This is a genomic window from Streptomyces sp. NPDC006516, from assembly GCF_040611875.1.
Taxonomy (GTDB): domain Bacteria; phylum Actinomycetota; class Actinomycetes; order Streptomycetales; family Streptomycetaceae; genus Streptomyces.
The window spans coordinates 228528-286198 of sequence record NZ_JBEXPD010000005.1 but is presented as its reverse complement, the minus strand read 5'-3'; the positions used below and the strand labels follow the sequence as shown (position 1 = coordinate 286198).

Here is a 57671-nt window from a genome sequence, read left to right as displayed (position 1 = left end):
AGCTCGACGGCCTCGCAGTCGCGGCGCGCTACCGCCAGGGCCGGCTGGAGCAGTTGATCACCCGAGGCGACGGGACGGCCGGGGAGGACGTCTCGCACGCCATCGGCACGGTCCTCGGCCTGCCGGACCGGCTCGGCGCGCCCGAGACCCTGGAGGTGCGCGGCGAGATCCTCATGACGGACGAGCAGTTCGAGCAGGCCAACACCGTGCGCACCGAACACGGTGCCGCACCCTTCGCCAACCCCCGGAACGGGGCGGCGGGCACCTTGCGGGCCAAGGACCGGCCGTACCGCGTGGAGATGACCTTCTTCGCCTACGGCGCTCTCGCGCTGCCGGATTCCGGTGAGCTGACCGGGACGCTGGCCGAGCTCCCGCACAGCGAGGTCCTGGAACTCGTCGCGGGGCTCGGTGTGCACACCGCCGCGGACTCGGCGGTCGCCCCGCGCGTGGTCACCACCGCGGAGGAGGTGCAGGCCGGTGTGGAGGAGATCGCGGCCCGTCGCGCCTCACTGCCCTTCGGCATAGACGGCATCGTGATCAAGGCCGACCTGGCCGCCGACCAGCGCGACGCCGGCTCCGGGACGCGCGCACCGCGCTGGGCCATCGCCTACAAGCTCCCGGCGGTGGAGAAGGTCACCCGGCTGCTGGGCGTCGAGTGGAATGTCGGCAGGACCGGCATCATCGCGCCGCGCGCCGTCCTGGAGCCCGTCGAGATCGACGGATCCACGGTCAGCTACGCCACGCTCCACAACCCGGCCGACATCACCCGCCGTGACCTGCGCCTGGGGGACCATGTGATGGTCTACAAGGCGGGTGACATCATCCCCCGCATCGAGGCGCCGGTCGCACATCTGCGCACCGGGGACGAGAAGCCGATCGAGTTTCCCGAGACCTGCCCCCGGTGCGGCTCGGAGATCGACACGAGCGAGCAGCGCTGGCGCTGCACGCAGGGCCGTGCCTGCCGGGTCGTGGCCTCCGTCTCGTACGCCGCCGGTCGCGATCAGCTCGACATCGAAGGGCTCGGCGCGACCAGGGTCGTCCAGCTCGTCGACGCCGGCCTCGTCCAGGACTTCGCCGACCTCTTCACGCTGGAGCGGGATCAGCTGCTCTCCCTGGAGCGGATGGGGGAGACGTCCACCGACAACCTGCTGGCGGCCATCGAGACGGCCAGGACCCGCCCGCTGTCCCGCGTCTTCTGCGCCCTCGGGGTGCGGGGCACGGGACGCTCGATGTCCCGGCGGATCGCCCGCTACTTCGCCTCGATGGACCGCGTCGTCGCCGCCGACGCCGAGAGCCTCCAGCGGGTCGACGGCATCGGCACGGAGAAGGCCGCGGCCGTGGTCAAGGAACTGGAGGAGCTGGCGCCGCTGATCGGCAAGCTCGTCGCCGCCGGGGTCAACATGACCGAGCCCGGCGCCACCCCGCCGCCGGAGCCGGGCTCCGAACCGGAGGCGCTCCCCGAGGGCGGGGAGGCGGAAGGGCTGCCTCTCGGCGGGATGACCGTCGTCGTCACCGGCGCCATGACCGGTGCGCTGGAGAAGCTCTCCCGGAATCAGATGAACGAGCTGATCGAGCGGGCCGGTGGCAAGTCCTCCTCCAGCGTCTCCAAGCGCACCAGTCTGCTCGTCGCGGGGGAGAAGGCGGGCTCCAAACGCACCAAGGCGGAGGAGCTGGAGATCAGGATCGCCGCACCCGAGGAGTTCGCAGAGCTGGTGAAGGCCTATCTGGCTCCCTGAGGAGTGAAAGGCGGAGGAGGGGCCCGCCCTTGGGATCGTGGCGACAGTGGCGTTTCCAGGCCTCGTATTGCATAGTGAGGGTTCGGTCACGCCTCTCTATCGGGGGGTCGGCCTGTTGATGCGTGATGAACGGCCGTAGCAGCGGGCCGGAGGGCGAGGAGCGATGCGTTCTCCGCGAGTCGGGCGGCTGAGCCGCCCGGCCGCCCCGCGCGGGCGGCCGGACACGCCTTACGTCCCGCGCGGGCGGGCGGACAGGCTGCCGCCCGTGTTCGCGGCGCTCCTGTTCGCGCTGCTCACCCTTTTCGGTGGTGCGGCTCCCGCAGTCGCGCTCCCCCCGCCCGTTCCGTCCGTCGGTACGCACGGGGCCGACCGGACCGCACATCTCGACGGGCCGCACGCCGCTGCCCGTCCCGAGCCCGGCCGGTGGGCGGAGGCCGCGCCTCTTCCGGGGCCGCGTGCGGGCGTCGACCGTCCGCACGCCCCGCATCATGGCCCGCCGCCCGGCCATGGCGCACTGCCTCCGCGCCTGCCGGGCCTCCCCGTCCCTCGCGGCCTCGCATCGGGAGCGGCGGGAGCCGGCCCCTGCGTGTCCGGTCTGACCAAGGCGACTCTGCCCGGCGTGCGAGGTCCTCCTGGGGTGGTGACAGGCCGGTCGGCCTGTCACCGGTCCTGTTCCACAGACCTGTCGTCCCCCTCCCCGGCCGCAACCGACCCAGACCGTCCCCGCTGAGCTCCAGGTGTCCGTGCTGAACTCGGGCCGTCCTTGCTGAGCCCGGCTCGTACCGGATGACCTCGGGCCGGACGCCCTGCGCCGGGCCTGCCTCCGTGAGTTGAGCCCTGCCTCCGTGGCGGTGCGCGCCTTCGCGGTCGAGGACTGTTTCCGCGGTCGAGGACTGATTCCGCGGTCGAGGCCGGGGCGGACGACGCCCACTCAAGGGGATCCCATGACTCGCGCCACCACGGTGCGAGCGGTTCTGGCTGCCGCCGTCCTGCTCGTCTCCGTGTTCATCACCCTGACCATGTCACCCAGACTCGGCCTGGACCTCCAGGGCGGCACCCGCATGGTGCTCCAGGCCAAGGACTCCGCCACCGCGAAGGCGGACCGGGAGAGCACCGATCGCACCATGGAGGTGCTGCGCCAGCGCATCGATTCGCTCGGGGTCGCCGAACCGGCCCTGACCCGCTCCGGCGAAGACCGGATCATCGTCGAACTACCCGACGTCCAGGACCCGCGCCAGGCGGCCGAGGTCATCGGCAAGACCGCGCAGCTCGGTTTCCACGCGGTCCAGGAGCCCGGGGGCGAAACCAGCGGCGACCGGACGCTCCCCGACGAACAGGGCACTCCTCTCGCCCTCGGTCCGGAGCGTCTCTCCGGCGCGGGTGTCAAGGACGCCACCGCCCAGTTCGACGCCCAGCAGGGCGCGGGCTGGTCCGTCGCCCTCGACTTCCACGGCGACGCGGGCAAGGAGTGGCAGCGCCTCACCGGAGACGCCGCGTGCCATCCCGCCGGGGACCAGAAGCGACGCGTCGCGATCGTCCTCGACGGGAAGGTCATCTCCTCGCCGCAGGTCGATCCCTCGGTCGGCTGCGAGGTAGGGCTGCCCTCCGGCTCCACCCAGATCACCGGCTCCTTCAGCGCCGACGAGGCACGCGATCTCGCCCTGCTCATCAAGGGCGGCGCACTCCCCGTGCCCGTGGAGATCGTCGAACAGCGGACCGTGGGCCCGACCCTGGGCGCCGCGGCCATCGACGCGAGCGCCCGCGCCGCTCTCATCGGCGCGGCAGCGACCGCGCTCTTCATCACCTTCATGTACCGCCTCTTCGGCGCACTCGCCGCCCTCGCTCTTGCGGCGTACGGCGTGATCTCCTACGCCGCGCTGGTCGCCCTCGGTGTCACGCTGACCCTGCCGGGGCTCGCCGGGTTCGTCCTCGCCATCGGCATGGCGGTCGACGCCAACGTCCTGGTCTTCGAACGCGCCCGGGAGGAGTACGCGGACCGGCGGAGCCGCTCGCTGCGCTCCTCGCTCACCGCCGGATTCCGTAACGCGTGGAGTGCCGTCGCCGACTCCAACGTCACCACTCTCATCGCCGCGGCCCTGCTCTTCCTCCTGGGCTCCGGCCCGGTCAAGGGCTTCGGTGTCACGCTCGCCATCGGCGTGCTGGCCTCGATGTTCTCGGCCCTCGTCATCGCCCGGGCGCTCACGGAGTTCGCGGCGGGCTCACGGTTCGTCAACGACTACCGCGGCGTCAACGGCATCGCACGGCCCGGCCGGGTCCGCACCTGGCTGAACGCGCGGGACCCCCAGCTGTTCCGGGCTCCGCGCCGCTGGCTCGGGGTGTCGGCCGCCCTTGTGCTCGTCGCCGTCACGGGCATCCTCGTGCGCGGTGTGGACCTGGGCGTCGAGTTCACCGGCGGGCGGCTCGTCGAGTACTCCACCAGCCGCCCCGTCGACGTCGAGACCGCCCGTGACACGATCGCCGCCGCCGGGTTCGACGGCGCCGAAGTCACCACGGCGGACGACCACGACCTCTCCGTACGCACCGGCAAGCTCGACAACGCGGGGGAACACGCCCTGCGCACAGCCTTGGCGGAGGTGGGCGGCGAGACCACCAAGGTGCGTGACGAGCTGATCGGGCCCAGTCTCGGCGACGAACTGCGGCGCAACGCTCTGATCGCGCTGGGCGTCGCCGTGTTCGTGCAACTCGCCTATCTCGCGGCCCGTTTCCGGTGGACGTTCGCCGTCGCCTCCGTGGGGGCGCTTGTGCACGACGTCATCATCCTGGTCGGCGCCTTCGCCTGGCTCGCCCGGCCCGTCGACGGCATCTTCCTCGCCGCCCTGCTCACCGTGATCGGCTACTCCGTCAACGACTCGGTCGTGGTCTTCGACCGGGTGCGGGAACTCTGGGCGAGGAACCGTCGCACACCGATCGCCGACGTGGCCAACCGTGCGGTTCTGCAGACCGTGCCACGCACCGTCAACACAGGGATGGGCGCCATGTTCATCCTGGTCGCCCTGGCGGTGCTGGGCGGGGACTCTCTCGCGGACTTCGCACTCGCCCTCCTCATCGGCATCTGCGTGGGGACGTACTCCTCGGTCATGACGGCCGTTCCGGGGGCGCTGCTCCTGGAGCGGAGCAGCAAGGCCCCGCCGCCGGCCAGGAAGCGCGCACCGAAACGGGGGGCGGAGGCCGGCCGCACACGCCGCCGCGACCCGTCCGACAACGGGGCGCGCGTATAGGGCTCATGAACGAGCACGTGCCGGGCGGGACCCACCAGGCCCCGCCCGGCGCGTACCGGCGGCCCGTACTGCGTGACGCCTGGGCCACGCTCGTACCCGACATGAACGGAGCGGTGGCCGGCGGGCTCGCCGTCCTCGGTGACGTGCACGAACTGCCGCTGCTGCTCGCCCTGACGATCCTGCTCGCAGCCGTCGCCGTCGCCGTCACTGGTCTGCTGGGCCGCGGGGACACCCCGTGGACCAGGCCGCGCGTCACCCTCTGAGTCCGCCATGCCCCGTCGGTGGGCAGCCGCGTCGGGGGCGACAGCGACCGCACCCGGGCCGTAACGTCGCGGGGACCGACCGCACCGGACCACGAGGAGCCGCCCCATGCCCGCTGAACCGCTGTCCGCGAACGCCATCGAGGAAGCGCTCCGCGAACTCCCCGGCTGGCGGCTGGACGGGGACCGCATCACCCGTACCTACCGGCTGCCCTCCCACTTCGCCGCGACCGGGCTGACCGTCCACGTGGCCCGCATCCAGGACGAGCTGAACCACCACTCGGACCTGACGCTGGGCTACAACACCGTGTCGCTCGCGGTGAATTCGCACGACGCCGGAGGCGCCGTGACGCGGAAGGACCTCGAGCTGGCCGCACGCGTCGAGGCGGTCGCCGCAGGACACGGCGCGGAGTGACGCCCGGCGCGGCCCGGCCGGACGGCGGAGCGGACGGCCGCGAAGCTCGAGGCGCTGCCCGACCCGGACCGGCCGCGCGCCGATCCGGCCTACCGGCTACGCGGCTGAACGGCTTCCGTACGTTCGCGACGTGCGGGCCCCGCTTGGTCTCGGCGCGGGCCTCGCACGGGGCCCGCACCGGACCGCCCGTGCGGCCGGCCGACGGGTCAGCGGGACCAGACGCCGTCCCGTACGGCACTCCTCGCGAAGGCGGTGAAGTCACGCGCATCCCGCCCGAGCGCGCGCTTCACCCCGTCCGTCGTCATGGCGTTGCGCCCGTCCAGCAGCATGACGAACAGGTCCGCCAGGAAGCCCGCTTCGGCGGACGGCACGCCGTAGGTCCCCAGCGCCGCCGCGTACTGGGGTCCGGTCACCGGTTCGTAGCGGATCTCCGTCCCCGTCGCACGGCCAAGCTCCGCGGCGACCTCGTCGAAGGTCAGCAGTCGTGGGCCCGTCAGCTCGTGCACCGATCCCCCCGGGATCTCCCCGGTGAGCGCGGCCACGGCCACGTCGGCCAGGTCGTCCGCGTCGACGAAGGGCTCGGCGGTGGAGCCCGCGGGGAAGACCAGCTCCCCGTCGAGCACACCGTCGAGCAGCGCGCCCTCGCTGAAGTTCTGCGCGAAGAAGGCCGATCTGAGGACCGTGAGTTCGACCCCCGCCGCCGCGCCCCGCAGGGCCTCCTCCGCCACCACTGCCTGCGGTTCGCCGCGCCCGGAGAGCAGCACCAGGGCGCGTACTCCGCTGTCGGCCGCCATCCGTCCGAACGCGGCCATCGCCTCCGGCGCGCCGGGGGCGGCGAGATCCGGGTAGTACGCGACATAGGCCGCGTCGGCGCCCCGCAGGGCGGGTTCCCAGCCCGACTCGTCCTGCCAGTCGAAGGGGACGTCGCCGGTCCGCGAGCCCGACCGGACCTCCGCGCCCCGTGCGAGGAGCCGCTCCACCACGCGGCGGCCGGTCTTGCCCGTACCGCTCGTCACCAGCACGGTGCGGTGCTCCGGCCGGTTCGTGCGCTTCTGTTCCGTTACGGCCGGTTCTGTGTTCGCCGGTACGGAGTTCGCCTGTGTCGTGTTCGTCCGGCCCGTGTTCGCCTGGCCCGTGTTCGTCGTCATGCCTCAAGGCTCCCGTGGGCGCCCGGCCGGGAACATCCTCCACACGCTCAACTCCATACGTCTGCGTCCACGGCGGCACTCCGCATGCCGAGCGACCGCGCCCGGTTCGCTCAGCGCAGCGCCCGCGCCCCGACGACGGACAGCGACCGCAACTTCTCATAGCTCTCACTGCCAGGAGCGGCGGTGTAGACGAGCAGAAGATGGGACTGGGCCGGGTCGAGCAGCGTCTGGCAGGTCAACTCCAGCGCGCCCAGCTCGGGGTGGACGAAATGCTTCACCTCACGGGGCCGGATGCCGATCTCGTGGTCGTTCCACACGCGGCGGAACTCCGCGCTCCGGGTGAGCAGCAGGTCGGCGTAGTGGGCCGCGCGGGAACCGGGCCCCCGCAGCGTGGCCACCCCGCGCAGGCCCGAGACGAACATGCGGGTGAGGAAGGCGTGGTCCTCGGCGGCGTAGAGCTTTCGCGTGTCGGGCTCGGTGAACCATCGGTAGCCGATGCTGCGCGCCGGGCCGCTGTAGAGCGTCAGGTCACCGGTGAGCGCGATGCCGAGCGGTGTCTGGCGCAGCGTCTCGCCGAGCTCGGTGACGATCTCCGCGGGGGTGTCGTGCAGCCGGTCGAGGATGCGCAGCAGGCCGGGACCGACATGCTCGCTGTCCGCGCCCCGCGCCGGCGGGGTGTGTCCGGCGAGCCGGAACAGGTGGTCGCGCTCGTCCAGGGAGAGGCGGAGTCCCTGCGCGATGGAGGCGGTCATCTGCTCCGACGGATGGGGTCCGCGCTGCCGTTCGAGCCGCGCGTAGTAGTCGGTCGACATGTGGCAGAGCGCCGCCACTTCTTCCCGCCGCAGGCCACTCGTCCTGCGGCGACGTCCGCGCGGCAGGCCCACGTCCTCGGGTTGCAGAGCCTCCCGCCGGCGCCGGAGGAACTCCGCAAGTCCGGTCCGATCGATCACCGTGCGCGCCTCCGTCACCCTGCGTGGCTCTGTCCGCGTCATTTCTACCGGCCGTGTGTTCCGGGATCCACGGATCATCGATCCCCCCTTCGCGGGTTGCGGGCCCCCGCCACGCCGTTCGAGGCTGGTGACGTGCCCGCTGGTGGAAGGGGCGACGGCACCACCGACTCGCCCGGAGGCGGGCGGGCGATCCGCCGGGCCGGCCCGGCGGGCGCGAGCAGCCCGAACAGCACCACCGTCCTGCACGGCGGTGGGCTGACGACACAACCCAGGAGCGGGCACATGCCACGCAAACCCATCGACGTCGCCGTTCCCGACCTGTCCGGCCGACGCGCCGTCGTCACCGGAGCGAGCGACGGCATCGGGCTCGGTCTCGCCGCGCGGCTCGCCGAGGCCGGTGCCGAGGTCATCCTGCCCGTACGCAACCGGCGCAAGGGCGAGGCCGCGCTCAGCACGATCAGCCGGACGGCCCCCTGGGCGAAGGTCTCCCTCCGCGAGCTCGACCTGTCCTCGCTCGCCTCCGTCGCAGCCCTCGGCGAGACCCTGCGGGAGGAGGGACGGCCGATCCACATCCTCATCAACAACGCGGGCGTCATGACTCCGCCGGACAGGCAGACGACCGCCGACGGGTTCGAGCTCCAGTTCGGCACCAACCACCTCGGCCATTTCGCCCTGGTGGCACATCTGCTGCCCCTGCTGCGCGCCGGCCACGCACGTGTGACCTCACAGGTCAGCGTCGCGGCGAATCAGGGTGCCATCAACTGGGGCGACCTGAACTGGGAACGTTCCTACGACGGCATGAAGGCCTACAGCCAGTCGAAGATCGCGTTCGGGCTCTTCGGCCTCGAGCTCGACCGGCGCAGCCGGGCCGGCGGCTGGGGTATCACGAGTAACCTCTCCCACCCCGGGATCGCTCCGACGAACCTCCTCGCCGCCCGCCCCGAGGTCGGACGCGCGGAGGACACCTTGGGCGTGCGCGTGATCCGGGCGCTGTCCGCCCGGGGCATCCTCGTCGGGACAGTGCGCACCGCCCAACTCCCCGCCCTCTACGCCGCGACCTCCCCCGATGCCGGACCCGGAGGCTTCTACGGGCCGCGCGGGTTCAGGCACATGGGCGGACCTCCCGGACAGCAGGGGCTCTACTCGCGCCTTCGCGGCACGGAGGAGGCCCGGCGCGTCTGGCGGTTCTCCGAAGAGCTCACGAAGGTGTCCTTCCCCGGCGGCTGATGACCATAGGCTGCTGGGCATGGACGCACTGGCCGGACTGCTGGACGGACCGCGGGCCAGGGGCGCCTTCCTGCTGCGGATGGTGATGGAACCGCCGTGGTCGGTCCGGATCGAGGACCGGGCCCCGCTGTGTCTGATGACCGTGCGGCACGGGGAGGCGTGGCTCCTGCCCGATGAAGGGGACGGGCCTCTCCGCCTGCGTAGCGGAGACGTCGCCGTCGTCCGTGGTCCCGCCCCCTACACCGTCGCCGGCGCCCCCGGCACGGTCCCGCACGCGCGCGTCGGGCCAGGAGGGGCCTGTACCACGCTGCGCGGCGCTCCCCTCGCCGACTCGATGCGGCTGGGCGTACGCACCTGGGGCCAACGCGGCCGACGGATCCACGGCCGTGCTGGTCGGGACCTATCTCCTCGACGGGGAGGTCAGCAGGCGTCTGCTGGACGCGCTGCCGCCGCGGCTCGTGCTTCCCTCGGACACGCGGAGCGGGCCGCTGCTGGCGCTGCTCGACGCCGAGATCTCGCAGGACGAACCCGCCCAGGACGTCGTCCTCGACCGGCTGCTCGACCTGCTGCTCATCGCGGTGCTCCGCGCCTGGTTCGCCAGGCCGGACGCCGAGCCTCCCGCGTGGTACCGGGCCATGGCGGACCCGGTCGTCGGGCGGGCGTTGCGTCTTCTGCAACAGGCCCCGGCCCGGCCCTGGACGGTCGCGTCGCTGGCCGCGGAGACCGGGGTCTCGCGGGCGGCGCTCGCCCGCCGGTTCACCGAGCTGGTGGGTGAACCACCCATGGCCCACTTGTCGGGCTGGCGTCTGGCGCTGGCCGCCGACCTGCTCCGGGACACGGATGCCACCGTGGAGGCGGTCGCCCGCCAGGTCGGCTACGGAGGGACGTTCGCGTTCAGCGCGGCCTTCAAACGCGTGCGCGGCGTCAGCCCGCAGGCGTACCGCAGAGGGAGTGCCGGCCCGGAGAAAACCCTCGCGCCCTGAGCCCCGGGCTCCCGGGCCGACCGCGGCGGCGCCGCCCACCGTGCGTACAGCGGTGGGGGCGCCGCCTGTCGGGCCGGGCTCAGGCGCCGAGGTTGAACTCGGCGGGGTCGGGGCCGAGGCGCTTGCCCTCGTCGAGCGCCGCGAAGGCTGCCAGGTCGTCGGCGTCCAGTTCGAAGCCGAAGACGTCGATGTTCTCCGCGATCCGCGACGGTGTCACGCTCTTGGGGATCACCACGTTGCCCGTCTGGAGATGCCAGCGGAGCACCGCCTGGGCCGGGGTGCGGCCGTGCTTGTGCGCGACGGCGACGACGGTCGGCACCTCAAGGAGGCCCTTGCCCGAGCCCAGCGGCGACCAGGCCTCGGTCGCGATGCCGTGCCGGGCGTGGAAGGCGCGGGACTCGGCCTGCTGGAGCTGCGGGTGCAGCTCGATCTGGTTGAGCGCCGGGACGACGGACGTCTCGCCCAGGAGGCGTTCCAGGTGCTCCGGGTGGAAGTTGGACACCCCGATGGCCTTCGCACGGCCGTCGGCGAGGATCCGCTCGAACGCCTTGTACGTGTCGACGTAGGCGTCCTTGGCCGGCACCGGCCAGTGGATCAGGTAGAGGTCGACGTACTCCAGGCCGAGCTTGTCCAGGGAGGTGTCGAACGCGCGCAGCGTCGAGTCGTATCCCTGCTCGGTGTTCCAGAGCTTGGTGGTGACGAACAGTTCCTCACGGGCCACACCGGAGGCCGCGAGGGCCTTCCCCGTGCCCGCCTCGTTCCCGTAGATGGCGGCGGTGTCGATGCTCCGGTACCCGGCCTCCAGGGCCGTGGTCACGGCCGCCGTGGCCTCGTCGTCCGGCACCTGCCAGACGCCGAAGCCGAGCTGCGGCATCTCGAGGCCGTTGTTGAGGGTGATGGTGGGGACCTGGCTCACGAGCAGTCGATCCTTACGTTGGTCGTCGGTCGGTACGTCCCAGTGAGAACGATCAGGAGGGCCCAGAGATTCCCGGCCGCCCGGATCAGGCGTGGCGGAAGGAGAGTACCCCTGACGGAGCGTCAGCCGAGGGGTGACGTGCCCGCCGCCGGAGCGGCCGGGTCACCGGTAGAGGGCGTCGATCTCGGCCGCGTACGCCGTCTCGATGGCCTTGCGCTTCAGCTTCAGCGAGGGGGTCAGCAGACCCTGCTCCTCGGTGAACTGGTGGGCCAGAATGCGGAACGTACGGATCGACTCGGCCTGCGACACGGCGGTGTTCGCGGCGACCACCGCGCGGCGCACCTCCATCTCCAGATCGGGGTCGCGTACGAGATCCGCGGGGCGCATCGGCGTACGGCCCTGCATGGCGAGCCAGTGCTCCACCGACTCGTGGTCCACGGTGACCAGCGCCGCGATGTAGGGCCTGTCGTTCCCGACGACGATGCACTGCGCCACCAGAGGGTGCGCGCGCACCCGCTCCTCCAGGCCGGCGGGCGCCACGCTCTTGCCGCCGGAGGTCACCAGGATCTCCTTCTTGCGCCCGGTGATGGTCAGATAGCCGTCCTCGTCGAGCGCGCCCAGGTCGCCGGTGGCCAGCCACCCGTCGTGCAGCACGGCATCGGTGGCCTTGGGGTCACCCAGATATCCGGAGAACACGTTGGCCCCGTGCACCCACACCTCGCCGTCGCGCGCGATGTGCACGGAGGAGCCGGGGATCGGCTGGCCGACGGTGCCGTAGCGTGTGCGCTCGGGCGGGTTGGCCGTGGCCGCCGCCGTCGTCTCGGTCAGGCCGTAGCCCTCGTAGACGGTGACTCCCGCGCCCGCGAAGAACAGACCCAGCTGCCGGTCCATGCCGGAGCCGCCCGACATGGCGTGCCGCACCCGGCCGCCCATCGCCTCGCGGACCTTGCGGTAGACGACCTTGTCGAAGAACTGGTGCTGCATCCGCAGCCCGGCGGACGGCCCGGGGCCCGTACCGAAGGCCCGTTCCTCCATCGCCTCCGCGTACTTCACCGCGATCTCGACGGCCTTGTCGAACGCCCCGACGCGGCCCTCGGACTCCGCCTTGCGGCGCGCGCCGTTGAAGACCTTCTCGAAGATGTACGGCACCGCCAGGATGAAGGTGGGCCGGAAGGACACCAGGTCCGGCATCAGCGCCTTCGCGGACAGCTCCGGCTGGTGCCCGAGCTTCACCCGGCCGCGCAGGGCCGCGATCTCCACCATGCGGCCGAAGACGTGGGCGAGCGGGAGGAAGAGCAGCGTCGCCGCCTCCTCGCCGGGCTTGGAGAGGAACACGGGGTGCCACCGGCTCACCATCGTGTCGGCCTCGAACATGAAGCTCGCGTGGGTGATCACACAGCCCTTGGGGCGTCCGGTCGTACCGGAGGTATAGATGACGGTGGCCACCGAGTCGGGGGTCACGGCCCGTCTGTGCCGGTGGACGACCTCGTCGTCGACCGGAGCGCCCGCGGCCATGAGCTCGGGCACCGCGTCGGCGTCCAGCTGCCACAGCCGGCGCAGGTTCGGCAGCCGGTCGATCACCGAGCCGATCGTCATGGCGTGGTCCTCGTGCTCGACCATGACGGCGGCGACCTCCGCGTCGTGCAGCATCCACAGGACCTGTTCGGCGGACGACGTCGGATAGATCGGCACGGACTGGGCGCCCACCGCCCAGAGGGCGAAGTCGAAGAGGGTCCACTCGTAGCGCGTGCGGGACATCAGGGCGACCCGGTCGCCGAACCGGACGCCCTGCGCGATCAGGCCCTTGGCGAGGGCGAGCACCTCGTCGCGGAAGGCGGCCGCGGACACGTCGAGCCACTGCCCCTGCGGGTCCTTGCGGCCGAGGGCGGTCCGGTGGGGGTCTTCCTCGGCGAAGTCGAAGACGGTATCGGCAAGTCCGCCGACTTGAGGGGCAGCGGCCATGGCTGGGACAGTGAACTCGCGCAATGACTGCTCCTTGTGGCGCTCCGCACGGCGCCGCGACGCTACCTCACCGGGCGAGCCCGCGGGAGGCTTCGCGCACCCGGGAGAATGCGGCATCCGGCCAGGCCAACCGTAGAAATCGGGCCAGATGGGCAAGGCTCGGGCGCACTTCTGACCGAGGAGTAAGTAGCTCGGGAGGGAATCTCCACCGAATCTGTACGCGGCACTTACGCAGGCCGGTCCGCGGAGCCTGTGTGCGTCGGTTCGCGGGACCCGCGCGGGCAGGCCGGTACGCGGAATGTGTGTACGTCGTCACGCGGGATTCACGCAGGCCCAGGGTGCGAGGGCACCACCGGGCCCCGGTGCAGCCGGTCGCCGCCCGCCAGGATCGCCGCCGCGAGGGCGTCCGCCGCCTCCTGGGCGGTGTCCCTCCGCCGCCCGTGCAGCAGCACGAAATCCACGTCCCCGAGCTCCGGCAGTCCTGCTCTCGACGGCACCGGGACGAGTCCTGGCGGGATGAGCCCGCGGGAATGCGCCATCACCCCCAGGCCCGCCCGTGCAGCCGCGACGAGCGCGCTGAGGCTCCCGCTCGTGCACGCGAACCGCCATGACCTGCCGTGCTCCTCCAGCACGTCCAGGGCGCGGGCGCGGGTGAGGCCGGGAGGTGGATAGACGATCAGCGGCAGAGGGCGCTCGGGGTCGATCCGCAGCTGCGGGGCGCCGATCCAGGTGAGGGTGTCCTGCCAGACCAGCTCGCCGTGCGTGTCCCCCGTACGGCGCTTGGCCAGCACCAGATCGAGCCGGCCCGCGGCGAGCTGCTGGTGCAGCGCGCCGGACAGTTCCACCGACAGCTCCAGCTCGACCTCGGGATGCTCACGCCGGAACGACTCCAGGATCTCCGGCAGCCGTGTCAGGACGAAATCCTCCGACGCCCCGAAGCGCAGCCGGCCGCGCAGCCTGGTGCCCGTGAAGAATGCCGCCGCCCGCTCGTTGGCCTGCAGGATCGTCCGAGCGAAGCCGAGCATCGCCTCGCCGTCCTCGGTGAGGTCGACCCGGTGCGTGTCGCGGCTGAACAGCTGCCGGCCGGCCTGGGCCTCAAGCCGGCGTACGTGCTGGCTGACCGTGGACTGGCGCACACCGAGCCTGCGCGCCGCCTGGGTGAAGCTCAGGGTCTGCGCGACGGCGAGAAACGTGCGGAGCTGGACGGGGTCGTACACGGGCCGAGGTTATCGCGAATCATGATGACAGTCAGTGCGGTGTACCGGATTCCCGATCGCGGCGATCAGGAGCAGGATGGGGAGGCCACGATCACACCCAGAGAGCACGGAGCACATGAGCCGCCGCACCAGCCGCCGTACCCCCGCGCTGCCCTCATGGCTGCCGGTCGACCCGTACATCCTGGCGCTGATCGGCACGGTGGCACTCGCGGCGCTGCTGCCCGTGTCCGGGACCGGCGCCGAGGTGGCCGGCGGCGCATCGACCGGGGCGGTGGCCCTGCTCTTCTTCCTCTACGGGGCGCGGCTGTCGACGGCCGAGGCGCTCGACGGTCTGAAGCACTGGCGGCTCCATCTCACCGTTCTGGCCTGCACCTTTTTGGTGTTCCCGCTGCTCGGGCTCGCCGGCCAGGGCCTGGTGCCCTACGTACTGGCCCCTCAGCTCCAGGACGGCTTCCTCTTCCTGTGCCTGGTGCCCTCGACCATCCAGTCCTCGATCGCCTTCACCTCGATGGCCCGTGGCAACGTGCCGGCCGCGATCTGCGCGGGCTCCTTCTCCAGCATCGCCGGAATCCTGCTGACACCGCTGCTGGCGGCCGCACTGCTCGGCGGGACCGGGGGCGGGTTCTCGGCGGACTCGCTGCTGAAGATCGTCCTCCAGCTGCTGGTCCCCTTCCTCGCGGGGCAGCTGCTCCGGCGCTGGGTGGGAGGCTTCGTCGGGCGCCACCGCAGGGTGCTGGGGTACGTCGACCGGGGCTCGATCCTGCTCGTCGTCTACACGGCCTTCAGCGAGGGCATGGTGTCCGGGATCTGGCACCAGGTCACCCCACTCCGGCTCGTGGGGCTGCTCGGCGCCGAGGCGGTGCTGCTCGCCCTGATGCTCACCCTCAGCTGGTACGGGGCCAAGCGGCTGGGCTTCGGCCGAGAGGACCGCATCGCCATCCAGTTCGCCGGCTCGAAGAAGAGCCTGGCGGCCGGTCTGCCGATGGCCAGCGTCCTGTTCGGCGCGCACGCCAGCCTCGCGGTGCTGCCGCTGATGCTCTTCCACCAGATGCAGCTGATGGTCTGCGCGGTGCTCGCCAAGCGCCGCTCGCGCGACCCGTTGCCGGAGGGTGCGACGGCGTCGGAGCAGCCCGTTCCGGTGAGCTGACGCGGGGCAGCCCGGCGCTCCCCGTGCACGTGTGATGGCAGCCCAGGCCGGGTCGGCCATCGGGGGTGTGGCCCTGCCGCCGCCGCGGGGACGTCGGCAGGGCCACCGTGAAGTCCTAGCCCACCGTTTCCTGATGTGCTGACGGTATGACCACGAGACGCAGGAACTCCTCGTCGTTGTGGCCGCTGATCGCGAAGAGGCGGGTTCCGTCCGGCGCCCAGGCGAGGCCACGGGGACGCAGGTAGCCGGCGTTGTAACCGGTTGCGGGAGCAAGGGACACCGTGCGATACGGGGAGTCGGCTCCGGTCCGGTACAGGTACACGTCCGGGTCGGGCTCGATGCTGTTCACCCCGGCGGCGACGTCGCCGCGCGGGGAGACGGCGACGGCGTTGGGATACGACGTGCTCGCATACGTGTGGCCCTCGGTCAGGTCCGGCAGCCGGAACGAGGGGTGGTGGTAAGGCGCCCCGGACGCAGTCAGCAGCGTCTTCCCGTCCGGCGTGATGGTCAGATCGCTGAAGTTGGAAGCGCCGCCGGGGTCGCGCACCGTCGTGCGGAGCACGGGGCGCGTCCCGGAGACGTCGTACACGGAGAGGGTGCCCGGAGAGGTGTTCTGGTCTCCGGCGACCAGAGTTCCCGGTGCCGCGGGCGAGGTGGCCAGGAGCGGCGCACCGCTGAAGGCCCCCTCGGGAATGAGCCCCAGGCGCACCCTCGGAGCGGAGGTGCCGACGGTGAGCGAGCCGATGCTCGCCTCCCACTGCTCCCCGTAACCGAAGAACAGGGTCCGGCCGCTCAGCGCCACGTGGAACGGGGCGGTGCCGGCGCCGGTGGCGTGGCGGGCTCGCTGCCGGCCGGTACCGGTGTCGATGACACTGATGGCGTCACCCAGGGCGAGGGGCGCGTACAGCGTGCGGGAGTCGGCGGACAGCTCCAGGTCGCACACACCCGGCAGGTCTCGGATCGTCCGGACGAGACGGCCCTGGTAGTCGGCCACCAAGACACTGCCCGTGGTGTAGTCCGAGATGAACACTCGCTCGTGGAGCGCATCCACCGCGAGATCGCAGTGGTACGCGATGGGCAGCGCGGTGCCCTCGTCCGCCGGCGCGGCCTGCGTCGCGGGCGCGGCGCCGAGCGATAACCCCAGCAAGGCCGCCAGCGTCAGCAGCCTGCGGGCGCGGGGCAGTCGTCTTGGCATCGGTGTCCCTTCGGAAGCGGGCAGGATCACCGGTCAGGTGCCTGCCGTGTCACGGTCCATCGGTCGCCTGGGTGTACCCCCACCCTGTGCCGGTACTCCCCGCGAGTTCCGACCATCACAAGGGATAGTGCCTGTTCCGCTTGCCGCCGGTGGGGCGTGGGCCGCCACGCCGGAGAGGGCCCGGCCGGCGCAGGGGGCGCTCCCCGCCGGTCGGGCCCTTGCCCCGTGCCGCGGGCGGGGCCGGCTCAGCCCTGGCCCACCGCCGCCTCAAGGGCGATGCGGTGGTCACCCGCGTACACGTTCATGGACTGCCCCCGCAGGAAGCCGACGAGGGTCAGTCCGCTCTCGGCCGCGAGATCCACGGCCAGCGACGAGGGCGCCGAGACCGCCGCCAGCATCGGGATCCCCGCCATCACCGCCTTCTGCGCCAATTCGAAGGAGGCGCGCCCCGACACCAGCAGGATCGACTGAGAGAGGGGCAGCCGGTCGTCCGTCAGGGCCCGCCCGACGAGCTTGTCGACCGCGTTGTGGCGGCCCACGTCCTCCCGGATGTCGAGCAGCTCGCCCTCCGGCGAGAACAGCGCCGCCGCGTGCAGGCCCCCGGTCCGGTCGAACACCCGCTGCGCGTCGCGCAGCCGGTCGGGGAGGGCGGCGAGCAGCGCGGGTGTCACCCGGACCGGGGGAGCGTCGGTGATCGCGTGACGCGTCGTGGTGCGGACGGCGTCGAGGCTCGCCTTGCCGCACAGTCCGCAGGACGAGGTGGTGTAGACGTTGCGCTCCAGCGTGATGTCGGGAACGACGACGCCCGGGGCGAGCTTCACGTCCACCACGTTGTACGTGTTCACACCGTCGGCCGTCGCCCCGGCGCAGTAGACGATCGACTGCACATCGGAGCCCTCACCGATCACGCCTTCGCTCACCAGGAAGCCCGCCGCGAGCGCGAAGTCGTCCCCCGGGGTGCGCATGGTGATGGCGAGCGGCTTGCCGTTCAGCCGGATCTCCAGGGGCTCCTCGGCGACGAGGGTGTCGGGGCGGGTCGTGACCGCCCCGTCCCGGATGCGGATGGTGCGGCGACGCTCGGTGACCCGTCCCATAGCCGTCAATCCCGATTCTGTACGTGTTGGAAGCCGAAACGGCCCTTGATACAGAGGTTGCCATGGGTCACCGGGTTGTCGTGCGGCGAGGTGACCTTGACGATCTCGTTCTCCTGCACGTGAAGGGTCACGTTGCACCCCACACCGCAGTAGGCGCAGACCGTCGTGGTCTGCGTCTGCGCCTCCTCGTCCCAGGTCCCCGCCGCCCGCATGCCGAACTCCGTGCTGAACGAGAGCGCACCCGTGGGGCACACCTCGATGCAGTTCCCGCAGAAGACGCAGGCCGAGTCGGGGAGCGGGGCATCGTGCTCGGTGGAGATGCGGGCGTCGAAACCGCGTCCCGAGACGGCGATCGCGAAGGTGTTCTGCCACTGCTCACCGCAGGCGTCCACGCACTTGTAGCAGAGGATGCACTTGTCGTAGTCGCGGACGTACAGCTCGTTGTCGATCTTCGGCTGTTCGTCGGCCCGGGCTGCGTCCGCACCGAAGCGCTGCGGCTTCGCCTCGTACTCCTTGATCCACTCCTCGGCCCGGGGCGTCGTCGACAGGTCCGTGGACGAGGCCAGCAGTTCCAGGACGACCTTGCGGCTGTGCCGGGCGCGCTCGCTGTCCGTGACGACGGTCATGTCCGGCTCGGCGCGCCGGGAGCACGCCGGCGCCAGCGTGCGGGAGCCCTCGACCTCGACCACGCACACCCGGCAGGCGTTCTTCGGGGTGAGCGTGTCCCCTTGGCACAGGGTCGGGATGTCCTTGCCCGCGGACCGGCAGGCGTCCAGGATCGTCGAGCCCTCCGGCACCCGGGTCTCCTCGCCGTCCAGCGTGAACGAGACGAGCCGGCGCGGCGGCTGCAGCGGTACTGCGGTCACTTGTAGACCCCCAGACGGTCGATGGCGGACTCGACGGCATTCCACGCGGTCTGGCCCAGGCCGCAGATCGAGGCGTCCCGCATGGCCTGCCCGACCTCCCTCATGAGCGCGATGTCCTCTGCCGCCCCGGCGCCCGTGCGGTCGACGATGCGGTGCAGCGCCTCCTCCTGGCGGACCGTGCCCACCCGGCAGGGCACGCACTGACCGCACGACTCGTCGCGGAAGAACTCCGCGATGCGCAGCAGCACGCGGGGGAGCTCCACGGAGTCGTCCAGGACGAGGACCACGCCGGAACCGAGCGTCGTCCCGGCGGCGCGGGTGCCCTCGAAGGTGAGCGGGACGTCCAGCTCGTCAGGGCGTACGAAGCCGCCTGCCGCGCCCCCCAGGAGCACGGCCCGCAGCCGCTCGGGCGGTCCCGCGAGGTCGAGCAGCTCCCGGAGACTCGCGCCGAAGGGCAGCTCGTAGATGCCGGGGCGGGTCACCTGGCCGGAGACGCAGAAGAGTTTGGTGCCGGTGGAGGCCGTGGTGCCCGTCGCGGCATACGCGGCGGCGCCGTGCTCCAGGATCGGCAGCACGTTCACCAGCGTCTCGACGTTGTTGACGGCGGTCGGTTTCCCGAACAGGCCCTTCTCCACCGGGAAGGGCGGTTTGGAGCGGGGCTCGCCGCGCTGCCCCTCGATCGAGTTGAAGATCGCGGTCTCCTCGCCGCAGATGTACGCACCCGCACCGCGCCGGATCTCGATGTCGAAGGCGTAACCCTGTCCCAGGACGTCGGGGCCGAGCAGCCCCCGTGTGCGGGCGCTCGTCAGCGCGTGGCCGAGCCGTTCGTGCGCCCGGGGGTATTCGCCCCGCAGGTAGATGTAGCCCTGGTGGGCACCGATGGCGTACCCGGCGATGGTCATCGCCTCGATCAGGGCGTACGGGTCGCCCTCCATCAGCACCCGGTCCTTGAAGGTGCCGGGCTCGCTCTCGTCCGCGTTGCAGACCAGGTAGTGCGGACCGTCGGCCTGCTGGGCGGTGGCCTGCCACTTGCGGCCCGTGGGGAAGGCCGCGCCGCCCCGGCCGACGAGCCCGGCCTCCAGGACCTCGCGGACCACTCCGGCGGGGCCGAGCGTGAAGGCGCGGCGCAGCGCCGCGTAGCCGCCGGTGGAGCGGTAGTCGTCCAGCGAGGCGGGGTCCACGGTGCCGATCCGCTTGAGGAGTACGAGGCCGGGGTCGCCTGCCTGCGGGACGGCCGCGGAGGCCGGGGGCTCGGCGGGGGCCTTCTCGGGGGCACGGGCCGCCGCGACGAGGGCGGGTGCGGTGGTGGGGGCGAGCACGGCGGAGCAGCGGGTGCTGCCCGCGGCGGGCTCTCCCTCTGCCCGCCCCTTCCCGTTACCGGGGGCTCCGCCCCCGGACCCCCGCTCCTCGAACTCCCCCGGACTCCGTCCGGGGGGACCCCCAAGGGGCCGGATCCGCCTGGAGCTCCGGAGGGCCGGATCCGCCCCCGCCTGGAGCAGCAGCGCCGCCGGGGCCCGTTCGCACAGGCCGAGGCAGGGGCTCTCCTGCCAGACAGCGTCCTCGGCCGGGGTACCAGGAGGCCCCATACGCTCGGTGAGGTCCGCGCACACGGACGCCGAGCCACGGGCGGCGCAGGCCAGGTCCGTGCAGACGAGGAGCACCTTCGCGGGCCGGGGCCGCACCGAGAACATGGCGTAGAACGTCGCGACGCCGTACGCCTCCGCCGGGGCCACCGTGAGACGCCGGCAGATGTAGTCCAGGGCCCCCTCGCTGATCCAGCCCACGCGGTCGTTCACCGCGTGCAGCGCGGGCAGCAGCTGGTCGCGGCGGTCCTTGGCGGCCGAGGCGCCGCCCTTCGCCCAGCGCAGGTCCCCGGCCGTACGCTCGCCGGCGCCGTCCCAGCCGGACGGGGGCGGGCCCAGCAGGGCGTCCACGGCGTCCCGTTCGGCGTCGGAAGGGGCGGCGCCCGTGTACTTCAGGTCCATGCGTGCACCAGCTTCTCTATCCGTACGGCGGAGGCCTTGAACTCGGCGGTGCCCGCGATCGGGCAGTTCGCCTCGATGGTCAGCTGGTTGGTGTCGACCTCGTCAGGAAAGTGCATCGTCATGAAGGCGAGGCCCGGCCGCAGCCCAGGATCGATCCAGACGGGAGCGGTGACACTGCCGCGCCGGGAGGAGACGCGCACCTCCTCGCCCACGGCGACGCCGTACGACTCCGCGTCCTCCGGGCAGAGCTCGATGTATTCGCCCCGGCGCAAGGGGGAGGCGTAACTCCCGCTCTGCACACCGGTGTTGTACGAGTCCAGCCGTCGCCCTGTCGTGAGGCGCAGGGGGTAGGACTCGTCGGTGAGATCGACCGGCGGATCGTGCTGCACCAGGCCGAACGGCGCCGCCGGTCCGCGTCGTACGGGATCGGTCTCCCAGAGCCGGGCGTGCAGGAAGCTGGCGGGCAGCTTGTCCGTGTCGGGGCAGGGCCACTGCAGCCCCTGGTGCTGCGCGAGTCGTTCGTACGTCATCCCGAAGTGGTCGGGCGACAGGGAGCGCAGCTCGTTCCAGACGGTCTCGGCGTCGTCGAACTTCCAGTCGTGGCCCAGCAGTCCGGCCATCGCGCAGATGATGTCGATGTCCTCCCGGGCTTCGCCCGGCGGGGTGAGCGCGGCACGGACCCGCTGCACCCGCCGCTCGCTGTTGGTCGTCGTGCCGTCGGTCTCCGCCCAGGCGGCCGTCGCGGGCAGGACGACATCGGCCAGTTCGGCGGTCCTCGTCAGGAAGATGTCCTGCACCACGAGGTGGTCGAGGGACTTCAGCCGGCGCACCGCCTGCTCGCTGTCGGCCTCCGACTGCGCCGGGTTCTCCCCGATGCAGTACACCGCGCGCAGCTCGCCTGTCTCCATCGCCTCGAACATCTGGGTGAGCGTCTTGCCGTGGCGCGGCTGGATGACGGTGTCCCAGGACCGCTCGAACTTCTGCCGGACGGGCGGGTCGAGGATGTCCTGGAAGCCGGGCAGCTTGTTGGGGATGGCGCCCATGTCGCCGCCGCCCTGCACGTTGTTCTGTCCGCGCAGGGGCTGGACGCCGGAGCCGTACCGTCCGACATGACCGGTGAGCAGGCAGAGGTTGATCAGCGCGCGCACGTTGTCCGTGCCGTTGTGGTGCTCGGTGATGCCCAGGGTCCAGCAGAGCTGGGCGCGTTCGGCCGTGGCGTAGGCGTGGGCGAGGTCCCGGATCGCTTCGGCGGGCACCCCGGTCACCTTCTCCGCGGCGGTCAGGGTCCAGGGTTCGACGAGCGCCGCGTACTCCTCGTATCCGCTGGTCGCCCGGTCCACGAAGGCCCGGTTGACCAGACCCGCGTGGATGATCTCCCGGCCGATGGCGTGGGCGAGCGGGATGTCGGTGCCGACGTCGAGGCCGAGCCAGCTCTCCGCCCATTCGGCGGTGGACGTGCGGCGCGGGTCGACTGCGTGCATCCGGGCCCCGTTGCGGATGCCCTTCAGCACGTGCTGGAAGAAGATCGGGTGAGCGAAACGGGCGTTGGAGCCCCACATCACGATCAGGTCGGTGTGCTCCACCTCCTCGTACGAGGAGGTGCCGCCGCCGGAGCCGAAGGCGGCCGAGAGCCCGGCGACGCTCGGCGCGTGGCAGGTGCGGTTGCACGAGTCGACGTTGTTGGTGCCCATCACCACGCGGGTGAACTTCTGCGCCACGTAGTTCATCTCGTTGGTGGCGCGGGCGCAGGAGAGCATCGCGAAGGCGTCCGGGCCGTAGGCTTCCCGGGTCTGCCGGAATCCGGCAGCGGCCCGGGTCAGCGCCTCGTCCCAGCTCGCCCGGCGCAGCACGCCGTCCTGCGAGCGGACGAGCGGGTGGGTGAGGCGTTCGTACGTCTTGGGCTGCCGGCCCCTGCGGTTCCTGCCGCCGGTGCGGTCGCTGCTCTTCATGGTGCGCTCCCTGCTGGGGCCGAGGAGGTGGTGGCCAGGAGATCCGCGAGCGCGTGCACGGCGCGCAGCGTCGGTACGGGCGTTCCGGCCAGCTCGGCCAGCTCGACGACGGCCGCGAGCAGCACGTCGAGTTCGAGGGGTTTGCCCTTCTCCAGGTCCTGGAGGGTGGACGTCTTGTGGTCGCCGACGCGCTCAGCGCCCGCGATGCGCCGCTCCACGGAGATCTCGGGGCGGCAGCCCACGGCCGCCGCGACGTCGAGGGTCTCGCGCATCATCGACTCCACGAGTGCGCGGGTGTCCGGATGGCGGCAGATCTGACCCATGGTGGCGCGGGCCAGCGCGCTGATCGGGTTGAAGGAGATGTTGCCGAGCAGCTTGATCCAGATGTCCTTGCGCAGATCGGACTCCACGGGGCACTTGAGCCCGCCCGCGATCATGGCCTCGCTGAAGTCCAGGCAGCGCCGCGACACCGAGCTGTCCGGCTCGCCGATGGAGAAGCGGGTGCCTTCGAGATGACGGACGACACCGGGTGCCTCGATCTCGGTGGCCGCGTACACCACGCAGCCGATGGCGCGTTCGGGCGGCAGGGTGGCGCTCACCGAGCCCGCGGGGTCGACGCTGTCGAGGCGGCGGCCGGTGTACGGCCCTGCCAGGCCGTGGAAGTACCACCAGGGGATCCCGTTCTGCGCGGCGATCACGGCGGTGTCCTCGTGCATCAGCGGGTGGACCAGCGGTCCGGACAGCGCGTACGAGTTGGCCTTCAGGCCGAGGAACACGTAGTCGACGGGCCCGACGTCCGACGGGTCGTCGGTGGCGGCGGGCCGAGCGGTGAAGTCACCGCGCGGGCTGAGCACACGCACACCGTCGCGGCGCATGGCCGCCAGATGCGGGCCCCGGGCGATGAGATGGACCTCGGCGCCCGCGCGGTGCAGCGCGGCCCCGACATAGGCGCCGATGGCTCCGGCGCCGACAACTGCGACTTTCACGGGGCTCTCCGTTCGGTGAGAGGACCGAGCGAGGGTGTCAAGTCGACAGAATATTGTCTACAGTATGCCTTCGTGAGGGGTCAATACTCGTGACAGTGGGTGCCTCGTCCCTCGCCGAATCCTTCGGGAGACGCCGGAGTGTCCGCGTGAGTTCCCCGGGAGCTGTTCGAGACGCTCCAAGCTCGGGGCCGGATTCCTGTGGGGTTACGTGCCCTTGTACCGATCGGTAGCAACCAAGACTGGTGAGTTCCTGCCAAACGTAGCGAGGGGAACCCGTACATGACCGGCTCACGAGTCGTGGCGCTCGGCCACTACCAGCCTGCCAAGGTCCTCACCAACGACGACCTGGCGGCCATGGTCGACACCAGCGACGAGTGGATCACCAGTCGGGTCGGCATCAGGACCCGGCACGTGGGCGGCCCTGACGAACCCGTGGACGAGCTCGCCGCGCACGCCGCGGCCAAGGCGCTGGCGACGGCGGGCCTCCAGCCCGCCGACATCGACCTGGTGCTCGTCGCCACCTCCACGGCGATCGACCGCTCGCCGAGCATGTCCGCCCGGGTCGCCGCCCGGCTGGGGATGGGCTCGCCCGCGGTGATGGACATCAACGTGGTCTGCTCCGGCTTCACCCACGCGCTGGCGACCGCCGACCACGCGATCAGGGCCGGGGCCGCCGCCCGCGCCCTCGTCATCGGTGCCGACAAGATGGGCGACATCGTCGACTGGACCGACCGCTCCACCTGCGTCCTCATGGGCGACGGGGCGGGTGCCGCCGTCGTCACCGCCGAACCGGACGGCGGTGGTGCCCCCGGCATCGGCCCCGTGCTGTGGGGGTCGGTGCCCGGGATGGGCAACGCCGTGCGCATCGAGGGCACGCCCCCGCGCTTCGCGCAGGAAGGCCAGTCGGTCTACCGCTGGGCCACCACGCAGCTGCCGCCGATCGCACGCAAGGTCTGTGAAAGGGCCGGTGTCACTCCGGAGGACCTCGCGGCCGTGGTGCTGCACCAGGCCAACCTGCGGATCATCGAACCCGTGGCCCGGAAGATCGGGGCGGTCAACGCGGTCATCGCCCGGGACGTCGTGGATTCCGGCAACACCTCCGCCGCGTCGATCCCGATGGCCCTGTCCAAGCTGGTGGAGCGGGGGGAGGTCGAGAGCGGAGCGCCGGCCCTGCTCTTCGGCTTCGGGGGGAATCTCTCGTACGCGGGCCAGGTGATCCGCTGCCCGTGAGAGGCAGGCGAAGTGGAATCGCGCCGCCTCCCAAGGCGCGGCGACGGCCCCGCCGGCCGTACCGGACCGGGCGGGCAAGCTGATCCGCTGTGCCCGAAGAGCCCCGTGGTGGCATTGTGCTCGGTAGACTGTAGACGATAAGCAATTGCCCGGGCGCCAAGGAGGGGGACCGCGATGTTGTCCGCAGGACTGCCGCAAGGAACGGTGCCGAAACTGGAGCGGCCGGGACCGTTGCGCGAGCGTGTGTACGAGGCGTTGCTCGAGCTGATCACCACACGCGCGCTCAGCCCCGGTCAGCACCTCGTCGAAAGCGAACTCGCGGGTCACCTGGGGGTTTCGCGGCAGCCGGTCCGTGAGGCGCTCCAGCGGCTGAACACCGAGGGCTGGGTCGACCTGCGCCCCGCGCAGGGAGCGTTCGTCCACGAACCGACGGAGGAGGAGGCGGACCAGCTGCTGTCGGTACGCACCCTTCTGGAGGCCGAGGCCGCCCGGCTCGCCGCGGCCCACTCCGGGCGGCCGGGCATCGAGGCGCTGGAGGAGCTCTGCTCCCAGGGGGAGCGGGCCGTCGCCGCCGATGACGTGGACCTCGCCGTCGCCACGAACGCCGCGTTCCACGCCAAGGTGATGGAACTGGCGGGCAATGTCGTCCTGTCCGAGCTCGCCGGGCAGGTGGACCGCAGGGTCCGCTGGTACTACACGCCGGTGGCACGGCAGCGCGGCACCCAGTCCTGGATCGAGCACCGCGCGCTGATCGCGGCCATCGCCGCGCGGGACGAGCAGCGGGCGACGGAGATCATGCGCGCGCACACCGAGCACACGCGCCAGACGTACCACCAGCGCGAAGAGGGCTGATCGCGTACCGGAGAGGCCGGGGCCGACCACCCCGGCCTTTTTCGTGCCCCGGCGGTTCCGGGCAGGCGAGGAGCGGCCCTGCGCGAGCCCTGCGAGGGATCAACGGCTTAGTCCGTGGGGGCCCACGGGGCCCATCTTTGTCCTGAGTGTGGAGAAAGTTGGATCGGATTCCTGCGCAACTTCTTCCCACTCCGGTAAACCGCTGCTACGTTCCCCTCCAAAGCCCGACGGACTGGCCGATGTGGCGGGGAGGGACGCGTGAGACGCATGACGGCACGACCCGCGAACACGCACCAGGCGCGACTGCTGCGGCTGCTGCGTGACGGCGGTCCCAACTCCCGCGCACAGCTGGGTGATCAGGTCGAGCTCTCGCGTTCCAAGCTCGCCGTCGAGGTGGACCGGCTCCTGGAGACCGGGCTCGTCGTGGCCGACGGACTCGCCGCCTCGCGAGGCGGACGCCGCTCGCACAACATCCGGCTCGCTCCCGAACTCCGCTTCCTGGGCGTGGACATCGGCGCCACCTCCATCGATGTCGCGGTGACCAACGCCGAGTTGGAGGTCCTCGGCCACCTCAATCACCCCATGGACGTACGGGAAGGCCCCGTCGCCGTCTTCGAGCAGGTGCTGGCGATGGCGGCCAAGCTGCGCGCCTCGGGGCTCGCCGAGGGCTTCGACGGCGCCGGCATCGGCGTACCGGGGCCCGTCCGCTTCCCCGAAGGCGTGCCGGTCGCACCGCCGATCATGCCGGGCTGGGACGGCTTCCCCGTCCGCGAGGCACTCAGCCAGGAACTGGGCTGCCCCGTCATGGTGGACAACGACGTGAACCTGATGGCGCTGGGGGAGCAGCACGCGGGCGTCGCCCGCTCCGTGGGCGACTTCCTCTGCGTGAAGATCGGTACGGGTATCGGCTGCGGCATCGTCGTCGGCGGTGAGGTCTACCGCGGCACGACGGGCAGCGCCGGGGACATCGGCCACATCCAGGTGGAGCCGGACGGCCGCGCCTGCGCCTGCGGCAACAAGGGCTGCCTGGAAGCACACTTCAGCGGGGCGGCCCTGGCCCGTGACGCCGAGGACGCGGCCCGCGCCGGCCGTTCGGCGGAGCTGGCGGCCCGGCTGGACACGACCGGGAAGCTCACCGCCGTCGATGTGGCCGCCGCGGCGGCGGCCGGTGATCCCACCGCGCTGGACCTGATCCGCGAAGGCGGAAACAGGGTCGGCCAGGTCATCGCCGGACTCGTCAGTTTCTTCAACCCCGGACTCGTCGTGATCGGCGGCGGCGTGACCGGGCTCGGCCACAACCTGCTGGCCAGCGTCCGCACCCAGGTCTACCGGCAGTCCCTGCCGCTGGCCACGGGCAACCTCCCCATCGTCCTCGGTGAGCTGGGGCCTGTCGCCGGGGTGACCGGCGCGGCCAGGCTCATCAGCGACCACCTCTTCTCGCCGGCCTGATGTACGGGCCGGTGCGCCGTCCGGCGAGTGTTCCGCAGCCACCACCGTAGAAACACCTTTACCGAGACCCGCCCCGCAGGACCGCCCCGCGACAGCACAGCGCGACCGCACCGCGACCACGGCGCGGACCAGCAGTACGGCAGGACCGCACCGCGATCACGGCGCGGACCCCGCAGTACGGCAGGACCGCCCGCAAGAGCACAGCAGTACCACCCAGCAGCTCCGTCAGCAGTACGGCACCGCCGGCACTGCCCCCTGCCCGCTCACCGGCTTTCCCACGCTCCCGGCATCGCCCGAGCACGGGAGACCCCACTCGCCGAGGGGATTCGTCATGGCACCAGAACCGCCCCTGCTCACCATGTCCGGCATCACCAAGTCCTTCCCCGGAGTACGCGCCCTCGACGGCGTGGACCTGGAGGTGCAGGCCGGCGAAGTCCACTGCCTCCTCGGCCAGAACGGCGCCGGCAAGTCCACCCTGATCAAGGTGCTGGCCGGAGCGCACCAGCCCGACGACGGGGCCATCACCTGGCAGGGTGAGCCCGTCCAGCTCTCCTCGCCGATCACCGCCATGCGACTGGGTATCGCCACCATCTACCAGGAACTCGACCTGGTGGAAGGCCTGTCGGTCGCCGAGAACATCTTCCTGGGCCACGAACCCACCAGTGCGGGCTTCGTCGTCCGGACCCGTGAGGCGCGCGCCGGGGCGGCCGCGCTCCTGGAGCGCCTCGGGCACCCGGAGATCGACCCGGCCCGCGCGGTCGGCGACCTCTCCGCCGCGCATCAGCAGATCGTGTCCATGGCCCGCGCGCTCTCCCACGACGTACGGCTCATCGTGATGGACGAGCCGTCCGCGGCTCTGGACCCGGACGAGGTGGACAACCTCTTCCGCATCGTCGACGGTCTCACCGCCGACGGCGTGGCAGTCGTCTACATCTCGCACCGGCTGGAGGAGATCCGCCGCATCGGCGACCGGGTCACCGTCCTCAAGGACGGGCGTGCCGTCGCCGTCGGGCTCCCCGCCAAGTCCACCCCCACCCGCGACGTCGTCGCGCTGATGACCGGACGCAACGTCGAGTACGTCTTCCCCGAACGGCCCGCGCCCGGCGCCAGGGACGCGGCCGACCCCGTGCTCGTGGTCGAAGGGCTGTGCCGTGAGGGCGAGTTCGAGCCCGTGGACCTGGAGCTGCGGCCGGGCGAGATCGTCGGTCTGGCAGGACTCGTCGGCTCCGGGCGGTCCGAGATCCTGGAGACCGTCTTCGGTGCCCGCAAGGCGACCGCCGGGCGGGTCCTCGTCGCAGGCGCGCCGCTGCGCCCCGGCAGCGTCCGGGCCGCCGTGGCCGCCGGAATCGGCCTGGCACCCGAGGAGCGCAAGGCGCAGGCACTCCTGCTGACGGAATCCGTCACCCGTAACGTCTCGGTCTCCTCCCTGTCCCGCTTCGCCCGCGCGGGGTGGCTCGACCGGGGTGCCGAACGCAAGGCGGCCAGGGCGGCCACCCGCGAACTGTCCCTGCGGCCCGACAACCCGGACGCCGCCGTCCGCACCCTCTCGGGGGGCAACCAGCAGAAGGCGGTCCTGGCCCGCTGGCTGCTGCGCGGCTGCCGGGTGCTGCTGCTCGACGAACCCACCCGCGGTGTCGACGTCGGCGCCCGCGCCGAGCTCTACGCCGTGATCCGCCGGCTGGCCGACGAAGGCCTCGCCGTCCTGCTCGTCTCCAGCGAAGTGCCCGAAGTGCTGGGCCTCGCCGACCGGGTGCTGGTGCTCCGTGAAGGCCGTGTCGTGCACACGGCCGACGCCAGGGAGCTCGACGAGCACCGTGTCCTCGACCTCGTCATGGAAGGGAGCCCGGCGTCATGACACAGCCCGCACCGTCGGCGCAGCACCACGGGCCGCAGAAGGGGACCGTGCCCGGCCCCGCCGCCGCGCCGCCCTCGAAGCAGGGGGGCGGCCTGCGTGCGCTCGGCCTGCGCGCCGACGTCCGCAACCTGTCCCTCCTCGGTGTCCTCGCCGTGCTGGTGGCAGTCGGCGGCCTCACCGAACCCGACGCGTTCCTGGACACCGGGAACCTCCAGCTGATCCTGACGCAGTCCTCCGTCATCGGGGTCGTCACCGTCGGCATGACCCTGGTCATCATCGGAGGCGGCATCGACCTGTCGGTCGGCGCGATGGTCGCGCTCGCGTCGGTCTGGGCGACGACCCTCGCCACCCAGGACTTCGGCTTCGCGGGCATCCTCTTCACCGCCGTGATCGTCGGTCTGGGCGCCGGGCTCGTCAACGGGGTCCTCATCGCCTACGGGCGCATGGTCCCGTTCATCGCCACCCTGGCCATGCTCGCCTCGGCCCGTGGTCTCGCCCTGCAGATCACCGACGGCAAGACACAGATCGTGACCGTGCAGTCCGTCCTGGACCTCGGACTGCCCGACAGCTACGTGCTGGGCATCCCGCCGCTGGTGCTGGTCTTCGCCGCGGTCACCGTGGCGGGCTGGCTGATCCTGAACCGGACGACCTTCGGGCGCCGTACGGTCGCCATCGGCGGCAACGCGGAGGCGGCCAGGCTCGCCGGGATCGACGTCCGCCGCCAGCGGCTCTACCTCTACCTCCTGTCGGGCCTGTGCTGCGGCATCGCCGCCTTCATGCTCGTCATCCTGTCCGGATCGGGCCAGAACACCAACGGCAACCTGTACGAACTCGACGCCATCGCCGCGGCGATCATCGGCGGCACCCTCCTGAGCGGCGGCCGGGGAACGATCGTCGGTTCCGTGCTCGGCGTGCTCGTCTTCACGACGATCACCAACATCTTCGCTCTGAACAACCTGCAGAGCGATGTCCAGCAGATCGCCAAGGGCGCCATCATCGTGGCCGCCGTCCTCGTCCAGCGCCGCACACTGCGGGGCGGCGAGACCTGAGCACCGCTTCCGTGACAGAGCACTGATCACCCACCCGCTGTTCCGTACGCACCGCACCGGATGAAGGGTTTGACAGCCATGCCAGAAACCAGCCGCAGAGGACTGCTCTTCGGCACCGCGGCCGTCTCCGCGGGAGCCTTCCTCACCGCCTGCACAAGCAACGAGCCCAAGGAAAAGGCGGTCGCCCAGAGCAACCAGCCCGCAGCCGACGACAAGCCGGGCACACCCGTCACCATCGGCTTCGCCGGACCCCAGGCCGACCACGGATGGCTCAACGCCATCAACGTGCAAGCCAAGTCGCGGGCCGAGAAGTACTCCGAGGTGACCCTGGAGATCACCGAGGGCTCCAACGACACGGCCGCTCAGATCGGCCAGGTCAAGACCCTGATCAACAAGAAGGTCGACGTCCTCGTCATCCTCCCCGCGGACGGCAAGGCGCTCACCCAGGTCGGCCTGGAAGCCATGAAGGCCGGCATCCCCGTCGTCAACCTGGACCGCATCTTCGCCTCACCGCAGGCCTACCGCTGCTGGGTCGGCGGGGACAACTACGGCATGGGCCTCAACGCCGGGCACTACATCGGCGAGCAGCTCAAGGACAAGGCGAGCGCGAAGGTCGTCGAGCTGGCGGGCATCGACAACCTGGAACTCACCAAGCAGCGCAGCCAGGGCTTCGCAGACGCGCTGAAGAACTACTCCAACATCAAGCTGGTCGCCCGTCAGGCCGCAGACTTCACCGTGGAGTCGGGCCAGGCCAAGATGGCGCAGCTCCTCCAGGCGCAGAAGCAATTCGACGCGCTGTGGAACCACGACGACGACCAGGGTGTGGGCGCGCTGCGGGCCATCCAGCAGGCCGGCCGCGACGAGTTCATCATGGTCGGCGGCGCCGGCGCGAAGTCCGCCATGGACGCCATCAAGGCAGACAACAGCGTGCTGAAGGCCACCGTGCTCTACCCGCCCACGATGGCGGCGTCCGCCATCGACCTGGCGCGCGCGCTCGGCCAGAACAAGGGCGTCGCGGGCCTCTCCGAGATGGAGATCCCGACCTCGCTGACCCTGTACTCGGCCGTGGTCACCAAGGAGAACATCGACCAGTACCTGCCGACCGGCTTCAGCTGAGCCCGCACCGCCGCCGCCACCGAACCACCGACGAGGAGGAAGCCCGCATGGCCCGTAGGGAAGAGACGGCGCAGGAGACCGAAGCACCGCCACCGACGGCGACGCTCGGCGTCGGCATGGTCGGATACGCCTTCATGGGCGCCGCCCACTCGCAGGGGTGGCGCACCGCGGGCCACGTGTTCGACCTGCCGGTGAGACCCGTTCTCGCCGCGATCTGCGGACGCGACCGTACGGCCGTCGAGGCCGCCGCCGCCCGGCACGGCTGGGCTGCGGCGGAGACGGACTGGCGCGCCCTGATCGCCCGCGACGACGTGCAGCTGGTCGACATCTGCACACCGGGCGACAGCCATGCGGAGATCGCCATCGCGGCACTGGAGGCGGGCAAGCACGTGCTGTGCGAGAAGCCGCTCGCCAACACGGTCGCGGAGGCGGAGGCCATGGCGGAGGCCGCGGAGCGGGCCGCGGCCCGGGGCCAGGTCGCGATCGTGGGATTCAACTACCGCAAGGTGCCCGCCCTCACCTACGCCCGCGCGCTGATCGAGGAGGGCCGGCTGGGCACCCTCCGGCACGTGCGGGCCACCTACCTCCAGGACTGGCTGGTCGACCCCGAATCGCCGCTGACCTGGCGACTCGAACGCGAACACGCCGGCTCCGGCGCGCTGGGGGACCTCGGGGCGCACATCGTGGACCTCGCCCAGTACCTGGCGGGGGAGCCGCTGGCCGGGGTCTCGGCGATCAGCGAGACCTTCGTGCGCGAGCGGCCCGTGCTCGCCGGTCCGGCCGCCGGGCTCTCGGGCGCGCCGGACGGGACCGCACGGGGGGCGGTCACCGTCGACGACGCCGCGCTGTTCACCGGGCGCTTGGCATCCGGCGCCCTCGCCTCCTTCGAGGCGACCCGGATGGCGGCGGGCCGCAAGAACGCCCTGCGCCTGGAGATCAACGGCGAGCTGGGGTCGATCGCCTTCGACCTGGAACGGCTCAACGAGCTCTCCTTCCACGACCACACCGAGCCCGCCGTGTCCGCGGGCTTCCGCCGGATCCTGGTCACGGAGCCCGAGCACCCCTACCTGGAGGCGTGGTGGCCGCCGGGCCACGGACTGGGATACGAGCACACCTTCGTCCACCAGGCACGTGACGTGGTGCGCGCGATCACCGAAGGGCGCGCCGCCGTACCGTCGTTCGCCGACGGGCTCCAGGTCCAGCGGGTGCTCGCCGCCGTCGAGGAGAGCGCCGCCAAGAACTCCACGTACACCCCGGTCCCCTTCTAGGAGGTCGTCCACATGCCCCGTCCCTTCACCCTCTTCACCGGTCAGTGGGCCGACCTCCCCTTGGAGGAGGTCTGCCGGCTCGCCCGGGACTTCGGTTACGACGGACTCGAACTCGCCTGCTGGGGAGATCACTTCGAGGTCGACAAGGCCTTGTCGGACCCCGGTTACCTCGACGGGCGGCGGGAGCTGCTCGACAAGTACGGCCTCACCTGCTGGGCGATCTCCAACCATCTGGTCGGCCAGGCGGTCTGTGACAGCCCGATCGACGAGCGCCATCAGGGAATCCTGCCCGGCCGCATCTGGGGGGACGGGGACGCCGAGGGCGTGCGCCGGCGAGCCGCCGAGGAGATCAAGAACACCGCGCGCGCGGCTGCCGCATTCGGCGTCGAGACGGTGATCGGCTTCACCGGTTCCTCCATCTGGCACCTGGTCGCCATGTTCCCCCCGGTGCCACCGCACATGATCGAACGCGGCTACGAGGACTTCGCGGAGCGGTGGAACCCGATCCTGGACGTCTTCGACGCCGAGGGGGTGCGCTTCGCCCACGAGGTGCACCCGAGCGAGATCGCGTACGACTACTGGACCACGCACCGCGCCCTGGAAGCGGTGGACCACCGACCGGCCTTCGGGCTGAACTTCGACCCGAGCCACTTCGTGTGGCAGGACCTCGACCCGGTGGGCTTCCTCTACGACTTCCGCGACCGGATCTACCACGTGGACTGCAAGGAGGCCCGCAAACGCCTCGACGGCCGCAACGGCCGCCTCGGCTCCCACCTGCCCTGGGGAGACCCCCGGCGCGGATGGGACTTCGTCTCGGCCGGGCACGGTGACGTGCCCTGGGAGGACGTGTTCCGGATGCTGCGGTCCATCGGCTACCAGGGCCCGGTCTCCGTGGAGTGGGAGGACGCCGGCATGGACCGGCTGACGGGGGCGCCGGAGGCGCTGGCGTCGCTGAAGCGCTTCGATTTCGACCCGCCGAGCGCGTCGTTCGACGCGGCGTTCGGCGGCGGGGAGTAGAGGACCGGGTCCTCCGGGCGCGCCGCGCCTGAATCCGGGCCCGTGCGCGGCGTCGAAGCCCTCTTCGGCCCGCGCCGCCTGCCCGGCCCTTCTCCTCGGACTCCTGCCCCAGCCCCGAGCCCGCGCCGCCCCGAAGCCGTGTCCCGATGGCCGGGCCCGGACCTGCCGGGCCCGGTCCTGCCCACGCTTCCGCCGGGACAGGCCGCTCGGCGGCCGGGGCGGCGGTGGACCCCGCCCGCAAGGGCCAGGGGTCGGTTCGGCCTGCCCCGAACCTCCTTTGTCCTGATGCGGGTAAAAGTTCAACTCGGCTCCTGCGCAAGGGCTTTCCGCCAGGGACGAACACGGCTACCGTCCCCAACGTGTACACGACATGACTCGCGTCACCGGGGCCCCGACAGCCCCGGAGTCGAGCGCGGCAGTCCCCGCGCGGAACGGCAGAACGCACCCGCCCGAACAACCGGCACACTCCGGAGGACGCACGTGCACAGAAACAGCAGACGGCTCCGCGCCCGAAAATCCCTCGCCCTCTTCACCGGCGGACTCCTCGCCGCCGCGACACTCACCCTGGGCTCCTCGCCCGCCGCCACCGCGGATGCCGCACAGGCGACGGCCGCGCAGGACGCGGCGGAGGACTTCCAGCAGGTCACGCTCGCCAAGGGCGCGGCCGAGACCGGCGAACCCATCTCGCTGGCGGTGCTCCCCGACCGCAGCGTGCTGCACACCTCCCGCGGCGGCGAGCTGCGGATCACGGACAGCGCGGGCAACACCCGGATCTCCGGCACCATCCCGGTCTACTCGCACGACGAGGAAGGGCTCCAGGGCATCGGCGTCGACCCCGACTTCGCCGAGAACCGCGCCATCTACCTCTACTACGCGCCCCCGCTGGACACCCCCGCCGGCGACGCCCCGGAGAACGGCACCGCGGCCGACTTCGCCAAGTTCGACGGCGTCAACCGGCTCTCGCGCTTCGTCCTCAACGAGGACGGCACCCTCGACAACGCCAGCGAGAAGAAGGTCCTCGACATCCCGGCCACCCGTGGCATGTGCTGCCACGTCGGCGGTGACATCGACTTCGACGCGCAGGGCAACCTCTACCTCTCGACCGGCGACGACTCCAACCCCTTCTCCTCCGACGGCTTCTCACCGCTGGACGACCGCGAAGGCCGCAACCCCGCGTTCGACGCCCGCCGCACCTCGGGCAACACCAACGACCTCCGGGGCAAGATCCTGCGCATCAAGGTCGCCGACGACGGGTCGTACACCGTCCCCGAGGGCAACCTCTTCGCCCCGGGTACGGACAAGACGCGCCCCGAGATCTACGCGATGGGCTTCCGCAACCCCTTCCGCTTCAGCGTGGACAAGGCCACGGGCATCCTGTACGTCGGTGACTACGGCCCCGACGCGGGAGCCGCCGACCCGAACCGCGGGCCGGCCGGGCAGGTCGAGTTCGCCCGGGTGACCGAGCCCGGCAACTTCGGCTGGCCGTTCTGCACCGGCGACAACGACGCCTTCAGGGACTACGACTTCGCGACGGGCACCTCCGGCCCCGCCTTCGACTGCGCCGCGCCGAAGAACGAGTCGCGGTACAACACCGGCCTGGTCGACCTTCCCCCGGCGCAGGCCGCCTGGATCCCGTACGACGGCGGGTCCGTGCCCGAGTTCGGCACCGGTTCGGAGTCCCCGATGGGCGGGCCCGTGTACCGCTACGACGCGGACCTCGACTCGCCGGTGAAGTTCCCCGAGGAATACGACGGGGACTTCTTCGCCGGAGAGTTCGGCCGCCAGTGGATCAAGCGCATCGAGCAGGACGCCGACGGCGGCGTCCAGTCCGTCAACGACATCCCGTGGACCGGGACGCAGGTGATGGACATGGCCTTCGGCCCCGACGGCGCGCTGTACGTCCTGGACTACGGCCTCTCCTGGTTCGGCGGCGACGAGCACTCCGCGCTGTACCGCATCGAGAACGCCACCGGCGGACGCTCACCCATCGCGGAGGCGTCCTCGAACAAGACCTCGGGCGTCGCACCGCTCAAGGTGAAGTTCTCCTCGGCCGGAACCACCGACGGTGACGGCGACGCCCTGACGTACGCCTGGGACTTCGGCGACGGCGGCACGTCCACGGCCGCCGACCCGACCCACACGTACAAGAAGAACGGCACCTACACCGCCACGGTCACCGCCAAGGACCCCTCGGGGCGCACCGGTTCGGCGAGCGTGCACGTGACTGTCGGCAACACCGCGCCCACCGTCGTCCTGCAGACCCCGCTGGACGGCCAGCTGTTCGAGTTCGGCGACGAGGTGCCGTTCAAGGTGAGCGTGACCGACCCGGAGGACGGCACCATCGACTGCACCAAGGTCGAGGTCAAGTTCACCCTGGGCCACGACAGCCACGGGCACGACATCACCACCGAGCACGGCTGCGAAGGCACCATCAAGACGGCCATGGAGGGCGGCCACGACCCCAACGCCAACATCTACGGCGGCATCTCGGCCTCCTACACCGACGGCGGAGGCGGCGGCCAGGCCGCACTGACCGGCCGTGACCAGGCGCAGCTCCAGCCGCGCCACCGGCAGGCCGAGCACTTCAGCGCCTCCTCGGGCATCACCACGCCGAGCAAGACGAGCGCCCACGGCGGCAGGACCGTCGGGGACATCGACAACAACGACTGGATCTCCTTCGAGCCGTACATCCTCGACGGCGCCACCAAGCTCACCGCCCGGACGTCATCGGCGGGCGCGGGAGGCTTCCTGGAGGTGCGGGCCGGTTCACCGACCGGCAAGATCCTCGGTTCGGCACCGGTCCCGGTGACCGGCAGCTGGGACTCGTTCCAGGACATCGACGTGCCGCTGCGCGGCGCACCGAAGAAGGTCACGGAACTCTTCCTGGTCTTCAAGGGCGGAGCGGGAGCGCTGTACGACGTGGACGACTTCGAGCTCTCCGACTCCCCGGTGGACAGGACCGCCAAGCGCGTCCTGGTCTTCTCCAAGACGGGTGGCTTCCGGCACGACTCGATCCCCGCCGGCATCGCCGCGCTCAAGGAACTGGGCAAGGACACCAACATCACCGTCGACTCCACGGAGGAGGCCGCCCAGTTCACGACCAGCAACCTGGCGCGCTACGACGCCGTCGTCTTCCTGTCGACGACCGGTGACGTCCTGAACGCCGACCAGAAGAAGGCGTTCGAGAACTTCGTCTCCACCGGCGGCGGTTACATGGGCGTCCACGCCGCGGCCGACACGGAGTACGACTGGGAGTTCTACGGCGGACTCGTCGGGGCCTATTTCCACTCGCACCCGCAGATCCAGCCCGCCACCGTCCGCGTGGAGAACCACGACCACCCGGCGACCGCGCACCTGGACGAGGCCTGGGACCGTACCGACGAGTGGTACAACTACCGCACCAACCCCCGGGACAAGGCCCAGGTCCTCGCCACGCTGGACGAGACCACCTACACCGGCGGCAACATGAAGGGCGACCACCCGATCTCCTGGTGCCAGGCGTACCAGGGCGGGCGCTCCTTCTACACCGGCCTCGGCCACACCAAGGAGTCCTACGCCGAACCCGCCTTCCGTCAGCACCTGCTGGGCGGACTGCGCTACGCGGCCGGACAGGTGAAGGCCAACTGCAAGCCGGACACCGGCTACCGGTCGATCTTCAACGGCAAGACGCTCGAAGGCTGGAAGCAGGCCGGCCCGGGCACGTTCGAGGTCGTCGACGGTGAGCTGCGCTCCCAGGGCGGCATGGGGCTGCTGACCTACCAGGCCAAGGAGCTGAAGTCGTACTCGCTGAAGCTCGACTGGAAGATGGCGGGCGACGACAACTCCGGCGTCTTCGTGGGCTTCCCCGAGTCGGACGACCCGTGGTCCGCCGTGAACAACGGCTACGAGGTCCAGATCGACGCCACGGACGCCGCCGACCGCACGACCGGGGCCGTCTACACCTTCAAGTCCGCCAACATCAAGGCCCGTGACCAGGTCCTCCGGCCGCCCGGCCAGTGGAACAGCTACGAGATCAAGGTCCAGGGCGAGCGGCTCCAGGTCTTCCTCAACGGAGTCAAGATCAACGACTTCACCAACACCGACCCGGCCAGAAGCCTGAAGAACGGCTACATCGGCCTCCAGAACCACGGAGCCGACGACCAGGTGTCCTTCCGGGACATCCAGCTGAAGGAGCTGCCCTCGACGTAGGGCGGTACCTCCTGCGCCGGCGGTGGGCGGGGAACGCACATGCCTTCCCCGCCCGCCGACCACCACCCCTCTTCATCCCCCCAGGGAGGCAGCCCGTGACCGCACACGCCGTTCGTACCGGAGTCTGGTTCATCGGAGCACGCGGCTCCGTCGCCACCACCGCCACCGCGGGGTGCGCGGCCATAGCGGCAGGGCTCCATCCCCCGACCGGCATGGTCACCGAGACACCACCCTTCACCGACAGCGCACTGCCACCACTGACCTCCCTCGTCTTCGGGGGACACGACACCCTGGACTGCCCTCTGCCCAAGCGGGCCGAGGCCCTCGCGGCCGGGGGAGTGCTCCCGCACGGGCTGCCGTCGGCCGTCCGGGCGGAGCTCGGCGCCGCCGACGCGGAGATCCGGCCCGGCGGCCCGCTCCGCGGCGACACCCGCACCGACGAGGAGCTCATCGCCGCCTTCACCGCTGATCTCACCGACTTCGCCCGGCGCAACGAACTCGCCCGCACCGTCGTCATCAACGTCGCCTCGACCGAGGCCGCCCCCGGCGAGGGCGACCCGCGGCTGCCCGCCAGCTCCCTCTACGCGGCGGCAGCGCTCCGCGCCGGCTGCCCCTACGTCAACTTCACCCCGTCCACCGGGCTGCGCAGCCCGCGGCTGCGGGACGCCGTCGACTCCTCGGGACTTCCCCACGCCGGACGGGACGGCAAGACGGGCCAGACGCTGCTGCGGTCCGTACTCGCACCGATGTTCGTCCAGCGTGCGCTTCCGGTGCGGGCGTGGTCGGGCACGAACCTCCTGGGAGGAGGGGACGGAGCCGCACTGGCCGACCCCGCGGCGGCAGCCGCCAAGAACGCGGGCAAGGAACGCGTACTCACCGACACGCTCGGGGCCGCTCCGGAGGGCGAGGTGCACATCGACGACGTCCCGGCGATGGGCGACTGGAAGACGGCGTGGGACCACATCGCCTTCGACGGCTTCCTAGGTTCCCGGATGATCCTCCAGACGATCTGGCAGGGCTGCGACTCCGCCTTGGCCGCCCCCCTGGTCCTGGACCTGGCCCGGCTGCTGGCCCGCTCCCACGAGACGGGGCTCAGCGGCCCGAGGCCCGAACTGGGCTTCTACTTCAAGGACCCGGACGGCGGACCGTCCGCGCTCTCCGACCAGTACGCGGCCCTGCTCGCCTTCGCCGGACGCCTGCGGGCCGCCCAGTGAGGCCGCTGCGGCTGCTCGCGGTGGTGAGCGGCTCCCCCCGGCTGCTCGCGACGCGGCCCCCGGCCACCGCCCCCTCGGTCGGCCTGTCCGGTGCGGGCGGGACTGCGCCCGCACCGGACAGGCCTCGCCCCCGCGCGCGGCTGCGGGCCTGGGCGGAACTGCTCCGGGTGTCAGCGTTGTTCAGTGTGCCGGGCGACGCGCTCGCCGGTGCCGCCGCCGTGGGCCTGCGCCCCGGCCGGGGCACGGCGCTCGCGGTCGGCGCGTCACTGTGCCTCTACGAAGCGGGCATGGCCCTGAACGACTGGGCCGACCGCGAGGAGGACGCAGTCGACCGGCCGCACCGGCCCATCCCCTCGGGCCGCATCGCACCGGGCGCGGCCCTGGCCGCGGCAGGCGCCCTGACGGCGGCGGGCCTGACCCTCGCGGCCCGGGCCGGCCGGCCCGCACTGGCTGTGGCGACCGGCCTCGGTGCCACGGTCTGGGCCTACGACCTGCACCTGAAACACACGCGGCTGGGACCGGCGGCGATGGGGACGGCCCGGGCCCTGGACCTGCTCCTGGGTGCTGTGGCCACGACCGCCGCCCCGGTCACCCGCACGGCTGCCGGGCGCGGGCGAGTGGCCACAGCCGTCCAGGCACGCGGGGCCCGCACCGCCCGTGCCGCGCTCGGGTCACGTGCCGCGCTCCCTGCCGCCCTCGCCCTCGGGGCCCACACCTACGCCGTGACCGCCGTCTCCCGGCACGAGGCGCGGGGCGGGTCCACGAAGGTGCCGCTGGCCGCGCTCGCGGGAACGGCCGCCCTGGGGGCCGCCGTTCTGCGCGGACGACCAGTGACGGCCGCGGCGCCCGCGTCGGCCCCATCACCCACATCCGCCGCGGCGCCCGCGTCGGTCATGTGGCCCGCATCCGTCATGTGGCCCGCATCCGTCACGTGGCCCGGCCGAACCACGTCGCCCGCGCCCGCCACCGAGCGGCTCCTGCTCACCGCGTTCACCGGTGCCTACCTCCGCACCTCCGGGGTCCCCCTCCTCCACGCCGCCCTCAATCCCTCCCCACCCCTCACCCAGCGCGCGGTCGGCGGAGGGATCCGGGCCATGATCCCGCTGCAGGCCGCCCTGGCCGCGCGGGCCGGGTCGCCGCTCGGCGGCCTCGCCGTCATGGGGCTCGTCCCCCTCGCCCGCGCGCTCGCACGGAAGGTGAGCCCCACATGACCCTCCGGTTCGGCTACGGCACCAACGGCCTCACCGACCTCAGGCTGGACGATGCCCTCGGCCTCCTCGCCGACCTCGGCTACGACGGGGTCGGGCTCACGCTCGACCACATGCACCTCGACCCGCTCGCCCCGGACCTCACCGAGCGCACCCGAAGGGTGGCACGCCGGCTGAACGCGCTCGGCCTCGGCGTCACCGTCGAGACCGGGGCGCGTTACGTCCTCGACCCACGGCGCAAGCACGGTCCCTCCCTCCTCGACCCGGACCCCGAGGCACGCGCCGCGCGCACCGGACTGCTCGTGCGCGCCGTCGAGGTGGCCGCCGGCCTCGGCGCCCACGCCGTGCACTGCTTCAGCGGCATCACCCCGCCGGACACCGGCACGGACACCGCGTGGCAGCGGCTGACGGGCGCCCTGGCCCCGGTCCTGGACGCCGCCGCCCGCGAGGGCGTCCCCCTGGCCATCGAACCGGAACCCGGCCACCTCCTCGGCACGCTCGCCGGCTTCCATCACCTGCGCACCCTCCTCGGCGACCCGGAACCACTCGGGCTCACCCTCGACATCGGCCACTGTCAGTGCCTGGAGCCCGCACCGCCCGCCGACTGCGTCAAGGAAGCGGCCCCCTGGCTGCGCCATGTGCAGATCGAGGACATGCGGCGAGGAGTCCACGAACACCTGCCCTTCGGTGACGGCGAGATCGACTTCCCGCCGGTGCTCGAAGCCCTCGCCGCCACCGGTTACTCCGGCCTCACCGTCGTCGAACTGCCCCGGCACTCCCACGCGGGTCCGGAACTCGCCCGCAGCTCGATCGACTTCCTGCGCCGGGCCACCCGCACGACGGACGGAGCCGTACCGTGCTGATCAGCCGCAAGGAACTCGACGACCGTCTCGGAGGGGCCGAACGGGCCTGGCTCGACGAAGCCCTCGCCGAGGCCGCCCACGCCGCGAACCACCCCGGCCAGGACAGCGGCAACCCTCCGTGGGAGCTGCGGTTCGCGTCGGCGGGACGGCACTGCGGCCTCGAGAACGCCGACTCCGTACGCGCACTGCTGCTCGTCGAGGCGCGCGCCGGTCTGCCCGCCGTCACCAGGCTCTACGAGCAGGGGACCGCCGCCGAACGCCGCGCCGTGCTCCTGACCCTGCACCTGCTGGACCTCGGTGCCACCGCGCTCCCTCTCGTCGAGGACGCCCTGCGCACCAACGACACGCGGCTGGTCGCCGCCGCCGTCGGCCCGTACGGCGCCGACCACCTCGACGCCCACGGCTGGCGGCACGCCGTCCTCAAGTGCCTCTTCACCGAGGTCCCCGTCGAGGCCCTCGACCGGCTCGGCGAGCGGGCCCGCGGTGACGCCGAACTCGCGCGCATGCTCGGTGACTTCGCCACCGAACGCACCGCGGCCGGACGTGCCGTCCCCGCCGGGCTGCGGACGGTCCTCGACCTCACCGGCCCGGCGCCCGCCCCCGCCCCCACGGAGGAGTCCTGATGCGCATCTTCGACCCCCACATCCACATGACCTCCCGCACCACGGACGACTACCAGGCGATGCACGACGCGGGGGTGCGCGCCCTCGTCGAACCCTCCTTCTGGCTCGGCCAGCCCCGCACCTCGCCCGCCAGTTTCTTCGACTACTTCGACGCCCTGCTCGGCTGGGAGCCCTTCCGCGCCTCCCAGTACGGCATCGCCCACCACTGCACACTCGCCCTCAACCCCAAGGAGGCGAACGACCCGCGCTGCACACCTGTCCTGGACGCCCTGCCCCGCTACCTCGTCAAGGACTCGGTCGTCGCCGTGGGCGAGATCGGTTACGACTCCATGACCCCCGCCGAGGACACGGCGCTCGCCACCCAGCTCCAGCTCGCAGCGGACCACGGCCTCCCCGCGCTCGTCCACACCCCGCACCGTGACAAGCTCGCCGGACTCCACCGCACCATCGACGTCGTCCGCGAATCGGAGCTGTCCCCGGAGCTGGTCCTGCTCGACCACCTCAACGAGACGACCGTGCGGGACGCCCTCGACAGCGGATGCTGGGCCGGCTTCTCCATCTACCCGGACACCAAGATGGACGAGGACCGCATGATCACGGTCCTGCGGACCTACGGGACCGACAGGATCCTCGTGAACTCGGCCGCCGACTGGGGAAAGAGCGACCCGCTGAAGACCCGCAAGGTCGCCGACTTCATGCTGAAGGCCGGATTCGACGAGGACGACGTCGACAAGGTTCTGTGGCGCAACCCCGCCGACTTCTACGGACAGAGCGGAAGACTCCAGCTCGACACCGCCGCCCCCGGACCGCTCCACGAGGGCAACTCCATCCTCCGCGGCGGGGAGTGAGCCATGCGTTTCCGCCACCCCGACGGCTCCACAGTCCACCTCGCCTACTGCACCAACGTGCACCCTGCCGAGAACCTCGACGGAGTCCGCGCCCAGCTGCGCGACCACTGCGAGCCCGTCCGCAAGCGGCTCGGCCGGGACCGCATCGGCATCGGCCTCTGGCTCGCCAAGGACGCGGCCCGCGCCCTGATCAACGACCCCGCCGCGCTGCGCTCGCTGCGCGCGGAACTCGATCACCGCGGCCTCGAAGTCGTCACCCTCAACGGGTTCCCCTACGAGGGATTCGGGGCCCAGGAGGTCAAATACCGGGTCTACACCCCGGACTGGACGGACCCCGAGCGGCTCGCCCACACCACCGACCTCGCCCGGCTCCTCGCCGCCCTGCTCCCGGACGACGTCGACGAGGGCACCATCTCCACACTGCCCATCGCCTGGCGCACCCCGTTCGACGACGACCCCACGGCCGCCGGCACGGCGCACAAGGCGCTCACCGTGCTCGCGCAGCGGCTCGACGCCCTCGCGGAACTGACCGGAAAGTCCATCAGGATCGGGCTCGAACCCGAGCCCGGCTGCACCGTGGAGACCACCGCAGACGCCATCGGCCCCCTCACCGCGATCGGTCACGACCGCATCGGCATCTGTGTCGACACCTGCCACCTCGCCACCTCCTTCGAGGACCCGGACACCGCACTGGACGCCCTCGGCGCCGCAGGCGTACCCGTCGCCAAGGCCCAGCTCTCCGCGGCCCTGCACGCCGAACAGCCGCACCTGCCCGAGGTGCGCGCCGCCCTGGGGGCCTTCGCCGAACCCCGCTTCCTCCACCAGACACGCACGCTCACCGCCTCGGGCCTGCGCGGGACCGACGACCTCGACGAGGCCGTCACCGGCGGGGCGCTCCCCGACGGCACCCCGTGGCGATCCCACTTCCACGTCCCCCTCCACGCTCCGCCCGCGCCTCCGCTCACCTCCACGCTCCCCGTCCTCCAGTCCGTGCTGACCCGGCTCGTCGGCGGACCGGAGCCCGTCACCCGGCACCTGGAGGTCGAGACGTACACCTGGCAGGCGCTCCCCGCCGAACTGCGGCCCCGCACCCGGACCCAGCTCGCCGACGGCATCGCCGCCGAACTCACCCTCGCCCGCGACCTCCTCGTCGACCTCGGACTGAAGGAGCTCCCGTGACCGCTCCCGGACCCGCCGCACACCCCACCCCGCTCCTCGTCCTCGACGTCGTCGGCCTCACCCCGCAACTGCTCCAGCACATGCCCAACCTCCGGGCCATGGCCGGATCGAAGGCACCGCTCTCCACCGTCCTGCCCGCCGTCACCTGCGCCGCCCAGTCCACCTTCCTCACCGGCACCACCCCCGCGGAGCACGGCATCGTCGCCAACGGCTGGTACTTCCGTGAGCTCGGCGACGTACTCCTGTGGCGCCAGCACAACGGGCTCGTCGAGGGCGACAAGCTCTGGGACGCCGCCCGGCGCGCCCACCCCGGCTACACGGTCGCCAACATCTGCTGGTGGTACGCGATGGGAGCCGACACCGACTGGACCGTCACCCCCCGCCCCGTGTACTACGCCGACGGGCGCAAGGAACCCGACTGCTACACCCGGCCCCCCGCGCTGCACGACGAGCTCACCGAGAAGCTGGGCACCTTCCCCCTCTTCCACTTCTGGGGGCCCGGCGCCGACCTCGTCTCCTCCCGATGGATCATCGACGCCACCCGTCACATCCTGGCCACCCGCACCCCCGACCTGGCCCTCTGCTACCTCCCGCACCTCGACTACGACCTCCAGCGCTACGGCCCCGACGATCCCCGCGCCCACCAGGCCGCGGCCGACCTCGACCGGGCCGTGGCCCCCCTGCTCGACGACGCCCGGGCGGAGGGCCGCACCGTCGTCGCGCTCTCCGAGTACGGCATCACCCGGGTCGACCGGCCCGTCGACATCAACCGCGCCCTGCGCCGCGCCGGCCTGCTGGAGGTCCACACGCAGGACGGCATGGAGTACCTCGACCCCATGACTTCCCGCGCGTTCGCCGTCGCCGACCACCAGCTCGCCCACGTCTACGTACGCCGTCCGGAGGACCTGGAAGCGACCAGGGAGGCACTCGCGGATCTCCCCGGCATCGCGGAACTCCTCGACGACGAGGGCAAGAAGGCACACCAGCTGGACCACCCCCGCTCCGGCGAGCTCGTCGCCGTCGCCGAGAAGGACGCCTGGTTCACGTACTACTACTGGCTCGACGACGCCCTCGCGCCCGACTTCGCGCAGCTCGTCGAGATCCATCGCAAACCGGGCTACGACCCGGTGGAGCTCTTCATGGACCCCCAGGACCCCTATGTCCGGGTCAAGGCCGCCTCGGCGGTCGCCCGGAAGAAGCTCGGCATGCGCTACCGCATGGCGGTCGTCCCCCTGGACCCCTCACCTGTCCGCGGCAGCCACGGCCGCCTCCCCACGAGCGACGACGAAGGTCCGCTCATCCTCTGCTCCACCCCCCACGCGTTCACCGGCCGAGTCCAGGCCACCCAAGTGAAGTCCCTGCTCCTCCAGCTTGCCGGACTGCACTGACAATCCGCCCCGCCCGCACACGACAGGGAGATTCGTGAACATGAGCCGCACCCCGAAGGACCCCGAGCTCGCGCGCAGACTCAGCCGCCGCAACGTCCTGGGCGTCGCCGCCGGAGCCACGGCCGCCACGCTGCTGGGCGGGGCCACCGCCCAGGCGTCGAGCCCTCAGGGCGTCCAGGGCCTCCAGAGCAAGGGCAAGGGCAAGGGACGCCCCGTCCTGCCCCCGGGCCGCCTCGGGATCCAGCTGTACAGCCTGCGCGACAAGGTCTCCACCCTCGGCTTCGCCCCCGTCTTCGCCGAACTGGAGAGGTACGGCTACGACGAGATCGAGTTCGCCGGGTACACCCAGGGCTCGGCGGGCGCCATCTCCCTCGCCCAGCTCAAGAAGCTGGCCCGGGACCACGGGCTGAACCCCATCGGCAGCCACGTCGGCTACTACGACGACAACAACCCGGGCGCCTACACCTTCGCCCAGAACCTCACCAAGGTCCTGGACGAGGCCGAGGCCCTCGGCCTGAAGCACATCGGCACCGCCTCCGGGCCCTTCCGCTACGGGTCCACGGTGGACGGCTGGAAGCGCGCCGCCGACGACTTCAACACCTACGGCGCGGCAGCCCGCAGGCGCGGCATGAAGTTCTACCAGCACAACCACGCGGAGGAGTTCAGCTTCGCCACCGACAAGCCGGACGTCCGCCTCTACGACGTCCTGCTCGCCGAGACCGACCCCGACCTGGTCTACCTGGAGATGGACATCTACTGGGCCTTCGCCGCGCAGTTCCGCTTCGGCAAGCGCGCCGACGGCACGCCGGCGCCCTTCAACCCCATCGACTACGTACTCGAACAGCCCGAGCGCTACCCCCTCTTCCACGTCAAGGACGGCACCAAGGACGACACCGCCCGTGACGGCTACCGCATGACGGACGTCGGCGACGGGGACATCGACTACAAGAACTTCCTGAGCCGGGTCACCACACGCACCCGCCACGGCCGCACCTACCACCACTGGCAGACCGAGCACGACAACCCGGTCGAGTCCTTCGCCTTCGCCCGCAAGTCCAGCGAGCACCTGCACTCGCTGCGCACGGGCCGCTGCGGGGACTGACACCTGACGGCACACACGCATGGGGCCCGGTTCCAGCTGGAACCGGGCCCCATGCGTGTGATGCGGAGGTGCGGTCAGTCGGTCTCCCGTATCGGGGCGGGAGAGGCCTTCACCAGCGGGTTGCCCTTCCGGTCGCGGCCGGGTGCCGCGAGGAACAGGGCGAGGAATCCCGCGAAGAACGAGATGCTGCCCGCCAGGATGAAGGCGCCGTAGAGCCCCCAGGCGTCCACGACCAGGAAGCCCATACCCGCTCCCAGCCCGGAGACGAGTTTGGAGCTGTAGACCATGCCGTAGTTGGTGGCGTTGTTGTTCTCGCCGAAGTAGTCCGCGGTCATCGCCGCGAACATGGGGAAGATGGCCCCGCCGCCGAAGCCCGAGATCGCGGAGAAGAGCAGGAAGAGCGGCAGGCTCTTCATCTCGGCCGACCAGATGATGCCGAACTGGGCCAGCCCCAGGATGACGCAGACGTGGAGCAGGCACTTCTTGCGGCCGTAGAGGTCGGAGAGCCAGCCGATGACGCCGCGTCCCGTGCCGTTGACGATTGCCTTGAGCGACATCGCCGTGGCCACGATGCCGGCGGCGAATCCGGCGTCCTGGCCGATGTCGACCTGGAAGGCGATACCGAAGATGTTCACACCGGAGGTACAGGCGAGGCAGCACCACATCAGCGCCACCCGGCCGGTCCTCCAGGCCTCGCCGGGGGAGTACTGCTTGACGGCCGGAGGGTTCTTCTCCAGTGCGCGGCGGGCCCGTGGGTCCTCGGGCGGGTTGAGCGGGTCGATCCCGGCGGGCCACCAGTTCTTCGGCGGGTCCCGGAAGAAGAAGCCGGCACAGGCCACGAGCGCCGCGAGGAAGACGCCCACCGAGACCAGGACCCACCGGAAGTTGGTGATGTCCATGTACCCGGTGAAGAGGAAGACGAACGGCACCGAACCGTAGGCGAACCCCCCGTTGACGAAGCCCGTCTTCCCGCCCCTGCGTTCCGGGTACCACTTGCCGACCATGTTGACGCAGGTGGCGTACACCATGCCCGCGCCCATGCCGGAGAACACACTGAAGCCGATGTACGCGAAGATCACGTGCGGCGCGTACGCCAGCGACAGATAGCCGAGGAGCGTGCCCGTCGCGCCGAGCATCATCGCCCAGCGGGCCGGGAGCCGGCCGGTCTCCCGGAGCCTGCCGGCGGGCATCGCGACCGCGGCCTGGAAGAACACCCAGACGGTCATCATCCAGTAGATGTGACCGCTGTTCCAGTTGTGCGCGTGGTGCAGTGTGTCCTCCGCCGACGCGAAGGCGTACTCGGCCGAGCTGATGCCCATCATGCCGACCCACGGCAGGATGACCATCCACTTGCGCTTGCGGCCCATGATGTCGATGTCGCTCTCGCCCAGCCGGTACGTGCGGCCGTTGGCGTCCGTCACCTCCCTGAAGGGGACGGATGTGGTGAGGTCTGCAGTCGTCATTGTCGATCGAACCCCTTGCGTGGAAGAAGTCTGGCCAGCGCCCCCTGCCCGTTCTCACTTCGCGCGGGGGTCCGCGGCCTCGCGCGGCACGCCGCGGACCCCGTGGTTCGAGCCGTCGTCATCAGGTCATCGGCCACCGCCCAACAGCCCGGCCGCCCTGGCCCAGCGGTACTTCGCGCCGAGCACGGCGACGGGCCGCTCCGTGGTGTACGGATAGGCGACGACGCCCCGCTCGAACAGGTACGCGCACGCCTCCTCCACCTCGATGTCCCCGGCGAGCGACGCCACCACCGGCTTCTCGATCCCGCGTGCCCGGAACTCCTCCACCACCCGGGCCGTGAGCTCGGCGAAGACCATCGGAGGGGTGACGATCGTGTGCCAGTAACCCAGGACCAGGGCGTGGATCCGCGGATCCTCCATCCCCAGCCGGATCGTCGCCTCGTAGGTCGACGGCGGTTCCCCGCCCGTGATGTCGATCGGATTGCCGGCCGCGCCGAACGGCGGGATGAACGCCTTGAACGCCGTGTCCAGATCGGGCGGGATCTCCATCAGCGAGAGCCCGTTGTCCACGATCGCGTCGGACAGGAGCACCCCCGAGCCGCCCGCCCCCGTGATGATCACGACGTTGTCGCCCCGGGGCGCCGGCAGGACGGGCAACGCCCGCGCGTACTCCAGCATGTCGTTCAGTCCCGGCGCGCGGATGACCCCCGCCTGACGCAGGATGTCGTCGTACACCGCGTCGTCCCCGGCCAGCGCGCCCGTGTGGGAGCCCGCCGCCCTGGCACCCGCGCTCGTACGACCCGCCTTGAGGACCACGACCGGCTTCCTGGGCACGGTCGCCCGCGCCGCCTCCACGAAGGCGCGTCCGTCCTTGAGGTCCTCCAGGTGCATCGCGATGCACTCGGTGTTCGGGTCCTCCCCGAACCAGGTCAGCAGGTCGTCCTCGTCGATGTCGGACTTGTTGCCGAGCCCGACGATCGCCGAGACCCCCGTCCTCGTCGAGCGCGCGAAGCCCAGGATCGCCATCCCGATGCCCCCCGACTGCGAGGTCAGCGCCACCGGGCCCTTGACGTCGTACGGGGTGCAGAACGTGGCGCAGAGGTCCTGCCACGTCGAGTAGTAGCCGTAGATGTTCGGTCCCAGCAGCCGCACGCCGTACTGCTCGCCGACCGCCACGATCTCGTCCTGGAGGGCGTGTTCACCCGTCTCGGCGAAGCCGGACGGAATGAGCACGGCGTTCGGGATCCCCTTGCGGCCCACCTCCTTGAGCGCCGAAGCGACGAATTTGGCGGGGATCGCGAAGACCGCCACATCCACCTCACCGGGAACGTCGGTGACACTCTTGTACGCCTTACGGCCGAGAATGTCATCGGCCTTGGGGTTCACCGGATGGATCTCGCCCGCGAAACCGCCGTCGATGAGGTTGCGCATCACCGAATTGCCGATCTTTCCCTGCTCGTTGGAGGCACCGATGACCGCGATCGAGCGCGGCTCCATCAGCCGGCGCATCGATACGAGGATCTCCTCCCGGCTGTAGCGGCGCCGCGCCTTGACCTCCACGGTCGTCAGCAGGATCCGGATGTCCGCGGCCACGGCACCGTCCGGCGAGGCGATGACCGGGTTGAGGTCCACCTCCGCGATCTCCGGGAAGTCCGTGACCAGTTGGGAAACCCGCCGGATCTGCTCGGCGAGCGCCCACCGGTCCACGGCCGGTGCCCCCCGCACCCCCTTCAGGATCTCCGCGGCGCCGATCGAGTCGAGCATCGACTGCGCCTCGTCCGCGGTCACCGGCGCCAGCCGGAAGGTGATGTCCTTCAGGACCTCGACCAGGACACCGCCGAGACCGAACGCCACCACCTTCCCGAACGTCGGGTCGGTGACCGCCCCGACGATGACCTCCTGGCCCGGCGGCACGAGCTGCTGGACCTGCACTCCCTCGATCCGTGCGTCCGGCGCGTAGGCCTTCGCGTTCTTCACGATGCCGCAGAAGGCCGCGCGCACCTCCTGCGCGCCCGACACGCCGACCACGACGCCGCCCGCGTCCGTCTTGTGCAGGATGTCGGGAGAGACGATCTTGAGGACGACGGACCCGCCGAGCCGGTCGGCCAGTGCCACCGCCTCGTCGACGTCACGGGCCAGGCCCTCGCCCGGCACAGTGATCCCGTACGCGTCGGCGACGATCTTCCCCTCCGGCGCGGTGAGTGCGCTGCGCCCCTCGCTCCGGACGCGGTCGAGCAGCACCCTGACGCGTTCCCGCTCCTGTGTCTCGACTGTTGTGGCCATGCTCAGATGACTCCGTTCGTCTTCAGCAGCCGCAGTTCCTCGTCGCCCAGGCCCAGTTCGCCGACGTACACCTCCGCGTTGTGCTCACCGAGCAGCGGGGAGGTGACGATGTCGACGGGAGAGTCGGACAGCTTCAGCGGGCTGCCGACCGTGGTGAAGGAGCCACGCTCGGGGTGCTCGACGCGGACCACCATCTCGTTGGCGACGAGTGACTCGTCCTCGACGATCTCCCGGGTGGAGAGGATCGGGCCGCACGGGATGTTGTGCGCGTTGAGCTGCTCCAGGACCTCCCACTTGGGGAGCGTCGCCGACCACTCCTCGATCAGCTGGAACATCTTGTCGAGCTTCGGCAGCCGGGCCTCCGGGGTCGCCCACTCGGGGTCGTCCGCGAGTTCGGGGCGGCCGATCAGCGCCGACAGGGGCTGCCAGCCCACCGGCTGCACGATGACGTACACGTAGTCGTTGGGACCGCCCGGTGCGCACTTCACCGCCCACCCCGGCTGGCCGCCGCCGCTGGCGTTGCCGCTGCGCGGCACCTCGTCGGCGTCCGCCGTGTCCCGCGCGTTCGGGTACTCGGCGAGCGGCCCGTGCTCCAGCCGCTGCTGGTCGCGCAGCTTGACCCGGCAGAGGTTGAGCACGGCGTGCTGCATCGCCACGTTGACCCGCTGCCCGCGCCCGGTGTTCTCGCGCTGGAACAGGGCGGCGAGGATGCCGGCCACCGCGTGGATGCCGGTCCCCGAGTCGCCGATCTGGGCACCGGTCGCGAGCGGCGGCCCGTCCGCGAAGCCCGTGGTGGCCATCGAGCCGCCCATGGCCTGCGCGACGACCTCGTAGGCCTTGAAGTTGGTGTACGGGCCCTCGCCGAAACCCTTGATGGAGGCGTAGACGATCCGTGGGTTGATCTCCTGGATCCGTTCCCAGGTGAACCCCATACGGTCCACGGCGCCCGGGCCGAAGTTCTCCACCATCACGTCGCTGCGGCGGATGAGCTCGGTCAGGATCTCCTTGCCGCGCTCGCTCTTGGTGTTGAGCGTGATGCTCCGCTTGTTGCAGTTGAGCATCGTGAAGTAGAGGGAGTCGACGTCGGGCAGATCGCGCAACTGCTTGCGGGTGATGTCCCCGCTCGGCGCCTCCAGCTTGACCACGTCCGCCCCGAGCCAGCCGAGCAGCTGGGTGGCGGAGGGACCGGACTGTACGTGCGTCATGTCGAGGACGCGCACGCCCTCAAGAGCTTTGGTCATGCCAACGGCTCCTCTGCTACTTGTACATGGTCTGGTTCATCGTTCCGGGGGCGTACGCGTCCGGGTCGACCCAGACGTTGATCAGCGAGGGCAAACCGGACTCCCGGGCCCTGCGCAGCGCGGGCGCGATGTCGGCGGGGTCGCGCACCTCTTCGCCGTAACCGCCCAGCATCTGGGCGAACTTGTCGTAGTGGACATCGCCGAGGGTGTTGCCGATCCGCTCGCGCTCGTCGCCGTACTTGGCCTTCTGGCCGTAACGGATCTGGTTCATCGAGGAGTTGTTGCCGACGATCCCGACGAAGGGCAGGTTGTAGCGGACCAGCGTCTCGAAGTCCCACCCGGTCAGGGAGAACGCCCCGTCGCCGAACAGCGCCACGACCTCCTTGTCCGGCCGGGCCTGCTTCGCCGCCAGTACGAAGGGGACCCCGACGCCGAGCGTGCCGAGCGGGCCCGGGTCCATCCAGTGGCCGGGGGTGCGGGGCTGGACGACCTGGCCGGAGAAGGTGACGATGTCGCCGCCGTCGCCTATGTAGACGGAGTCCTCCGTCAGGAAGTCGTTGATCTCGCTCACCAGCCGGTACGGGTGGATGGGCGAGGCGTCCGACCTCAGCTGCGGCAGCCGCTTCTCGATCGCGGTCTGCTCGGCGGCGCGCAGCTCGTCCAGCCAGGCCTTGCGCAGGGCCGAGCCGCCGTTGAGGCGCCCGCTCGCGGCCTCGGTCACCGCCTTCAGTACGACGGACGCGTCCCCGACGATCCCCAGGTCGATGTCGCGGTTCTTGCCCACGGTGCGGTAGTCGAGGTCGACCTGCACCACGGTCGCGTCCGGCGAGAGCCGCTTGCCGTAGCCCATGCGGAAGTCGAAGGGCGTCCCCACGATCACGATGAGGTCGGCGTTGGAGAACGCGTAGCGCCGGGAGAGCTGGAAGTGGTGCGGATCGCCCGGCGGGAGGGTGCCGCGGCCCGCGCCGTTCATGTAGGCGGGGATGTTGAGGGTGCGTACGAGCTCGGTGGCGGCGTCCGTGGCCCGGGTCGTCCAGACCTGGCTGCCCAGCAGGATCGCGGGCTTCTCGGCGTGGACCAGGAGATCGGCGAGCTTCTCGATGTCGGCCGGGTCACCGGCCGCCCGGGTGGACGCACGGTACAGGCCGGCCTCGGGGACCCGTGCCCTGGCCGCCGGGACCTTCGCGTCGAGCACATCGCGCGGGATCTCCAGGAAGGAGGGGCCAGGCGCCCCGTGGTAGCACTCCCGGAACGCCATCGACACCATGTCCGCCGCCCGCGCGGTGTCCGGCACGGTGGCCGCGAACTTGGTGATGGGCGTCATCATGTCGACGTGCGGCAGGTCCTGGAGCGAGCCCATCTTGTGCTGGGTGTGCGCCCCCTGACCCCCGATCAGGAGCATCGGTGACTCGGCGCGGAAGGCGTTGGCGACACCGGTGACCGCGTCGGTGGTTCCCGGCCCGGCGGTGACGACGGCGCACCCCGGCTTACCGGTGATCCGGGCGTAGCCGTCGGCGGCGTGCGCGGCGACCTGCTCGTGGCGTACGTCGACGACCTCGATGCCCTCGTCGACGCAGCCGTCGTAGATGTCGATGATGTGGCCGCCACAGAGGGTGTAGATGCGTTCGACCCCCTCCGCCTTGAGTGCCTTGGCGACCAAGTGCCCACCGGAGATGAGGTTCTGGCTGTCCTGGCTGTCCTCGGGCATGGCGATGTCCTGTCCCTTCGTAGGGGAGTGCGGGAGCCGCTCCGCCGCTCTCGCGGTACATTGCATACAGTCGACGAATACTGTATGAAGCTTGTTATCCCGCATCCGGTGGGTGGTGTCCAGGGGGCGTGCGGCACTTTCACAATCGGCACGATCGGGAGTGGCTATGGATCTGTACGAGCACCAGGCAAGGCAACTCTTCGCGGATCACGGCATCGCCGTACCGGAAGCCGAGGTCGTGGACCATCCGTCCGCCGTCCATGCCGCGGCCGAACGGCTCGGCGGCCGCGTCGTCGTCAAGGCGCAGGTCAAGGTCGGTGGCCGGGGCAAGGCGGGCGGGGTGAAGACGGCGGCGGACCCGGCCGCCGCCGTGGTCACCGCACGCGGGATTCTCGGCGCGGACATCAAGGGCCACACGGTCCGCTCCGTGATGCTCGCCCAACCCGTGGACATCCAGGACGAGTTCTACGTCAGCTACGTACTGGACCGGGCCGCCGGCACCTTCCTCGCCATCGCCTCCGCCGAGGGCGGCATGGACATCGAGGAGGTGGCGGCCACCCGCCCGGAGGCGGTGGCACGCATCCACGTCGACCCGGCCGAGGGGGTCACCGCCGCCACGGCGGCCCGGATCGCCGAGGCGGCCGCACTCCCCGCCGAGACCGCGCCCGTGCTCCAGGCTCTGTGGCGGGTCCTCACCCAGGAGGACGCCCTGCTGGTCGAGGTCAACCCGCTGGTGCGTACGGTGGACGGCCGGATACTCGCGCTCGACGGCAAGGTCACCCTTGACGACAACGCGGCCTTCAGACAGCCACGTCGGGGCACCGACTCCGCGGATCCGCACGGTGACCCGCTGGAGGCGGCGGCTGCCGCCAAGGGGCTGAACTACGTCAAGCTCGACGGCGAGGTCGGCATCATCGGCAACGGCGCGGGGCTCGTCATGTCGACCCTCGACGTGGTCGCCGGCTGCGGGGCCCGCCCCGCCAACTTCCTCGACATCGGGGGCGGAGCCTCCGCACGTGTCATGGCCGACGGTCTCACCGTCATCCTCTCGGACCCCTCGGTGAAGTCCGTCTTCGTCAACGTCTTCGGCGGGATCACGGCGTGCGACGCGGTCGCCGACGGGATCGTGCAGGCGCTGGACTCCGTCCACCTCACCAGACCCCTGGTGGTCCGGCTCGACGGCAACAGCGCGGCGCGGGGCCGCGCGATCCTCGACGCACGTGCGCACCCGATGGTCCAGCAGGTCACGACGATGGACGGCGCAGCCGGCCGGGCAGCCCAACTGGCCCTGGGAGGGCACTGATCATGGCGATCTTCCTGAGCAAGGAGAGCAAGGTACTCGTCCAGGGCATGACCGGCGCCGAGGGCATGAAGCACACCCGGCGCATGCTCGCCGCGGGCACCCAGATCGTCGGCGGCGTCAACCCGCGCAAGGCGGGGCGCACCGTGGACCTCGCCGACCGCACCGTCCCGGTCTTCGGCTCCGTCCAGGACGGCATGGACGCCACCGGCGCCGACGTCACGGTCGTCTTCGTCCCGCCGCCGTTCGCCAGGGCGGCCGTCGTGGAGGCGGTGGACGCGGGCATCGGCCTGGCCGTGGTCATCACGGAGGGCATCCCCGTCCACGACGCGGTGGCCTTCCACGCCCACGGCAAGGCGCGCGGTACCCGCATCCTCGGGCCCAACTGCCCCGGGGTGATCAGCCCCGGGCAGTCCAACGCGGGCATCATCCCGGCCGACATCGCGGCGAAGCCCGGCCGGATCGGCCTGGTGTCCAAGTCGGGCACACTCACCTACCAGCTCATGCACGAACTGCGCGACACGGGCTTCTCGACGGCCGTGGGCATCGGCGGGGACCCCGTGATCGGCACGACGCACATCGACTGCCTGACGGCCTTCGAGAACGATCCCGACACCGAACTCATCGTCCTGATCGGCGAGATCGGCGGCGACGCGGAGGAGCGCGCGGCCGCCCACATAGCCCAGCACGTCACGAAACCCGTGGTCGGCTACATCGCGGGATTCACGGCGCCCGAGGGCAAGACCATGGGCCACGCGGGGGCGATCGTCTCGGGCTCGTCGGGCACGGCCGAGGCGAAGAAGACGGCGCTGGAGGCGGCCGGTGTCGCCGTGGGCGCCACCCCGACGGAGACGGCACGCCTGGCGGAGAACCGGCTGCGCGGCTGAACGGAGCCCGCCTCCCGGAGGCCGTCGCCTGACCGCGCGGCATCAGCCGGTCCGGCGAGGTGGGCCCGTCGTGGGAGCAGAGCCGCAGGCGCCGCGCACCCGCGATCCCCGCCCCGCCCCACCGCCGTCCAGTACGTCCCCGCACCCCTCTGCCTCCCCGTACCCCAGTCATCCCGCACCTCCAGAGCGGAGACCCCATGACCACGGAACCCACATCGACATCCACCACCCCGCCACACACCCCCGGCCCCCTCGTCCTCAAGCCGGGAACCGCCTGGCAGGACGCCTGGCGCCGCTGTCTCGCCACCGCGCCCGAGGCCTTCCAGGAGGACCGCGTACGCAACCTCTGGGCCGGCGCCTGGCACTCCGACGGCCGTAGCCTCCCCGCGACCAGCCCCGTCGACGGCACCCCCGTCAGCGGGCCGCCCCGGCTCGACGCCGCCGCCGCCCGGCAGGCGGTGCGTGCCTCCCTCGACGCCCACCGGGCCTGGCGCCACGTCCCGCTGCCCGAACGCCGCGCCCGGGTGGCCGCGGCGCTCGACGCCCTCGCCGAGCACCGCGAGCTCCTCGCCCTGCTCCTGGTCTGGGAGATCGGCAAGCCCTGGCGCCTCGCCCAGGCCGATGTGGACCGGGCGATCGACGGCGCCCGCTGGTACGTCGACCACAGCGACCGCCTGCTGGCCGGCCGCACACCGCTCGCCGGCCCCGTCTCCAACATCGCCAGCTGGAACTACCCCATGTCCGTGCTGGTCCACGCGATGCTCGTACAGGCCCTCGCCGGCAACGCAGTGATCGCCAAGACGCCCACCGACGGCGGGGTGGCCTGCCTCACCCTGGCCTGTGCGCTCGCCGCCCGCGAGGGCCTGCCGCTCACCCTCCTCAGCGGCAGCGGGAGCGAACTGTCCGAGCCGCTGGTCCGGTCGGCCGAGATCGGCTGTGTCTCGTTCGTCGGCGGGAGGGACACCGGCGCGCGCATCGCGACCGCCGTCGCCGACCTCGGCAAGCGGCACATCCTGGAACAGGAGGGACTCAACACCTGGGGCTTCTGGAACCACACGGACTGGCAGTCCTTCTCCGACGTGGTCCCCAAGCTCTTCGACTACGGCAAGCAACGCTGCACCGCCTACCCCCGCTTCGTCGTCCAGCGCACCCTCTTCGCGGACTTCCTCGCGGCCTACCTCCCCGCCGTGCGCTCCCTGCGCATCGGTCACCCCCTCGCTGTGGAGCACCCCTCCGACCCGCTCCCAGCCCTGGACTTCGGACCGCTGATCAACGCCACCAAGGCCAAGGAACTGCACGACCAGGTCACCGAGGCGATCGACCGCGGGGCCGTACCGCTCCATCAGGGATCCGCGGCGGACGCCCGCTTCCTCCCCGGTCAGGACACCAGCGCCTATCTCCACCCGGTCACGCTCCTGAACCCACCGCCCTCCTCGCCGCTCCACCACGCGGAACCCTTCGGCCCGGTCGACACGATCGTCCTGGTCGACACCGAGGCCGAACTCCTCGCCGCCATGAACGCGTCCAACGGAGCCCTCGTCGCCACCCTGTCCACCGACGACCCGGCGACCTACGAGCGGCTCGCCCCGCAGATCCGCGCCTTCAAGACCGGTCACGGCAAGCCCCGTTCGCGGGGTGACCGCGAAGAGCTCTTCGGAGGCTTCGGGGGGTCCTGGCGCGGTGCGTTCGTGGGCGGCGAACTGCTCGTACGGGCCGTGACCGACGGCCCCGGGGAGGAGAGGCTGCCGGGCAACTTCCCGGACCACCACCTCATGCCGTAACGACGGCCGTCAGGCGATTCCCTGCCGGTCCGGGCGCAGCGCGAACGCCCGCCCTGCCGCCTCGGGCACCGTGCGCTCCACCGCCTCGACCAGGAGCGCACGGTGCCTGAGCAGCGGCTTGCCGCGCTCCTCGGAGGCCAGCAGCAAGAGGTCGTCCAGCCCCGCCAGGAACCGTCGCGTCACCTGCGGGCTGGACGCCGCGCACCCCCGGATCTCCTCGAACGCGAGATCGACGAGTTCCGTCCACCCCGGCACCTCCTGGACGAGCCGCACCTCGCCCCGTCGGTCCCGGTGGTGCAACGGACCGAGCGGAAGACGCACCGCGACGGAGAGGAACTGCACGATGCGGTCCAGGCACTGCACCGCCGTGGTCGGGTCGTTCACCGAGGACGAGAGGGCACGCAGTGCGATGTCCGACAGCTGCCGCAACCCGAACGCCGGGTCCTGGTGCAGGCTGCGCTCGACCCCGGCCAGGACCGTACGCCGCAGCGCGCCCGGCGGCGGGAGGGTGCCGCCGTGCACGGCCAGTACGGGGGTACCGGGCACCAGGAAGTCCCCGGCAAGAGGTACCAGCCGCAGCACCACCCCGTGCCGTCGCGCGGCTCGCACCAGCCGTGGCACCCGCACGCTCCGCAGCACGCCGGCCCGCCCCCGGTGCGCCGCCCGTGCCGTCTCCGGACCGAGCTCCGGAGCCAGGTCCGGCACCAGGGGCTGACGCTTCAGGGCGTCGAGCGATTCGCGGGTGATGTGGTCGAGGACGGGACCGACCTGCATGAGCCGCAGGGTGGACGAGACGTAGGCGACGAACAGCAGCAGACTCAGGCCCACCAGGCCCAGCGTGAGCAGGCTCTGCAGCAGCGGCACCGATGTCACCCGCCGGGGGTCCGGATCGGCTCCGCCCTCGTACGAGGTCAGCACGAGCAGGGAGAAGGCGAAGGTCGCCAGGAACACCGTCAGGGTGAGTTTGCTGATCCTGCTCCGCACGAAGATCCGGACCACGCGCGGGGTGAGCTGCCCGCTCGCCATCTGCACGGCCACCAGCGAGATGCTGAACACGACGCCGATGAAGGTCATCATCGCCGCACTCACCGTGGTGACGATCGTCCGCGCGTCCCCGGCGAAGTCCAGCAGGTCCTGGAGCTCCCGGTACGCCTCCTCCTCCCGCAGATACGTGACGATCCTCGTGTCCAGTTCGGAGAGGCCCCACCAGAGGACGAACACGGCCAGCAGTCCCGCCACCGGCGCGAACCAGAAGGTGTCCCGCAGCCGCTCCCGGAACAAGGA

42 protein-coding genes and 1 pseudogene (2 of these 43 cut by a window edge) are annotated in these 57671 nt (G+C 71.3%); 27 read left to right on the top strand and 16 right to left on the bottom strand.

From position 1 onward, the window contains the following. The 4 genes from ligA to ABZY45_RS17635 form a co-directional block, all read left to right on the top strand. Positions 1-1736 carry the 3' portion of an NAD-dependent DNA ligase LigA gene (gene ligA / locus ABZY45_RS17650; RefSeq protein WP_356740892.1) on the top strand. The gene continues 355 nt to the left of window position 1, outside the view, so 1736 of the gene's 2091 nt are visible here — the last part of the coding sequence; the start codon falls outside the window, past its left edge; its stop codon occupies positions 1734-1736. Positions 1737-2680: 944 nt separating this feature from the next. Continuing rightward, the gene (secD, locus tag ABZY45_RS17645) at positions 2681-4975 is read left to right on the top strand and encodes a protein translocase subunit SecD (protein ID WP_356740891.1); all 2295 of its coding nucleotides are present in this window, start codon (positions 2681-2683) and stop codon (positions 4973-4975) included. Between the two features lie 5 nt (positions 4976-4980). Then, positions 4981-5238 carry a hypothetical protein gene (locus ABZY45_RS17640; RefSeq protein WP_356740889.1) on the top strand — a complete coding sequence of 86 codons (258 nt, stop codon included), beginning with the start codon at positions 4981-4983 and terminating at the stop codon, positions 5236-5238. Positions 5239-5344: 106 nt separating this feature from the next. Continuing rightward, a complete protein-coding gene (locus ABZY45_RS17635; protein ID WP_356740888.1) occupies positions 5345-5650 on the top strand; it encodes a 4a-hydroxytetrahydrobiopterin dehydratase in 306 nt (101 codons plus the stop codon). A 206-nt stretch (positions 5651-5856) separates the two neighbouring features. On the opposite strand, the gene ABZY45_RS17630 is transcribed toward ABZY45_RS17635, so the two are convergent. Together ABZY45_RS17630 and ABZY45_RS17625 are read right to left on the bottom strand one after the other, a co-directional pair. After that, positions 5857-6798 carry an NmrA family transcriptional regulator gene (locus ABZY45_RS17630; RefSeq protein ID WP_356740886.1) on the bottom strand — a complete coding sequence of 314 codons (942 nt, stop codon included), beginning with the start codon at positions 6796-6798 and terminating at the stop codon, positions 5857-5859. 110 nt (positions 6799-6908) lie between these two features. Then, positions 6909-7748, bottom strand: a complete 840-nt coding sequence (locus ABZY45_RS17625) for a helix-turn-helix transcriptional regulator (protein ID WP_356740884.1) — start codon at positions 7746-7748, stop codon at positions 6909-6911. A gap of 282 nt (positions 7749-8030) precedes the next feature. Here ABZY45_RS17625 and ABZY45_RS17620 point away from each other — a divergent pair, with 282 nt between their 5' ends. Together ABZY45_RS17620 and ABZY45_RS17615 are read left to right on the top strand one after the other, a co-directional pair. Further along, on the top strand, positions 8031-8975 hold the full coding sequence (locus ABZY45_RS17620; protein ID WP_356740882.1) for an SDR family oxidoreductase: 945 nt from the start codon (positions 8031-8033) through the stop codon (positions 8973-8975). A 19-nt stretch (positions 8976-8994) separates the two neighbouring features. Beyond that, positions 8995-9958 (top strand): annotated as a pseudogene (locus ABZY45_RS17615) (AraC family transcriptional regulator). Positions 9959-10037: 79 nt separating this feature from the next. Here the strand turns inward: ABZY45_RS17615 and ABZY45_RS17610 are convergent. The 3 genes from ABZY45_RS17610 to ABZY45_RS17600 all read right to left on the bottom strand — a co-directional run bounded on the left by ABZY45_RS17610 (position 10038) and on the right by ABZY45_RS17600 (position 14053). Beyond that, positions 10038-10874, bottom strand: coding sequence for an aldo/keto reductase (locus tag ABZY45_RS17610; protein ID WP_356740880.1), 837 nt, complete (start codon positions 10872-10874; stop codon positions 10038-10040). A 162-nt stretch (positions 10875-11036) separates the two neighbouring features. After that, entirely contained in the window at positions 11037-12836 is a 1800-nt protein-coding gene (locus ABZY45_RS17605; protein WP_356740878.1) for an AMP-dependent synthetase/ligase, read from the bottom strand. Positions 12837-13159: 323 nt separating this feature from the next. Continuing rightward, positions 13160-14053: a LysR substrate-binding domain-containing protein gene (locus ABZY45_RS17600; protein WP_356740876.1), complete on the bottom strand. Its 894-nt coding sequence runs from the start codon at positions 14051-14053 to the stop codon at positions 13160-13162. A 115-nt stretch (positions 14054-14168) separates the two neighbouring features. On the opposite strand from ABZY45_RS17600, the gene ABZY45_RS17595 reads away from it, so the two are divergent. Next, entirely contained in the window at positions 14169-15200 is a 1032-nt protein-coding gene (locus ABZY45_RS17595; RefSeq protein ID WP_356740874.1) for a bile acid:sodium symporter family protein, read from the top strand. A gap of 115 nt (positions 15201-15315) precedes the next feature. Here the strand turns inward: ABZY45_RS17595 and ABZY45_RS17590 are convergent, their stop codons facing one another. The 6 genes from ABZY45_RS17590 to ABZY45_RS17565 form a co-directional block, all read right to left on the bottom strand. After that, complete coding sequence (locus ABZY45_RS17590) at positions 15316-16395, bottom strand: hypothetical protein (protein WP_356740872.1); 1080 nt, start codon at positions 16393-16395, stop codon at positions 15316-15318. A 245-nt stretch (positions 16396-16640) separates the two neighbouring features. Then, positions 16641-17489: a formate dehydrogenase accessory sulfurtransferase FdhD gene (fdhD, locus tag ABZY45_RS17585; RefSeq protein WP_356740870.1), complete on the bottom strand. Its 849-nt coding sequence runs from the start codon at positions 17487-17489 to the stop codon at positions 16641-16643. A 5-nt stretch (positions 17490-17494) separates the two neighbouring features. Beyond that, positions 17495-18355, bottom strand: a complete 861-nt coding sequence (locus tag ABZY45_RS17580) for a 2Fe-2S iron-sulfur cluster-binding protein (protein ID WP_356740868.1) — start codon at positions 18353-18355, stop codon at positions 17495-17497. Then, positions 18352-20340: an NAD(P)H-dependent oxidoreductase subunit E gene (locus ABZY45_RS17575; protein ID WP_356740866.1), complete on the bottom strand. Its 1989-nt coding sequence runs from the start codon at positions 20338-20340 to the stop codon at positions 18352-18354. Before ABZY45_RS17575 ends, ABZY45_RS17580 begins: the two co-directional genes overlap by 4 nt. Further along, positions 20331-22289, bottom strand: coding sequence for a molybdopterin-dependent oxidoreductase (locus ABZY45_RS17570; protein WP_356740864.1), 1959 nt, complete (start codon positions 22287-22289; stop codon positions 20331-20333). Before ABZY45_RS17570 ends, ABZY45_RS17575 begins: the two co-directional genes overlap by 10 nt. Next, positions 22286-23329 (bottom strand): 2-dehydropantoate 2-reductase, encoded by a 1044-nt coding sequence (locus tag ABZY45_RS17565; protein WP_356741091.1) that lies wholly within the window; start codon positions 23327-23329, stop codon positions 22286-22288. The genes ABZY45_RS17570 and ABZY45_RS17565 overlap by 4 nt, the downstream gene beginning before the upstream one ends. Before the next feature lie 225 nt (positions 23330-23554). On the opposite strand from ABZY45_RS17565, the gene ABZY45_RS17560 reads away from it, so the two are divergent. From ABZY45_RS17560 to ABZY45_RS17480, 17 genes are all read left to right on the top strand, one after another. After that, on the top strand, positions 23555-24505 hold the full coding sequence (locus ABZY45_RS17560; protein WP_356740862.1) for a beta-ketoacyl-ACP synthase III: 951 nt from the start codon (positions 23555-23557) through the stop codon (positions 24503-24505). Positions 24506-24679: 174 nt separating this feature from the next. Beyond that, the gene (locus tag ABZY45_RS17555) at positions 24680-25357 is read left to right on the top strand and encodes a GntR family transcriptional regulator (RefSeq protein ID WP_356740861.1); all 678 of its coding nucleotides are present in this window, start codon (positions 24680-24682) and stop codon (positions 25355-25357) included. A gap of 267 nt (positions 25358-25624) precedes the next feature. Next, on the top strand, positions 25625-26806 hold the full coding sequence (locus ABZY45_RS17550; protein WP_356740859.1) for an ROK family transcriptional regulator: 1182 nt from the start codon (positions 25625-25627) through the stop codon (positions 26804-26806). Between the two features lie 331 nt (positions 26807-27137). After that, positions 27138-28661 (top strand): sugar ABC transporter ATP-binding protein, encoded by a 1524-nt coding sequence (locus ABZY45_RS17545; RefSeq protein ID WP_356740858.1) that lies wholly within the window; start codon positions 27138-27140, stop codon positions 28659-28661. Beyond that, positions 28658-29710: an ABC transporter permease gene (locus ABZY45_RS17540; RefSeq protein ID WP_356740857.1), complete on the top strand. Its 1053-nt coding sequence runs from the start codon at positions 28658-28660 to the stop codon at positions 29708-29710. The genes ABZY45_RS17545 and ABZY45_RS17540 overlap by 4 nt, the downstream gene beginning before the upstream one ends. 78 nt (positions 29711-29788) lie before the next feature. After that, positions 29789-30826, top strand: coding sequence for a substrate-binding domain-containing protein (locus ABZY45_RS17535; RefSeq protein WP_356740856.1), 1038 nt, complete (start codon positions 29789-29791; stop codon positions 30824-30826). 47 nt (positions 30827-30873) lie between these two features. Beyond that, a complete protein-coding gene (locus ABZY45_RS17530; protein WP_356740854.1) occupies positions 30874-32094 on the top strand; it encodes a Gfo/Idh/MocA family oxidoreductase in 1221 nt (406 codons plus the stop codon). Positions 32095-32106: 12 nt separating this feature from the next. Then, positions 32107-33111 (top strand): sugar phosphate isomerase/epimerase family protein, encoded by a 1005-nt coding sequence (locus ABZY45_RS17525; RefSeq protein ID WP_356740852.1) that lies wholly within the window; start codon positions 32107-32109, stop codon positions 33109-33111. Between the two features lie 480 nt (positions 33112-33591). After that, complete coding sequence (locus tag ABZY45_RS17520) at positions 33592-37299, top strand: ThuA domain-containing protein (RefSeq protein WP_356740851.1); 3708 nt, start codon at positions 33592-33594, stop codon at positions 37297-37299. Positions 37300-37394: 95 nt separating this feature from the next. Continuing rightward, positions 37395-38513: an inositol-3-phosphate synthase gene (locus ABZY45_RS17515; protein WP_356740850.1), complete on the top strand. Its 1119-nt coding sequence runs from the start codon at positions 37395-37397 to the stop codon at positions 38511-38513. Beyond that, positions 38510-39724 (top strand): SCO3242 family prenyltransferase, encoded by a 1215-nt coding sequence (locus tag ABZY45_RS17510; RefSeq protein ID WP_356740848.1) that lies wholly within the window; start codon positions 38510-38512, stop codon positions 39722-39724. Before ABZY45_RS17515 ends, ABZY45_RS17510 begins: the two co-directional genes overlap by 4 nt. Further along, on the top strand, positions 39721-40584 hold the full coding sequence (locus ABZY45_RS17505; RefSeq protein ID WP_356740846.1) for a sugar phosphate isomerase/epimerase family protein: 864 nt from the start codon (positions 39721-39723) through the stop codon (positions 40582-40584). The genes ABZY45_RS17510 and ABZY45_RS17505 overlap by 4 nt, the downstream gene beginning before the upstream one ends. After that, on the top strand, positions 40578-41207 hold the full coding sequence (locus ABZY45_RS17500) for an EboA domain-containing protein (RefSeq protein WP_356740844.1): 630 nt from the start codon (positions 40578-40580) through the stop codon (positions 41205-41207). Before ABZY45_RS17505 ends, ABZY45_RS17500 begins: the two co-directional genes overlap by 7 nt. Beyond that, positions 41207-42055: a TatD family hydrolase gene (locus ABZY45_RS17495; protein ID WP_356740842.1), complete on the top strand. Its 849-nt coding sequence runs from the start codon at positions 41207-41209 to the stop codon at positions 42053-42055. Before ABZY45_RS17500 ends, ABZY45_RS17495 begins: the two co-directional genes overlap by 1 nt. A 3-nt stretch (positions 42056-42058) precedes the next feature. Then, positions 42059-43234 (top strand): metabolite traffic protein EboE, encoded by a 1176-nt coding sequence (eboE, locus tag ABZY45_RS17490; protein WP_356740840.1) that lies wholly within the window; start codon positions 42059-42061, stop codon positions 43232-43234. Further along, a complete protein-coding gene (locus ABZY45_RS17485; RefSeq protein WP_356740838.1) occupies positions 43231-44622 on the top strand; it encodes a nucleotide pyrophosphatase/phosphodiesterase family protein in 1392 nt (463 codons plus the stop codon). The genes eboE and ABZY45_RS17485 overlap by 4 nt, the downstream gene beginning before the upstream one ends. A 40-nt stretch (positions 44623-44662) precedes the next feature. Beyond that, positions 44663-45724: a sugar phosphate isomerase/epimerase gene (locus ABZY45_RS17480; protein ID WP_356740836.1), complete on the top strand. Its 1062-nt coding sequence runs from the start codon at positions 44663-44665 to the stop codon at positions 45722-45724. A 74-nt stretch (positions 45725-45798) separates the two neighbouring features. On the opposite strand, the gene ABZY45_RS17475 is transcribed toward ABZY45_RS17480, so the two are convergent. From ABZY45_RS17475 to ABZY45_RS17460, 4 genes are all read right to left on the bottom strand, one after another. After that, complete coding sequence (locus ABZY45_RS17475; RefSeq protein ID WP_356740834.1) at positions 45799-47187, bottom strand: OFA family MFS transporter; 1389 nt, start codon at positions 47185-47187, stop codon at positions 45799-45801. Positions 47188-47313: 126 nt separating this feature from the next. Beyond that, positions 47314-49470, bottom strand: a complete 2157-nt coding sequence (locus tag ABZY45_RS17470; protein ID WP_356740832.1) for an acetate--CoA ligase family protein — start codon at positions 49468-49470, stop codon at positions 47314-47316. A gap of 2 nt (positions 49471-49472) precedes the next feature. Then, positions 49473-50711 carry a formyl-CoA transferase gene (frc, locus tag ABZY45_RS17465; protein ID WP_356740830.1) on the bottom strand — a complete coding sequence of 413 codons (1239 nt, stop codon included), beginning with the start codon at positions 50709-50711 and terminating at the stop codon, positions 49473-49475. Between the two features lie 16 nt (positions 50712-50727). Then, a complete protein-coding gene (locus ABZY45_RS17460) occupies positions 50728-52419 on the bottom strand; it encodes a thiamine pyrophosphate-binding protein (RefSeq protein ID WP_356740828.1) in 1692 nt (563 codons plus the stop codon). Positions 52420-52585: 166 nt separating this feature from the next. On the opposite strand from ABZY45_RS17460, the gene sucC reads away from it, so the two are divergent. From sucC to ABZY45_RS17445, 3 genes are all read left to right on the top strand, one after another. Further along, positions 52586-53722 (top strand): ADP-forming succinate--CoA ligase subunit beta, encoded by a 1137-nt coding sequence (gene sucC, locus ABZY45_RS17455; protein WP_356740826.1) that lies wholly within the window; start codon positions 52586-52588, stop codon positions 53720-53722. Positions 53723-53724: 2 nt separating this feature from the next. Continuing rightward, on the top strand, positions 53725-54606 hold the full coding sequence (gene sucD, locus ABZY45_RS17450) for a succinate--CoA ligase subunit alpha (protein ID WP_356740824.1): 882 nt from the start codon (positions 53725-53727) through the stop codon (positions 54604-54606). 197 nt (positions 54607-54803) lie between these two features. After that, entirely contained in the window at positions 54804-56387 is a 1584-nt protein-coding gene (locus ABZY45_RS17445; RefSeq protein WP_356740822.1) for an aldehyde dehydrogenase family protein, read from the top strand. Between the two features lie 9 nt (positions 56388-56396). Here the strand turns inward: ABZY45_RS17445 and ABZY45_RS17440 are convergent, their stop codons facing one another. Then, positions 56397-57671, bottom strand: the 3' portion of a protein-coding gene (locus tag ABZY45_RS17440; RefSeq protein ID WP_356740820.1) for a DUF2254 domain-containing protein. It continues 90 nt past the right edge of the window; 1275 of the gene's 1365 nt are visible here — the last part of the coding sequence; the start codon falls outside the window, past its right edge — the gene reads right to left on this strand; its stop codon occupies positions 56397-56399.

What these genes read in the sequence shown, in the direction of transcription:
- secD (WP_356740891.1), top strand. Translation starts at nt 2,681, where the DNA reads ATGACTCGCGCCACCACGGTGCGAGCGGTTCTGGCTGCCGCCGTCCTG.
- ABZY45_RS17640 (WP_356740889.1), top strand. Translation starts at nt 4,981, where the DNA reads ATGAACGAGCACGTGCCGGGCGGGACCCACCAGGCCCCGCCCGGCGCG.
- ABZY45_RS17635 (WP_356740888.1), top strand. Translation starts at nt 5,345, where the DNA reads ATGCCCGCTGAACCGCTGTCCGCGAACGCCATCGAGGAAGCGCTCCGC.
- ABZY45_RS17630 (WP_356740886.1), bottom strand. Translation starts at nt 6,798, where the DNA reads ATGACGACGAACACGGGCCAGGCGAACACGGGCCGGACGAACACGACA.
- ABZY45_RS17620 (WP_356740882.1), top strand. Translation starts at nt 8,031, where the DNA reads ATGCCACGCAAACCCATCGACGTCGCCGTTCCCGACCTGTCCGGCCGA.
- ABZY45_RS17605 (WP_356740878.1), bottom strand. Translation starts at nt 12,836, where the DNA reads ATGGCCGCTGCCCCTCAAGTCGGCGGACTTGCCGATACCGTCTTCGAC.
- ABZY45_RS17595 (WP_356740874.1), top strand. Translation starts at nt 14,169, where the DNA reads ATGAGCCGCCGCACCAGCCGCCGTACCCCCGCGCTGCCCTCATGGCTG.
- ABZY45_RS17590 (WP_356740872.1), bottom strand. Translation starts at nt 16,395, where the DNA reads ATGCCAAGACGACTGCCCCGCGCCCGCAGGCTGCTGACGCTGGCGGCC.
- fdhD (WP_356740870.1), bottom strand. Translation starts at nt 17,489, where the DNA reads ATGGGACGGGTCACCGAGCGTCGCCGCACCATCCGCATCCGGGACGGG.
- ABZY45_RS17575 (WP_356740866.1), bottom strand. Translation starts at nt 20,340, where the DNA reads ATGGACCTGAAGTACACGGGCGCCGCCCCTTCCGACGCCGAACGGGAC.
- ABZY45_RS17570 (WP_356740864.1), bottom strand. Translation starts at nt 22,289, where the DNA reads ATGAAGAGCAGCGACCGCACCGGCGGCAGGAACCGCAGGGGCCGGCAG.
- ABZY45_RS17560 (WP_356740862.1), top strand. Translation starts at nt 23,555, where the DNA reads ATGACCGGCTCACGAGTCGTGGCGCTCGGCCACTACCAGCCTGCCAAG.
- ABZY45_RS17555 (WP_356740861.1), top strand. Translation starts at nt 24,680, where the DNA reads ATGTTGTCCGCAGGACTGCCGCAAGGAACGGTGCCGAAACTGGAGCGG.
- ABZY45_RS17550 (WP_356740859.1), top strand. Translation starts at nt 25,625, where the DNA reads ATGACGGCACGACCCGCGAACACGCACCAGGCGCGACTGCTGCGGCTG.
- ABZY45_RS17545 (WP_356740858.1), top strand. Translation starts at nt 27,138, where the DNA reads ATGGCACCAGAACCGCCCCTGCTCACCATGTCCGGCATCACCAAGTCC.
- ABZY45_RS17540 (WP_356740857.1), top strand. Translation starts at nt 28,658, where the DNA reads ATGACACAGCCCGCACCGTCGGCGCAGCACCACGGGCCGCAGAAGGGG.
- ABZY45_RS17535 (WP_356740856.1), top strand. Translation starts at nt 29,789, where the DNA reads ATGCCAGAAACCAGCCGCAGAGGACTGCTCTTCGGCACCGCGGCCGTC.
- ABZY45_RS17530 (WP_356740854.1), top strand. Translation starts at nt 30,874, where the DNA reads ATGGCCCGTAGGGAAGAGACGGCGCAGGAGACCGAAGCACCGCCACCG.
- ABZY45_RS17525 (WP_356740852.1), top strand. Translation starts at nt 32,107, where the DNA reads ATGCCCCGTCCCTTCACCCTCTTCACCGGTCAGTGGGCCGACCTCCCC.
- ABZY45_RS17505 (WP_356740846.1), top strand. Translation starts at nt 39,721, where the DNA reads ATGACCCTCCGGTTCGGCTACGGCACCAACGGCCTCACCGACCTCAGG.
- ABZY45_RS17495 (WP_356740842.1), top strand. Translation starts at nt 41,207, where the DNA reads ATGCGCATCTTCGACCCCCACATCCACATGACCTCCCGCACCACGGAC.
- eboE (WP_356740840.1), top strand. Translation starts at nt 42,059, where the DNA reads ATGCGTTTCCGCCACCCCGACGGCTCCACAGTCCACCTCGCCTACTGC.
- ABZY45_RS17480 (WP_356740836.1), top strand. Translation starts at nt 44,663, where the DNA reads ATGAGCCGCACCCCGAAGGACCCCGAGCTCGCGCGCAGACTCAGCCGC.
- ABZY45_RS17475 (WP_356740834.1), bottom strand. Translation starts at nt 47,187, where the DNA reads ATGACGACTGCAGACCTCACCACATCCGTCCCCTTCAGGGAGGTGACG.
- ABZY45_RS17470 (WP_356740832.1), bottom strand. Translation starts at nt 49,470, where the DNA reads ATGGCCACAACAGTCGAGACACAGGAGCGGGAACGCGTCAGGGTGCTG.
- frc (WP_356740830.1), bottom strand. Translation starts at nt 50,711, where the DNA reads ATGACCAAAGCTCTTGAGGGCGTGCGCGTCCTCGACATGACGCACGTA.
- ABZY45_RS17460 (WP_356740828.1), bottom strand. Translation starts at nt 52,419, where the DNA reads ATGCCCGAGGACAGCCAGGACAGCCAGAACCTCATCTCCGGTGGGCAC.
- sucC (WP_356740826.1), top strand. Translation starts at nt 52,586, where the DNA reads ATGGATCTGTACGAGCACCAGGCAAGGCAACTCTTCGCGGATCACGGC.
- sucD (WP_356740824.1), top strand. Translation starts at nt 53,725, where the DNA reads ATGGCGATCTTCCTGAGCAAGGAGAGCAAGGTACTCGTCCAGGGCATG.
- ABZY45_RS17445 (WP_356740822.1), top strand. Translation starts at nt 54,804, where the DNA reads ATGACCACGGAACCCACATCGACATCCACCACCCCGCCACACACCCCC.